Annotated in this window: 42 protein-coding genes; 28 read left to right on the plus strand and 14 right to left on the minus strand. The window is 37.4% G+C overall.

Annotated features, from left to right (window positions below; translation table 11 throughout):
- The first annotated feature begins 358 nt into the window (after nt 1–358).
- From H344_RS0112525 to H344_RS0112545, 5 genes are all read left to right on the plus strand, one after another.
- Nucleotides 359–1,819: a lipopolysaccharide biosynthesis protein gene (locus H344_RS0112525; protein WP_026810637.1), complete on the plus strand. Its 1,461-nt coding sequence runs from the start codon at nt 359–361 to the stop codon at nt 1,817–1,819.
- Entirely contained in the window at nt 1,816–2,250 is a 435-nt protein-coding gene (dut, locus tag H344_RS0112530; protein ID WP_026810638.1) for a dUTP diphosphatase, read from the plus strand. The genes H344_RS0112525 and dut overlap by 4 nt, the downstream gene beginning before the upstream one ends.
- 95 nt (nt 2,251–2,345) lie before the next feature.
- A complete protein-coding gene (locus tag H344_RS0112535) occupies nt 2,346–3,281 on the plus strand; it encodes a tetratricopeptide repeat protein (protein ID WP_026810639.1) in 936 nt (311 codons plus the stop codon).
- 4 nt (nt 3,282–3,285) lie between these two features.
- Nucleotides 3,286–4,083: a DUF4292 domain-containing protein gene (locus tag H344_RS0112540; RefSeq protein ID WP_084148803.1), complete on the plus strand. Its 798-nt coding sequence runs from the start codon at nt 3,286–3,288 to the stop codon at nt 4,081–4,083.
- On the plus strand, nt 4,073–5,317 hold the full coding sequence (locus H344_RS0112545) for a murein hydrolase activator EnvC family protein (protein ID WP_026810641.1): 1,245 nt from the start codon (nt 4,073–4,075) through the stop codon (nt 5,315–5,317). Before H344_RS0112540 ends, H344_RS0112545 begins: the two co-directional genes overlap by 11 nt.
- A 152-nt stretch (nt 5,318–5,469) precedes the next feature.
- Here H344_RS0112545 and H344_RS0112550 read toward each other — a convergent pair whose 3' ends face one another.
- Nucleotides 5,470–5,982: an acyl-CoA thioesterase gene (locus H344_RS0112550; RefSeq protein WP_026810642.1), complete on the minus strand. Its 513-nt coding sequence runs from the start codon at nt 5,980–5,982 to the stop codon at nt 5,470–5,472.
- 61 nt (nt 5,983–6,043) lie between these two features.
- Nucleotides 6,044–6,991 carry an HU domain-containing protein gene (locus tag H344_RS0112555; protein WP_026810643.1) on the minus strand — a complete coding sequence of 316 codons (948 nt, stop codon included), beginning with the start codon at nt 6,989–6,991 and terminating at the stop codon, nt 6,044–6,046.
- Nucleotides 6,992–7,095: 104 nt separating this feature from the next.
- Between H344_RS0112555 and dprA the strand changes: the two genes are divergently transcribed.
- Complete coding sequence (gene dprA, locus H344_RS0112560; protein WP_026810644.1) at nt 7,096–8,199, plus strand: DNA-processing protein DprA; 1,104 nt, start codon at nt 7,096–7,098, stop codon at nt 8,197–8,199.
- Nucleotides 8,200–8,448: 249 nt separating this feature from the next.
- Here dprA and trpS read toward each other — a convergent pair whose 3' ends face one another.
- The gene (gene trpS / locus H344_RS0112565) at nt 8,449–9,417 is read right to left on the minus strand and encodes a tryptophan--tRNA ligase (RefSeq protein WP_026810645.1); all 969 of its coding nucleotides are present in this window, start codon (nt 9,415–9,417) and stop codon (nt 8,449–8,451) included.
- A gap of 73 nt (nt 9,418–9,490) precedes the next feature.
- Between trpS and H344_RS0112570 the strand changes: the two genes are divergently transcribed.
- The gene (locus H344_RS0112570) at nt 9,491–10,240 is read left to right on the plus strand and encodes a lysophospholipid acyltransferase family protein (RefSeq protein WP_026810646.1); all 750 of its coding nucleotides are present in this window, start codon (nt 9,491–9,493) and stop codon (nt 10,238–10,240) included.
- Between the two features lie 42 nt (nt 10,241–10,282).
- On the opposite strand, the gene H344_RS0112575 is transcribed toward H344_RS0112570, so the two are convergent.
- From H344_RS0112575 to recA, 4 genes are all read right to left on the minus strand, one after another.
- Nucleotides 10,283–11,737: an outer membrane beta-barrel protein gene (locus tag H344_RS0112575; protein WP_026810647.1), complete on the minus strand. Its 1,455-nt coding sequence runs from the start codon at nt 11,735–11,737 to the stop codon at nt 10,283–10,285.
- Between the two features lie 38 nt (nt 11,738–11,775).
- Nucleotides 11,776–12,318 (minus strand): RNA polymerase sigma factor, encoded by a 543-nt coding sequence (locus H344_RS0112580; protein WP_034256590.1) that lies wholly within the window; start codon nt 12,316–12,318, stop codon nt 11,776–11,778.
- Nucleotides 12,319–12,339: 21 nt separating this feature from the next.
- A complete protein-coding gene (locus H344_RS0112585; RefSeq protein WP_026810649.1) occupies nt 12,340–12,783 on the minus strand; it encodes a hypothetical protein in 444 nt (147 codons plus the stop codon).
- A 194-nt stretch (nt 12,784–12,977) separates the two neighbouring features.
- On the minus strand, nt 12,978–13,985 hold the full coding sequence (gene recA / locus H344_RS0112590; protein ID WP_026810650.1) for a recombinase RecA: 1,008 nt from the start codon (nt 13,983–13,985) through the stop codon (nt 12,978–12,980).
- A 479-nt stretch (nt 13,986–14,464) separates the two neighbouring features.
- Here recA and trhO point away from each other — a divergent pair, with 479 nt between their 5' ends.
- The 11 genes from trhO to H344_RS20235 all read left to right on the plus strand — a co-directional run bounded on the left by trhO (nt 14,465) and on the right by H344_RS20235 (nt 27,638).
- Complete coding sequence (gene trhO / locus H344_RS0112595; protein ID WP_026810651.1) at nt 14,465–15,496, plus strand: oxygen-dependent tRNA uridine(34) hydroxylase TrhO; 1,032 nt, start codon at nt 14,465–14,467, stop codon at nt 15,494–15,496.
- A 130-nt stretch (nt 15,497–15,626) separates the two neighbouring features.
- Complete coding sequence (locus H344_RS0112600) at nt 15,627–16,796, plus strand: PSP1 domain-containing protein (RefSeq protein ID WP_026810652.1); 1,170 nt, start codon at nt 15,627–15,629, stop codon at nt 16,794–16,796.
- The gene (locus tag H344_RS0112605; RefSeq protein ID WP_026810653.1) at nt 16,789–17,274 is read left to right on the plus strand and encodes a gliding motility lipoprotein GldH; all 486 of its coding nucleotides are present in this window, start codon (nt 16,789–16,791) and stop codon (nt 17,272–17,274) included. The genes H344_RS0112600 and H344_RS0112605 overlap by 8 nt, the downstream gene beginning before the upstream one ends.
- Before the next feature lie 4 nt (nt 17,275–17,278).
- Entirely contained in the window at nt 17,279–19,621 is a 2,343-nt protein-coding gene (locus H344_RS0112610; protein ID WP_026810654.1) for a penicillin-binding protein 1A, read from the plus strand.
- Nucleotides 19,622–19,745: 124 nt separating this feature from the next.
- The gene (locus H344_RS0112615) at nt 19,746–20,447 is read left to right on the plus strand and encodes a CoA transferase subunit A (protein WP_026810655.1); all 702 of its coding nucleotides are present in this window, start codon (nt 19,746–19,748) and stop codon (nt 20,445–20,447) included.
- 61 nt (nt 20,448–20,508) lie between these two features.
- Nucleotides 20,509–20,874, plus strand: coding sequence for a four helix bundle protein (locus H344_RS0112620; protein WP_026810656.1), 366 nt, complete (start codon nt 20,509–20,511; stop codon nt 20,872–20,874).
- 29 nt (nt 20,875–20,903) lie between these two features.
- Nucleotides 20,904–21,557: a CoA transferase subunit B gene (locus tag H344_RS0112625; protein ID WP_026810657.1), complete on the plus strand. Its 654-nt coding sequence runs from the start codon at nt 20,904–20,906 to the stop codon at nt 21,555–21,557.
- 372 nt (nt 21,558–21,929) lie between these two features.
- The gene (locus H344_RS0112630; RefSeq protein ID WP_026810658.1) at nt 21,930–22,445 is read left to right on the plus strand and encodes a GNAT family N-acetyltransferase; all 516 of its coding nucleotides are present in this window, start codon (nt 21,930–21,932) and stop codon (nt 22,443–22,445) included.
- Nucleotides 22,446–22,671: 226 nt separating this feature from the next.
- Complete coding sequence (locus H344_RS0112635; RefSeq protein WP_157378272.1) at nt 22,672–25,419, plus strand: outer membrane beta-barrel protein; 2,748 nt, start codon at nt 22,672–22,674, stop codon at nt 25,417–25,419.
- Between the two features lie 448 nt (nt 25,420–25,867).
- Nucleotides 25,868–26,533: an acetyltransferase gene (locus tag H344_RS0112640; protein ID WP_026810660.1), complete on the plus strand. Its 666-nt coding sequence runs from the start codon at nt 25,868–25,870 to the stop codon at nt 26,531–26,533.
- 67 nt (nt 26,534–26,600) lie between these two features.
- Nucleotides 26,601–27,638: a sugar-transfer associated ATP-grasp domain-containing protein gene (locus H344_RS20235; RefSeq protein ID WP_051254305.1), complete on the plus strand. Its 1,038-nt coding sequence runs from the start codon at nt 26,601–26,603 to the stop codon at nt 27,636–27,638.
- An 85-nt stretch (nt 27,639–27,723) separates the two neighbouring features.
- On the opposite strand, the gene H344_RS0112650 is transcribed toward H344_RS20235, so the two are convergent.
- The 4 genes from H344_RS0112650 to H344_RS0112665 all read right to left on the minus strand — a co-directional run bounded on the left by H344_RS0112650 (nt 27,724) and on the right by H344_RS0112665 (nt 33,237).
- Nucleotides 27,724–28,470, minus strand: coding sequence for a succinate dehydrogenase/fumarate reductase iron-sulfur subunit (locus tag H344_RS0112650; protein ID WP_026810661.1), 747 nt, complete (start codon nt 28,468–28,470; stop codon nt 27,724–27,726).
- A gap of 67 nt (nt 28,471–28,537) precedes the next feature.
- Nucleotides 28,538–30,553: a fumarate reductase/succinate dehydrogenase flavoprotein subunit gene (locus H344_RS0112655; protein ID WP_026810662.1), complete on the minus strand. Its 2,016-nt coding sequence runs from the start codon at nt 30,551–30,553 to the stop codon at nt 28,538–28,540.
- A 17-nt stretch (nt 30,554–30,570) separates the two neighbouring features.
- Nucleotides 30,571–31,248: a succinate dehydrogenase cytochrome b subunit gene (locus H344_RS0112660; RefSeq protein ID WP_026810663.1), complete on the minus strand. Its 678-nt coding sequence runs from the start codon at nt 31,246–31,248 to the stop codon at nt 30,571–30,573.
- A gap of 261 nt (nt 31,249–31,509) precedes the next feature.
- On the minus strand, nt 31,510–33,237 hold the full coding sequence (locus tag H344_RS0112665) for a M28 family peptidase (RefSeq protein ID WP_026810664.1): 1,728 nt from the start codon (nt 33,235–33,237) through the stop codon (nt 31,510–31,512).
- Between the two features lie 293 nt (nt 33,238–33,530).
- Between H344_RS0112665 and H344_RS0112670 the strand changes: the two genes are divergently transcribed.
- Complete coding sequence (locus tag H344_RS0112670; protein ID WP_026810665.1) at nt 33,531–34,829, plus strand: aminopeptidase P N-terminal domain-containing protein; 1,299 nt, start codon at nt 33,531–33,533, stop codon at nt 34,827–34,829.
- Between the two features lie 79 nt (nt 34,830–34,908).
- Here the strand turns inward: H344_RS0112670 and brnQ are convergent, their stop codons facing one another.
- Nucleotides 34,909–36,195, minus strand: a complete 1,287-nt coding sequence (gene brnQ, locus H344_RS0112675; RefSeq protein WP_026810666.1) for a branched-chain amino acid transport system II carrier protein — start codon at nt 36,193–36,195, stop codon at nt 34,909–34,911.
- A 270-nt stretch (nt 36,196–36,465) separates the two neighbouring features.
- Between brnQ and H344_RS21450 the strand changes: the two genes are divergently transcribed.
- Complete coding sequence (locus H344_RS21450; protein WP_084148804.1) at nt 36,466–36,717, plus strand: hypothetical protein; 252 nt, start codon at nt 36,466–36,468, stop codon at nt 36,715–36,717.
- A 150-nt stretch (nt 36,718–36,867) separates the two neighbouring features.
- Here the strand turns inward: H344_RS21450 and thiL are convergent, their stop codons facing one another.
- Both thiL and H344_RS0112685 read right to left on the minus strand, forming a co-directional pair.
- Nucleotides 36,868–37,911, minus strand: coding sequence for a thiamine-phosphate kinase (gene thiL / locus H344_RS0112680; protein ID WP_026810667.1), 1,044 nt, complete (start codon nt 37,909–37,911; stop codon nt 36,868–36,870).
- Nucleotides 37,912–38,167: 256 nt separating this feature from the next.
- Nucleotides 38,168–39,625, minus strand: a complete 1,458-nt coding sequence (locus H344_RS0112685; protein ID WP_026810668.1) for a Gfo/Idh/MocA family protein — start codon at nt 39,623–39,625, stop codon at nt 38,168–38,170.
- 471 nt (nt 39,626–40,096) lie between these two features.
- On the opposite strand from H344_RS0112685, the gene H344_RS0112690 reads away from it, so the two are divergent.
- The 8 genes from H344_RS0112690 to H344_RS0112725 all read left to right on the plus strand — a co-directional run bounded on the left by H344_RS0112690 (nt 40,097) and on the right by H344_RS0112725 (nt 46,782).
- Entirely contained in the window at nt 40,097–40,426 is a 330-nt protein-coding gene (locus H344_RS0112690) for a HesB/IscA family protein (RefSeq protein ID WP_026810669.1), read from the plus strand.
- A gap of 117 nt (nt 40,427–40,543) precedes the next feature.
- Nucleotides 40,544–41,989, plus strand: a complete 1,446-nt coding sequence (sufB, locus tag H344_RS0112695) for a Fe-S cluster assembly protein SufB (RefSeq protein WP_026810670.1) — start codon at nt 40,544–40,546, stop codon at nt 41,987–41,989.
- 75 nt (nt 41,990–42,064) lie between these two features.
- Nucleotides 42,065–42,817: a Fe-S cluster assembly ATPase SufC gene (sufC, locus tag H344_RS0112700; protein ID WP_026810671.1), complete on the plus strand. Its 753-nt coding sequence runs from the start codon at nt 42,065–42,067 to the stop codon at nt 42,815–42,817.
- A gap of 212 nt (nt 42,818–43,029) precedes the next feature.
- Nucleotides 43,030–43,098 carry a hypothetical protein gene (locus H344_RS22140; protein WP_316929562.1) on the plus strand — a complete coding sequence of 23 codons (69 nt, stop codon included), beginning with the start codon at nt 43,030–43,032 and terminating at the stop codon, nt 43,096–43,098.
- A gap of 197 nt (nt 43,099–43,295) precedes the next feature.
- Nucleotides 43,296–44,612 (plus strand): Fe-S cluster assembly protein SufD, encoded by a 1,317-nt coding sequence (gene sufD / locus H344_RS0112710; RefSeq protein ID WP_026810672.1) that lies wholly within the window; start codon nt 43,296–43,298, stop codon nt 44,610–44,612.
- A gap of 39 nt (nt 44,613–44,651) precedes the next feature.
- Nucleotides 44,652–45,878, plus strand: coding sequence for an aminotransferase class V-fold PLP-dependent enzyme (locus tag H344_RS0112715; RefSeq protein ID WP_026810673.1), 1,227 nt, complete (start codon nt 44,652–44,654; stop codon nt 45,876–45,878).
- A gap of 92 nt (nt 45,879–45,970) precedes the next feature.
- Nucleotides 45,971–46,393 (plus strand): SufE family protein, encoded by a 423-nt coding sequence (locus H344_RS0112720; protein WP_026810674.1) that lies wholly within the window; start codon nt 45,971–45,973, stop codon nt 46,391–46,393.
- Between the two features lie 56 nt (nt 46,394–46,449).
- The gene (locus H344_RS0112725) at nt 46,450–46,782 is read left to right on the plus strand and encodes an SUF system Fe-S cluster assembly protein (protein WP_026810675.1); all 333 of its coding nucleotides are present in this window, start codon (nt 46,450–46,452) and stop codon (nt 46,780–46,782) included.
- Nucleotides 46,783–47,197: the final 415 nt, after the last annotated feature.

Genomic DNA, 47,197 nt, shown 5'->3' on the forward strand with positions numbered 1-47,197 from the left:
AACCGAAAAAGCGTTAAACAATTAGACGAAGCGTAAGCGAAGTCAAATTTATAACCGAAAAAGCGTTAAACAATTAGACGAAGCGTAAGCGAAGTTAAATTTAAAACCGAAAAAGCGTTAATCAATTAGGTTGAGCGACAAACAATTAAATACATTTTTAATAAATATAGAGCCCTACAACAATGTGGGGCTTTTTTTATGTCTATTACCCACTTAAGACCAACCACAACCACTATTTATCCAAACAGTTTAACCTATATAATAATAGCGATAAATGTTAATCCCTTCCCAAACGTATTTAACTAACTTTGCACTCAATAATTAAATCTCTATTTTTAAAGCTAATTCATAGATTTCTTTGAGTCAAATAAAAAAACTTTTCAAACAGACCTTTATCTATGGCTTGGCAACGGTGTTGCCAAGAATGCTTTCTTTTCTTTTACTCCCGCTTTATACTGGAGTGTTAGAAACTGCAGGCTATGGAGAAATAAGTATTATTTTCTCCTGGTTTGCTATTTTCAACGTTCTACTAGCATACGGCATGGAGACCGCCTTTTTTAGATTCTACAACAAGGTAGAAGACAGGAAGAAAGTGGTCACCACCTCTTTAATCTCTATTGGAGCCTCTACATTGGTATTCGTTATTATAGCACTCCTCTTCAAGGATTCCATAGCCCATCTCACCAATATAGAATCTAAATACATCCACTATGCTATCTATATTTTAGCTTTGGATGCTTTAGTCATTATCCCCTTTGCTTGGTTAAGGGCTAATGAACAACCAATGCGTTATGCCATAATTAAAATATTAAATGTTTCCGTAAACTTTGGACTCAACATATTTTTTCTAATTCTCCTACCAAAAATGGTAGCAGACAACCCCGATACCTTATTTTCTGGATTGCACAAACCCCACTTTGAGCTCTCCTATATTTTTATCTCCAATCTTATTGCCAGTGGCCTTACCCTATTATTAATGCTTAAGCTATATTTAAGAGGCCCTTTTGTTTTTGACAAGCAGTTATGGCGTAAAATGATAAAATATGCACTACCAGTGCTGATAGCAGGGATAGCATTTACCATTAATGAGGTGTTTGATAAAATATTACTATCCTACCTTTTACCTGAAAACATTGCGGAAAGCGAAATTGGAAAGTATTCCGCCTGCTACAAATTAGCCATGTTTATGACCTTATTTGCCACGGCTTTTAGAATAGGTATAGAACCTTTCTTTTTTAGTCACTCCACCTCCGAAAACCCACAGAAAGCCTACGCACAGATTACCAACTATTTTGTGATTTTAGGGAGTATTATTTTATTAGGAATAGTCGTTTTTGCCGATATATTAAAAGTCCTATTCGTGCGAAACAGTTCTTATTGGGAGGCTATGTCTGTTGTCCCTTTAATTGTACTAGCGGCTTTTTGCCTAGGAATCTATCACAACCTTTCTGTATGGTACAAAGTAACAGATAGAACTAGGTTTGGTGCATACATTTCAATTGCAGGCGCTATTCTTACCATAATTATTAATCTTACTTTTATACCTGTTTATGGATATAAAGCATCAGCTGTAGCCACCTTAGTAGCTTATGCCACCATGATGTTGTTATCTTATTATTTTGGAAAGAAATATTATCCGGTACCCTATAACCTAAGAAAGATCATTTTCTATTTAGGACTATCTATTATCTTCTCTATATTATCGTTCTATGTGTTTGATAGAAATTTATTTATAGGAATTTTATTCTTAAGCATCTTTCTAGGAATAGTTTACAAACTTGAAAACGATTCACTAAAACAAATATTTTTAAAGAAATGACAATAAACATAATTAATAGATCCGAACACCCACTACCCCATTATGAAACTATAGCTTCTGCTGGAATGGACTTACGAGCAAACCTCACGGAAGCGGTTACATTAAAACCCATGGAACGCACTATCATTAAAACCGGTCTCTTTATAGAACTCCCTATAGGGGTTGAGGCACAAGTAAGACCTAGAAGTGGATTGGCTGCAAAAAAGGGGGTTACTGTACTTAATGCACCCGGAACTATTGATGCAGACTACAGAGGGGAAATTGGCGTGATTCTTGTAAATCTTTCTAACGAAACCTTTATCGTTGAAAATGGCGAGCGAATAGCACAATTAGTTATTGCTAAGCATGAAAGGGCAGAATGGAACCAAGTAGAGGTGCTTTCTGAAACCTCGCGTGGCGAAGGTGGATTTGGAAGTACAGGCATAAAATAAGCACAGGCTTACGCTTTTTAGCGAAAAGAATCCATTAAATTTGATTTAGAGGAATTATCGCTATCTCATTCTATTTTTAAAAAGCAATAGGTAAAATGAACAAGATCGGTTACCTTTTTTATCTTGCCATAGGGTGCATATTAACACCTATAAGCACCTATGCTCAAAAAGTGATTTTTGAGGAAGAAGAAAGCGCCGAACTTTCTCTGGAAGCATACTCAGATGAATTTCAAGAATTGTTTTTTGAGGCATTAAAACAAAAAGGCATAGAAAACTACGACAGAGCTATCAACCTATTCTTAGAAGGTAAAACTTTAGGAACAAATAACGCCGTAATAGACTATGAACTTGCCAAAGCCTATTTAGCATCTAAAAATTATGTTCAGGCTCAGGAGTACGCCATTGCGGCATTAAACTCCAAACCAGAAGATTATTGGGTACTACAAACCGCCTACACCATAATGGCTAAGCAAGGTCTTATGTTAGACGATATAAAAAATAAGATACCCTTTACCAATGCCAAAATGCAAAAGAACATAGTCTTGATCTATTATGAGCATCAAAACTATGAAGCCGCAAAAGAACTATTGTTGGAGATGAAATCATCGTCATTCACAAAGGAATATTCCTTAAAAATAGATGATCACCTTCGTATTAAAAAGGAGAAACCAGCAGAACTATTTGAAGAAGTAGAAAAGCAAGTGACCAAACAGAGCCCTATTGATAACTACCTAAATACGCTTTCAGCCCTATTAGACAAAAGCGATTATAAGGAACTTCAACTTAAGAGCATGGAAGCAATGGAAAACTTCCCTGCGCAACCTTATTTTTATTATACCTATGGTTTGGCATTAAATATGCAGGGCAAACACAAGGAGGCCGTATCTATTTTAGAATCGGGAATTGATGTTATCATAGACGATAACGAAATATTAAATAAAATATATAAGGAATTAGCGGATGCCTATACCGCATTGGGAAATTCTTCCAAGGCAAATCTGTATCTTAGCAAAATAAAATCTGGCTCATAACAACATGGGAAATTTAACAATAAATATTAGAAATTGGACGGTTATCATAGTGATGGTATCCCTGTTCATTTCTTGTAAATCTACTAGCGTTGTAAAAGACGGGACTGTAGATGAAAACATAAGTGCTAAATCGGTTATTAGAAACCACTATTACAGCAAACTTAGTTTTAAGACCCTTAGCGGTAGGATGAAAATAGATTATTCAGACGGAAGCTCCTCTCAGGGTGTTAGTGTAAGCTTTAGAATGGAAAAGGATAAGGCTATATGGCTAAGCGCCCCCTTAGGCATCGTAAAAGCCTATATTACCCCAGAAAGAGTATCCTTTTACAACAAACTGGACAATGAGTATTTTGACGGTGATTTCTCCTATTTAAGTCAGCTTTTAGGAACCGATCTCGATTTTGACAAGGTGCAAAATTTACTCCTAGGTCAGGCTATTTTAGACCTTAGGGATGATAAATACACTGTGGATATCACAAACAATAACTATCAGCTTAAACCTAGAAAGTCAGGGGAGCTGTTTAAGACTCTCTTTCAAATAGAACCCTTAAACTATCGCATGGCTGCCCAACTATTGTCGCAACCTTTGAAAAATAGAATATTGGAGATCCAATACAAAAATTACCAAAAAGTTAGCAATTGGATCCTTCCCAATAAGATTGAGGTCCTAGCCAAATCTGGGAATAATTCCAACAGCATCCAATTAGAATATAGGAATATGGAGTTTAATAAGCCTTTAAACTTCCCCTATAGCATACCAAATGGTTTTAAAGAAATTGCCTTAAAGGAATATGGGAATTAAACGATTATCTGTAGTATATATCCTGATTTTTATAAGCCTTCTTGGGGGTAAAGACCTATTTGCACAAACCAGTGAGCAAAAAGCTTTAGAAACCAAGAGAGAGGAATTAGAGAAGGAAATTAAGGAGATTAACCGTTTGCTTTTTGCCGAAAAGAAGGAAAAAGGGAATGTGTTAGACCAAATGGAGGCCATGAATCACAAGATTAATGTACGTCAACAATTAATCCGTGTCACCAATCAGCAATCCAACCTTTTAAACAGGCAAATCAACACTAATATTAGAAATATTGGCAAGCTACGTGATGACCTAGCTCACCTTAAGGAAGAGTATGGCAATATGATCCTTAAATCTTATCAGAATAAATCACAACAAAGTCGACTAATGTTTCTATTGTCCTCAGAAGACTTTTATCAGGCGTTTAAGCGACTTCAATACATGAAGCAATACACCCAATACAGAAAGGAACAAGGGGAACAAATACAGCTTAAAACAGAAGAGCTCACTCAGTTAAACAAAGAGCTTTCCGCTCAACGAAAAGAAAAAGATAGATTGGTTGCGGAGAACACTGCAGTTAAAAATCAGTTATATAAAGAAATGCAGTCTCAAAAGGAATTACTGAACACCATTAAGCGCAATGAAAGTAAGTATGCAACCCAAATTAGAAATAAACAGCAAGAAGCAAAACGTATTGACGCTCAGATAGAGCGATTAATCCGAAGTGCCATTGCCGCATCTAACAAAAGCACCAGCAAATCCTCAGATAAAAAAGCAACTAGCAGTAGTACTTTTGTACTAACTCCAGAAGCCACTATAGTAGCCAATAATTTTTCTGCTAATAAGGGAAAATTAATATGGCCAGTAGAAAAAGGCATAAAAAGGCAAGGCTTCGGAATCTATAAAGATGCCGTTTACCCCGGTATTAAACATCAAAGTAATGGGGTTATTATTGCTACGGACCCAGGCTCACAAGCCCGTTCTATTTTTGAAGGGGAAGTAATTGCAATTCTATCCGTACCTGGCGGTAATAAAGGAGTACAGATAAAGCACGGGAATTATATTAGCACCTATTATAACCTTTCTACGGTAAATGTAAAAAAGGGAGACAAAGTAAGTATAAAGTCAAGTCTAGGGGAAATCTATACTAGCAAAAGCAATGGTACTACCCAATTAAAATTCTACCTGTACCGTGATTCCCAAAAGTTAAATCCTGAAGAGTGGATTTATCGATTGTAAGACTATAGAAATTAATCAGAATAAGGCTTATAGAAAAAGATGTTTTTTAGTGAATTAAAAAGAATCGATGCACTGTTGACAAATAAAAACTCCACTTTCTATAGAGGAGCATAACCTTCTTTTTAATGATTGCAAAAAAATAGCATATAATCTTATTCCATAAAGAGGGCACGTAATTCCGTTGCCTCATTAGGTTTCATTTTTCCCGCTAACACTAAACTCAATTGTTTTCTGCGCAATGCAGCTGCATAACGTTCCTTTTCTAAGGGTGTTTCAGGGGATAATTCTGGCACTTGAATGGGTTTACCACTATCATCTACCGCAACAAAGGTATATATTGCCTCATTTACCTTGGATCTCTCTCCACTAAACCGATCTTCCATCCAAACGTCTATGTAAATCTCCATAGAGGTCTTAAACGCTCTAGAAACAGCCGCTTCAACTGTTACTACACTACCAACAGGTACCGCTTGGTTAAACGCCACGTGGTTTACAGAGGCAGTAACAGTAATTCGCCTACTATGCCTTCTAGCTGCAATACTTGCAGCCCGATCCATACGAGCCAATAGCTCTCCTCCAAAAAGATTATTTAAGGGGTTTGTTTCACTAGGCAAGACCATATCGGTCATTAAGGTACGCGACTCACTAGGTGTCTTGGACTCCATAAAGAATGATTTTTTATCCAAAGGTACATTGCAATTAAGAGGGTAAAAAATAGAAGTGTAATTATTTAACTGAACGCATCCAAGCTTCGGAAGATTCAGACTTCTTTATTTTCCTCAATTCTTGTAAAGCTTCTTCTGCATTATCATAGCTACCATAAGCTACCATGTGCAGGCCATAATCATTTTCTCCAATATAAAATGCATCGTAACCTTTTTCCTTTAACTGCCCCACCTTCTTATCTGCATTATCCTTAACTCTAAATGCACCTGCAATAATCTGATGCGATTCACTCTTTTTAGGAGAGCTTATATTAAGTGATATTACAGGTAATTCTAAAGGCGCCGTATTAAAGAAAGTAGCTTCTTGTATATTCCTAGAAACCTGTTGTTGGGCTTCTTGCCTTACCAACTGTTGGGTATTAATATTGTCATTGTATAAACGGTAACCAGTAAAGCTAGTTGCTACCGCCAATAATATAACTGCTGCATATTTAAAATAAGGCCTACTACTTCTTTCCTTGCGAGCCTCTGGAGTAATAGTAAATGGAATCTTATCTTCTAGCTCTAACACCTCTTCTTTTAACACTTCTCTAGTTACTGGAGAAGCAACAAAAGAGGAAAGTCCAAAGGAAGACGTTAGGTAATTCACTTCATTTGAAGGTTGAAACTGAGTTTTCCCCTCCTGATTACGCCAAAGCTCACCAAGATTGGGAAATGAGAGTCTTTCTCCTGCTTCCAAACGCAACTTCCACTGCTGAGCAACCCATGCAATTTTTTTCTGCATATCCTCATAAGACATCTTTTCAGCGTCAGCCATATATGATACTAAAAGTCCATCATTAGAAGTAAGCTGCTCATTAAAGGAAATCGTTTTCCTCGGCGGCGTAAAGGTGTTGGTAGTTCCGTTAATAACCGCAGACTCCATCTGGGTTAAAAATGCGCCAAATTCTGGCACCATAACACAATTATATCTATAAAGTAGCTCCGCTATATAATGTTCCGTTCTCATAATGACAAAGATTGCAAATATTCTACAAGTTAAAAACCCTCACACCATCTTTTTATTAACATAAAATTTTATGTATTTTGTGAACAACTAAGCGCCACCTATAAATGTCTAAAGATGAAATAATTGCCTTATTACGATTACAAAGCGTTCCAAATATTGGTGATATCACCGCCAAGAAATTAATTGCCCATTGCGGTAGCCCTGAAGCTGTTTTTTCTAGAAAATTTAATTCCCTACTTAAAATAGATGGCATTGGCAGGCACACCATAAACGGATTATTAGACACAGAACACTTAGAAGCAGCACAAGAGGAATACCAATTTATCCAAGAAAACGACATTCAGCTATACTCTTTTACAGACCCTAATTACCCTGCCGCATTAAAACATTGTATAGACGGCCCAATTTTGCTTTTTGGTAGTGGCAAAATCGATTTAAACAACAGAAAGTTAATTAGTGTAGTGGGTACTAGAAACATTACCAGTTATGGCACTGCTTTCTGCGAAGAGTTTATAGAAGCGGTGGCGCCGCTAAACCCTATTATTGTAAGTGGTTTTGCCTACGGCGTAGATATCTGCGTACAAAAAGCAGCGGTAAAGAACGGCCTACAAACCATAGGTTGTTTAGCTCATGGATTAAACCAGATTTACCCTAAGCTTCATGAACGATTTGTAGTAGATGTAGAAAAAAATGGCGGATTCTTAACCGAATTTTGGAGCACATCACAACCCGAAAAAAAGAATTTTTTAAAGCGAAACAGAATAATTGCTGGAATGAGCGAAGCAACAATCGTAGTAGAATCAGCCGAAAAAGGAGGTAGTTTAGTTACTGCCGATATCGCAAACAGCTACAACAGGGATGTATTTGCGGTTCCAGGAAGAGTACAAGACCGATATAGCACGGGCTGCAACAATCTCATTAAACAACAAAAGGCACAAATGATAACGTCAGCTGCCGACCTCATCTATATGCTAGGATGGGAATTAGAAGACAAACAACCTGCCCCAATACAAAAACAATTATTTGTAGAATTAGATGACACAGAACAAGACATCTATAATTACCTCCAGGTAGGGGGAAAGAAAATGCTAGACAACATTGCCCTAGATTGCAATTTACCTATTTTTAGGGTATCCTCTACCTTACTAAATATGGAAATGAAGGGTGTGGTAAGACCTTTACCAGGCAAACTATTTGAAGCGATATAAGAACACCTTCCTCAACATATTCGACTTAAAACACCACGCTCTAGCTTACATTTTAACCTATAAAACCTCAGAAATTCTAATTAGATTACCAACCAATTGATATGTTACACACTTTTATAAGCAAAAACAGGGTTAATTTTTAACCGAATATCGAAAAATATCACCAAACATCGACCACTACATACTAACCTTAAAGAATAACTAACACTGCAAAAGACCAAGTGGTCTTTTACAGTGTTAACAACATTTTTAATACCCTACTTTAGTTCTAACGCGTTCTAAAACCTCATCGGCAACCACTCTCGCCTTTTCAGCTCCTATTTCTAGAGCCGAATCTAGTTCATCTAAGTGATTCATATAGTAATCGAACTTTTCACGAGCTTCTCCAAATCGGTCCAATATAACTTCGTAAAGCGCCTGTTTAGCATGTCCGTACCCGTAATTCCCTCTAAGGTAATTTTCTCGCATTTCTGCCACTTGATCCTCAGACGCTAATATTTTATAAAGAGCAAACACATTGTCGGTATCCGGATCTTTGGGATCTTCCATAGGCGTACTGTCTGTTTGGATTCCCATGATCTGCTTTCTCAATTTTTTATCCGATTGAAAAAGACTTATTAAATTCCCTTTACTTTTACTCATCTTGGCTCCGTCTGTTCCAGGAATATACATAGTCTCTTCCTGCACCTTTCCTGTTGGCAAAACAAAGGTCTCTCCAAGTTGAGCGTGGAATCTTGAAGCTACATCACGTGTCATTTCCAAATGCTGCATTTGGTCTTTCCCTACCGGCACTATTTCGGCATCATACAGTAAAATATCTGCTGCCATTAACATAGGGTAATAGAATAAACCGGCATTAACATCATCTAACCTATCAGCCTTATCTTTAAAAGAATGCGCCAAAGTAAGACGTTGATATGGGAAGAAACAACTTAGGTACCAAGCCAATTCCGTTGTTTGCGGAATAGCACTCTGGCGATAAAACACCGTTTTATCTATATCTAACCCAAAAGCAAGCCAAGTAGCAGCCACTGCATAAGTGTTGTTACGCAATTCTTCACCATTTTTAATCTGGGTAAGCGAGTGCATATCAGCAATAAAAAGAAAAGATTCGTTCTTAGGGTCGTTTGCCATATTTATGGCTGGGATAATTGCCCCAAGTATATTTCCCAAATGTGGGATTCCCGTACTTTGAATTCCTGTTAATATTCTTGCCATGACATTATTTTCAAAAGACTACAAAGGTAAAAGAAATACTAAAAAGGAACTTATAATTATTATTTTTGATTTTATGATTTCAATACTCAAGAAAATAGGCCATACACTATACCGTATATGGTTTTATATTTTAGTAGCATTACCTATTTTGCTAATGCTACCCTTACTGATCCTCTTTACCATGTCCGAAAAAACTTACGCACAGTTTTTTTGGTTGGCTAGGAACATTTGGGCGAATTGTATCCTCTACGGCATGGGGTGCTTTCCCAAAATTAAGAGGGAGCAACAGTTAGTAAAAGGGGAAAGTTATATGTTAGTAGCCAACCACACTAGCATGCTAGATATTATGCTGATGTTAAAAGTAAGCAAAAACCCCTTTGTTTTTATTGGGAAAAAAGAGCTCGTTAAGATTCCACTTTTTGGCTTCTTCTACAAAAGGGTGTGCATCATGGTAGACCGCGAAAGCTCTAAGAGTAGAACAGCAGTCTACAGAAGAGCACAAAGGAGATTGAACCAAGGTTTAAGTATTTGTATTTTTCCAGAAGGCGGCGTACCAGAAGAAGAAATTGTATTAGACCATTTTAAGGACGGTGCTTTTAAAATGGCTATCGCCCATGGAATACCCATTGTCCCAATTACTTTTTGCGACAACAAAAAACGATTCTCTTTTACTTTTTTTAGCGGAAGTCCCGGAAGAATACGCGCAAGAGTTCATCGGTTTTTTAATACAGATCCATTAAGCGCAGAAGAGAAGAACGAATTAAAAGAAAAGGTAAGATCCGTAATCTTGAAAGAATTAGAAGCCAATTGCCGGGAACAATAAAATTTCACTTCCAGACCCACCCACAACTAAGACAAGCGGTTATTAGAACTTAAAACTAAAACCACTATACACCCCAACAGAGTAAGGGTTAAAACTCCCAGAAGTATCATTAAAGGTATTCAGCTGATATTTAAACACTGGCTCTACATTTAGCCTTAGATTATCATTAAACTGATAATTAAGACCAAGTCCAATATTTGTACTAAAATTCACCGAATTAATATTATTAGCTTCTCCCAATTCTGTAGTCTGCCCGCTAGATTGCAAAACCACCACGTTATCCGTCAGAAAAAGCGAACTTAATCCACCTATAAGGTTTACTCCAAATTTACTATCCAATACAGCATAATTTACTTCTAGGGGGACTTCTAAATACCCAATCTGCTGCCCCATTGTTCCCATACGAGTAGGGCTCTTCCCGGTAAAATCTAGAGCAACCTGCACATCAGAAGGGGGAAGTCCTAATGGCCTGCTAGTCTCTCTAAGAACAATAGACTGAGCGGTATTATTATAATTAATATTCTTTAACTGGGCCTGGGCAGGGGCTTGGAAAGATGAAGAGAAAGACACATCATTAGTATTATATCCAAAATCTACCTTATGAACTCCGGTTCGTATACTAACTTTCTTAGAAACCTCATAAGCCACATTAACCCCATAGCTTAGCGTAACATTCCCAGTTTTGGTATTGGAGGCCAAAATAGAATTTATAGGAGACCCTCCACCTATACCATTAAAATAAACAGGAGCCACACTTGGCCCAGCAGACCATTTCCCTCCTTTTGAAGTCGCAACTGCAATATCCTCTTCTCGTTTTTCTATCTCGTCGAAAATTGACTTTTTCTTAGGGTCTGTTTCCTCTAATGACGCCTCTGTATTTTCGACTAATTTATTTTCTCCTTTTTTGCTAAAAGTATCCCCATTTACCAACTGATGATCATCTGGGCTCTTATTTTCTTCTAATGCAGGACCACCCTCTAAAACAGGATTTATTATATCTTTTATTTCACTTCCACCATCAGCAACGCCTATAGCTTTAACCTTTTTGCTAACCTGATACTTTAAATCAGCCTCTTCTTTATCCGAAACCGATGCAGTTGTAACAGCATTATCTTTTTGCTTGGCCCCCACATTTGCTACAGCATCAGTTTCAGGTTCTACTTTTTCATCCTGCACGGTAGTTAAAGAGGGAGCCTCCTTAATGGATTCCTCTATAATAGAATGCTTTTCATTATTAACATCCTTTTCTACTCTATTTTCTACATCCGTAATAATTGGTTCTACACTAGTTGTATCTGAAAATGGATTAACTACCAAGAATAAAAAGGTCAAGACTGCCGCTACCCCACCAAGCTTCCACCAGAGCGGTATAACCCTTCTAGACTTACCTTTCTTGTCCAAGGAAGCTTCTATGGAGCTCCAGACTTTACTGTCTGGAGTCTCCTGAAAGTCGGCCAACTTTTCTTGAAATAATTTATCTAATTTATTTTCACTCATTTTTGTACACTTGGATAGCTAAAATTACTTGTTGTAGATTACCCCTCTACCCCAACCTTAGCTTTGTTCGCTTCTAGTTTTTCTTTCAGTATTTTCCTGGCCCTAGCCAAATTAGATTTTGAGGTTCCTTCAGAGGTTCCTAGCATTTCACTGATCTCTTTATGACTATACCCGTCTAATACATACAAATTAAAAGTTAGTCGATATTTATCAGGCAGTTCTTGGATATATCTCAATAACACTTGAAGGCTCACATCATCATAGACTGTTTCTTCTTCAACCTCCTCCTCAATATTCTCGGATACCAAGGACAAATTTTGTTGCTTCCTATATTTCTGCAATACTGTATTTATGGTAATCCGCTTCATCCACCCTTCAAAAGACCCATGATGCTTAAACTGATCAATCTTACTAAAAATTGTCATAAAGCTATCATGCAGGCTATCTTCGGCCTCCGTTTTATTGCGTGAGTATTTGAGACAAATACCGAACAGTATACGGGAATAATCCTTGTATATCTGTTCTTGCGCTTGTCTACTCCCCTTTTTACAATTATTGATGAGCTCAATTAAATTACTCAAAATACAATGTGGGTTAAGCTACTATTCCTTATTCTGGTCCGAGCTCTCCGAACCTACGGGGACTGTGAATTCTAAGTACTCTGAATCTCCATTCTCATCCTCCCCTGTCCAAAATTTAAACAAATAAGGTTGATTGTACAACACTTCAAATTTAAAAGATGTGGTTACCTCCTCCAACTTTTCTATACACTGAACATTATCATCTTCTATTACCGTACCTACAGCTACCACTTTACGGGTAGTAAGATCATCCTTAACCACATCAAAACCTTCAAAATAAGTACAGTTATCTGGCCTTACATAAGTGACTTTTATCTTATAGATATTACCATATTCGAATGTTTCTGGCATTTCTACTGATTTAACTTCTAAGGCTTTAAAATAGTAGTTAACACCATCATCATCCGAGCAGGATGTCAATACTGAAGATATAACTACAACCAGCAAAAAGAGTGTTCTTTTCATGTCTTATTACATTTACTATAAAAATTAATTAATGAAAACCTACAGTTATATTTTAGGACTAAAAACGAAGCTCTTAGTTTAATTTAACTTTTGGCTTAAAAGCAATTCCTTTTTATTAGTAGATGATATTTAAAACAAAGGTTGCGTGTAGGGTAAAAAAAAATCCCGAATAAATCGGGATTTACTATTTGTATTTATGATTTCACTGTTTTGATGGCTTCTAATATCTTACCTTCAAGCTCTTCCAGTAACTCTGGATTGTCTAGCAGCAGCTTTTTAACGGCATCTCTACCTTGCCCCAATTTGGTATCACCATAACTAAACCAGGATCCACTCTTCTTAACGATTTCAAACTCAACTCCTAAATCGATTATTTCTCCAACTTTAGAAATGCCTTCGCCATACATAATATCAAACTCGGCAGTTTTAAATGGTGGTGCTACTTTATTCTTTACCACTTTAACTCTCGTCTTATTTCCTTGCACCTCACCATCGGTATCTTTAATTTGCGTAGACCTTCTAATATCTAAACGTACCGAAGCATAAAACTTAAGGGCATTTCCACCGGTAGTAGTTTCGGGGTTACCAAACATTACTCCAATTTTCTCCCTTAGCTGGTTAATAAAAATAACGGTACAATTGGTCTTACTAATAGATCCTGTTAACTTTCTTAGAGCCTGTGACATTAAACGTGCATGAAGTCCCATTTTAGAATCTCCCATCTCACCTTCTATCTCACTCTTAGGTGTCAATGCCGCAACGGAGTCGACCACCACAATATCAATAGCACCAGATCTAATTAGGTTATCGGCAATTTCTAAAGCTTGCTCTCCATGGTCTGGTTGAGAAATAATTAAATTGTCTATATCAACTCCCAGTTTCTGCGCATAAAAACGGTCAAACGCATGCTCCGCATCAATAAAGGCTGCAATTCCGCCATTCCTTTGTGCTTCTGCCATAGCATGAAGAGTAAGAGTGGTCTTACCAGAAGATTCCGGCCCGTATATTTCAATAACTCTTCCTCGCGGATATCCGCCCACACCAAGTGCAACATCTAATCCTAAAGAACCGGAAGATATAACTTCAACATCTTGTGCTACGCTATCCCCCATCTTCATTACGGCACCTTTACCGTACGTTTTATCTAATTTATCTAGGGTAAGTTTTAATGCTTTTAATTTTGCTTCTTTTTCAGAACTCATTTTCATATCGTATTAAGGATGCTAAAATACCATTTCTTTTTGCATAAAACCATCTAAAACGAGGATTTTCTATGTCGCGTTTTTTAGCAAAATAGTCAGCACAGACTTTTCTCCACTAAGCGCTACGCATTTCGCAAAAGGTTGTAATATAGACCATTCCCTTAAAAACTTTTATTTTTTTTAAAATCTACGCAACCTTTTTTAAAGTATACCATCTAAACAATAACTAACTCAAATTAGATTACTTATTGTTTTTGGTAGAACAATAAGGGTTGTGGGTCAATACTGAATTTTAAGTCTATGAAAAAGAGTATTGGTATTGACCAAAATTAAGGGGTCTTGAAGTTTCGAGCCCCTTTTTTTTGTACCCTTAATACTGCTTCTACTCCTTAAAAACTCCCTAATAATTTTCAAACCCGCATTGGATATAGTAAATTTGCACCTTTAATAACTACTTTAACTTAAAATATTAGTATAGCATGCAACTGTACAATACCTTAAGTGCAAAGGAAAGAGCGGCTCTTATAGAAGAGGCTGGTCAAGAACGCTTGACAATTTCTTTCTACAAATATGCACACATTGGCAACCCGTCAATTTTTCGAAATCATTTATTTATCCATTGGAACGAATTAGATGTTCTAGGCCGTATTTACGTTGCCCATGAAGGAATTAATGCCCAACTATCTATTCCGGCAGAAAATTTTGCGGCTTTCAAATCCCATCTAGACAGTATTGTATTCCTAGAGAACGTACGTCTAAATATCGCCATTGAACAAGACAACCTATCGTTTTTAAAACTGAAAGTAAAGGTTAGAAAGAAAATATTGGCAGATGGTTTAAACGATGCCACTTTTGACGTTACCAATAAGGGCGTTCATGTAAACGCAGAAACCTTCAATAAACTTATTGAGGACCCAGATACCATTCTGGTAGATATGCGTAACCATTACGAAAGTGAAATTGGACATTTTAAAAATGCTTTAACTCCAGATGTAGATACTTTCAGAGATTCATTAGATATAATTGAGAAAGATTTAGTCGACCATAAGGAAGATAAAAAGCTAGTAATGTATTGCACCGGAGGGATTCGATGTGAAAAAGCAAGCGCCTATTACAAACACAAAGGTTTTAAACAGGTCTATCAGCTAGAAGGAGGCATAATAGAATACACCCGACAAGTAAACGATAACAACTTGGAAAACAAGTTTTTAGGGAAGAATTTTGTTTTCGACCACAGACGTGGGGAACGTATTACAGACCATGTTATCGCTAATTGTCATCAATGTGGAAACCCATGTGATGTACATGTGAATTGTGCCAATGAAGCCTGTCACCTCCTATTTATCCAGTGCGATTCTTGCGCAGAAAAAATGGATCAATGCTGTTCCAATGAGTGTAAAGAGATAAACGCCCTACCTTACGAAGAGCAAAAAAAACTAAGACGAGGAAAGGTTGTCAGCAATAAAATCTTCAAAAAAGGAAGATCAGAGGTACTCGCCTATAAGAAGTAGGTACTATTTGCATCATGACACGCTGTTTCTTTTCATCGCTTAAAAAAAACACTATCTTTACGGTTGATAAAAATTATGAACCTTTTTCGGCGAAAACAACACATGTTTTCGCCGAACCAACATATTAATTATGGGTTGTAGCAGTTGTTCAACCGGTAAGGACGGACAGCCAAAAGGATGCAAGAACAATGGGACTTGTGGCACTGATGGCTGTAATAAATTGACGGTATTTGATTGGCTTTCCAACATGTCGCTTCCAAATGGGCAAAAACCATTTGATTGCGTGGAAGTCCGCTTTAAAAATAGTAGAAAAGAATTCTTTAGAAATTCCAAAAACCTTTCACTTTCCATCGGAGACGTGGTAGCCACACAGGCCACTTCTGGTCATGATGTAGGCATGGTTACCCTTACCGGAGAATTGGTACGGGTACAGATGAAAAAGAAGAAAGAGGATTACAATAACCCTCAACTTCCCGTTATTTACCGAAAGGCCTCACAGAAGGATATTGATAAATGGCAGAAATGCAGGGACCGGGAAGAGGAAATAAAAAAGAGAGCTCGGGAAATTGCCATTATACTAAAACTCCAAATGAAAATTTCCGATGTGGAATTTCAAGGAGATGGCTCTAAAGCTACCTTTTATTATACCGCGGAAGACAGAGTAGATTTTAGGCAGTTGATAAAGGATATGGCCAAGGCTTTTGGGATCCGTATAGAGATGAGACAGATTGGATACAGGCAAGAGGCGCAACGTTTAGGAGGAATTGGGTCTTGCGGCAGGGAGCTATGCTGCTCTACCTGGTTAACAGATTTCAGATCTGTTAGCACCTCTGCAGCACGTTACCAGCAACTTTCCCTAAATCCGCAAAAACTAGCCGGCCAATGCGGAAAATTAAAGTGCTGCCTTAATTACGAATTAGACGTATACCTAGACGCCTTAAAAGATTTTCCTAGTCAGGACACCAAGCTTTTTACCACAAAAGGAATGGCCTTTTGTCAAAAAATAGATATTTTTAAAGGATCCCTATGGTTTTCTTATAAAGATCAACCTGCTAATTGGCATGAACTTACCAAAGAACAGGTAATAAATATCCAAGAAAAGAATAAGAAAAAGGAAAAGGTAGCTAGCTTAGAGGAATATGCTGTAGAAAATGTAGAAGAGCTAGAAAAGGTGTTCGAAAATGCAGTAGGACAAGATAGTCTTACCCGCTTTGACACTCCAAAAAGGACAAGGAACAAAAAAAGGAGCAAGAAAAGAAGAAAACCAGCTCCCAAAAAAAGACCTTCCAAGAATGCTTAGGGGGTTAGCGTCACTTTTACTAGTAGTCTTAATCGCATCCTGTGATGGACAAACGATTAGCTCTGGTTATACCTCTACCAATAATGGGGTGTGGCACAAGGACAGTATTATGCAGTTTCAATTCAGCGGTGTAGATACGATACAACCCTATAATATTTTCATCAATATTAGAAACGACCAAACCTATCCCTACAGCAATCTGTTTCTAATTGCCGAATTAAATACCCCTAACGGAGATTTAGTAAGAGACACTTTGGAGTATGAGATGGCTCTCCCAAATGGCGAATGGTTAGGGAGTGGCAATGGCAGTTTAAAAGAAAATAAATTGTGGTATAAGGAAAAAATCATTTTTCCATCTTCTGGAGTATATACCTTAAAGGTATCACACGCAATGCGAAAAAATGGCCAAGTAGAAGGCATCGCAGATTTGGAAGGCATTACCAATGTTGGATATCAAATAGAAAAAATTAATCCATAGGCCCATGGCGACCGCAAAAAAAACAACAAAAAAGAAAAAAAATAGCTTTACAAAATTCATCATATGGTTTTGGATTTTGTTTATAACCGGAATCCTTTCCGTAGTTCTAATATTCCTATTGACGGCTTGGGGTGTTTTTGGACCTATGCCGGAATATGAAAGATTAGAAAACCCACAAACCAACTTAGCCAGCGAAATAATTTCTTCCGATGGCGAAACTTTAGGGAAGTTTTACCTAGATGACAACAGAACGGATGTTAGTTTTGAAGATTTACCTGAAAACTTAGTCAAAGCCTTAATAGCAACCGAAGATGCACGCTACTATGAGCACTCCGGTATAGATGCACGAGGTACTGTAAGAGCTTTTGCATTTTTAGGGAAAAGAGGTGGGGCAAGTACCATATCACAACAATTGGCTAGACAGCTATTTGTTGGAGTACGTTCTAAAAACCTAATAGAAACTATTACTCAAAAATTAAAAGAATGGGTACTGGCAACTAGATTAGAACGTAGCTATACCAAAGAAGAGATCATTACCATGTATTTAAACATTTATGATTTCACTAATAATGCGGACGGAATTAGATCAGCGGCCAGAATTTATTTTGGTAAAGAGCCCAAGAATCTTAAAACGGAGGAATCAGCAGTATTAGTTGGGATGCTGAAGAACTCCTCACTATACAATCCCTTAAGAAGGGAAGAATTGGTCTTAAACCGAAGGAATACCGTATTAGGACAAATGGCCAAATACGATTTTATCACGGAAAAGGAGAAAGATTCACTGCAGGCCCTAAAAATGAATATTAATTTTAACCCAGAATCTCACAGGGAGGGAATAGCGACCTATTTTAGAATGTACCTCCAAGGGTTTATGCGTAAGTGGATAGAAAAAAATCCAAAACCTGCCATAAAAGGAGAACGCGATAAGTGGAATATCTATTTAGACGGATTAAAAATATATACCACCATAGATTCCCGCATGCAGAAAAATGCAGAAGATGCAGTTTCTGCGCACATGAAACGCTTGCAAGCCGAGTTTTTTCATCAAAACACACCAGATAGGAATAAGACAGCTCCCTTTATTGAAGAATTTCCAGGCGAAATTGATCGTATTATGGAGCGTGGCATGAAAAATTCCGATCGTTGGCGAAATATGAAAGCCAACGGTAAATCTGAAAAAGAAATAAGAGCGTCTTTTAATAAGCCAACTGAAATGACTGTCTTTGATTGGAATAGTGAGACTCAAGACAAAGACACTATAATGACCCCAATGGATTCCATCCGTTATTACAAGTCTTTCCTAAGGGCTGCAATGATGTCTATGGAGCCACAGACAGGTCACGTAAAAGCATGGGTAGGCGGACTCAATTACAAACATTTTCAGTATGATAATGTTTACCAAGGCGCTAGACAGGTTGGTTCTACATTTAAGCCTTTTGTATATGCCGCTGCAATAGACCAATTAAGGTTATCGCCTTGTGACGGACTATATGACAACCAATACTGTATTGAAGCCAATAAACACGGTAACCCAGAACCTTGGTGCCCTAAAAATGCAAATGGCAAGTATTCAGGGAATTTAATTACGCTAAAAAATGCCTTGGCTAATTCTGTAAATACTATCACTGCTCAGTTGATAGACAGAGTAGGACCTGAAGCCGTAATTGAAATTACTAAAAACTTGGGCATTACAGGGAATATACCTGCTGTCCCTTCCATTGCCTTAGGAAGTGCAGATCTAAACGTATATGAGATGGTAGGCGCATACGGCACCTTTGCCAACCAAGGAGTTTATGTTAAACCAGTGATGGTAACAAGGATTGAAGACAAAAATGGTACCGTTTTGTTTGAATATGTACCAGAAACCAAAGATGTACTTAGTAAGGATGTAGCTTACGCTATGGTAGACTTAATGTCTGGTGTTACCCAAGGAGGATCTGGGACAAGACTTAGAACTACGGGTGCTGAAAAATGGAATAAGGTATATCAAGAAATTATCACAGGTTATCCATATCAATTTACCAATCCTATTGCTGGTAAAACAGGAACTACACAGAACCAAAGTGATGGATGGTTTATGGGAATGGTTCCTAATCTAGTGACTGGAGTTTGGGTAGGAGGAGAAGATAGAGCAACCCACTTTAGGTCCCTTACATACGGGCAGGGGGCATCTATGGCACTTCCTATTTGGGGAATGTATATGAAGAAGAATTACCAAAACAAGGAATTGGGTGTTTCAGACGGAGAATTTGAAAAGCCAGAGGAACTATCCATCAATGTAGATTGTAGCAAGCTTATCGAAGAAAAGGAGAATGATATAGATATAGAAGACGATTTGGATTTCTAAGGTTATCCTATTTTAATAAAAAATGCCCTTGCTTTTTACTAAAAGTTAAGGGCATTTTTCGTTTAAATCCGTATTTTAGAGGAGATCAAGGACTCTTAAGAAGCTAATAATAAAATTATAACGAATGATACTGAAAACAGTTGCTAATGTAGAGGAAGCATTAAAGGGCGTCCATAACGGGATGACACTGATGCTGGGCGGATTTGGGTTATGTGGTATCCCAGAAAACACCATAACGGAATTAGTGAAAATGGGAGTAAAAGACCTCACTTGTATATCCAACAATGCGGGAGTAGACGATTTTGGTTTGGGACTACTCTTACATAAAAAGCAAATTAAAAAAATGATTTCCTCCTATGTAGGAGAGAACGATGAGTTTGAACGACAAATGCTTAATGGGGAATTAGAGGTAGAATTAACCCCACAAGGAACCCTAGCAGAAAAATGTAGGGCTGCACAAGCAGGTTTCCCCGCCTTTTATACTCCTGCGGGCTATGGCACCGAAGTGGCCGATGGAAAAGAAACCAGGGAGTTTAATGGAAAGATGTACGTGCTAGAGGAAGCCTTTAAAGCCGATTTTGCTTTTGTAAAAGCTTGGAAAGGCGATGAAGCAGGGAACCTTATTTTTAAGGGAACGGCACGTAATTTCAACCCCGTTATGTGTGGAGCAGCAAAAATTACGGTAGCAGAAGTAGAAGAACTAGTCCCCGCAGGGGAATTAGACCCGAATCAGGTTCATGTGCCAGGAATCTTTGTACAACGTATTTTTAAAGGTTCTAACTATGAGAAGAGAATAGAACAGCTGACGGTGCGGAAGCGAGATTAATCAATTTGGAAATTAGCTAATATGTTAATTTGAAAATGAATTGATATTAAATCACTAAACTATGAGAAAGGATAAGGAAAATGTAATCGTTAAGAAAACCTTTGATTTCTCTCTCGAAATTATAGCGTATTCCGAACAGTTAAGAACCTTAAAGAAATACGAAATGGCATCCCAATTATTCCGAAGCGGAACATCAATTGGTGCCAATACTTGGGAGGCTCAAAATGGTGAAAGTAAAGCAGACTTTATCCATAAATTTAAGCTTGCGGCTAAGGAAGCGGACGAGACTTCCTATTGGATTGAGCTTTGCAAAGCTTCTAAACATTATCCAAATCCTAAACTCATTCTTTTTTCAGAATTAAACTCAATTATTCTCATCATTTCAAAAATAATAGGCACAACCAAACGAAGTACATTGCCAAATTAAAAAATTACCAAATTTTCAAATCAAGAATTATGTTGGACAAAAACGGAATTGCAAAGCGAATAGCACAAGAGATAAAAGACGGATATTATGTTAACCTAGGAATTGGTATCCCCACCTTGGTGGCCAATTTTGTTCGAGATGATATTAGCGTAGAGTTCCAAAGCGAAAATGGCGTATTAGGAATGGGGCCTTTTCCATTTGAAGGGGAAGAGGATCCCGATATCATTAATGCGGGTAAACAGACCATTACCACCCTTCCAGGAGCCTCATTCTTTGATTCGGCTACTAGTTTTGGAATGATTAGAGGGAAACATGTAGACCTAACTATTTTAGGTGCTATGGAAGTGGCTGAAAACGGAGATATCGCCAATTGGAAAATTCCTGGTAAAATGGTTAAAGGAATGGGCGGAGCAATGGACCTAGTAGCCTCTGCAGAGAACATTATTGTAGCTATGATGCATACCAACCGTCAAGGGGAATCAAAATTACTTAAAAAATGCAGTCTCCCACTTACAGGTGTTAGATGCGTTAAAAAAATAGTAACCAACTTAGCGGTATTAGAGGTAGTCTCCGAAGGGTTTAAACTATTAGAAAGAGCTCCAGGAGTAAGCGTGGAAGAAATTAAGAAAGCAACCGAAGGGAATTTGATTGTTGAAGGAACTATTCCAGAGATGAAAATTTAACATTTACTAGTTATCCTTTGTTCTTCAATCACTTAATAGTAATATTCACAACAACTATTGAACAATTCACAACAAATTATTATACAATTCGCAATGATGTATTATATTAGGTCCACAATAAAAATTAAACCCCAATTTTCACTGATATAAATACTTTTTACTATGGATTCCCAAATAAATCATGCCCCTACTCAAGAAAAAATTCAAGTCTATTATAACGACTTCTACCATGGATTCATAAGATTGACTAAGAAATTATTTATGTTGTAAACCATAGATTTACAATACAAAAGAGCGCAGTGTAAACCACATTGCGCTCTTTTTATTTTAAACCTTATCCCAAAACACTATTTTTAAAATAAAAGTAGGCAAATGGAGATACATGTAAAACCTTGCTCAATAGACGACCTAGATGCGTTAATCAGCATCGGGAAGCAAACTTTCACCGAAGCGTTTAAAGATCAAAATAATCCTGACGATTTTAACCATTACTTAGCAACCGCATTTAGCAGTGAAATAATTTTAAAAGAGTTAGAAGATCCTAACTCTTCTTATTATTTTGTATTTAAGAATACCATAAAAGTGGGATATTTTAAGGTGAACCAAGCAACATCTCAAACAGATATTAAGGATGATTCTTCCCTAGAATTAGAACGAATCTATGTGTTAAAAGAATTTCAGGGTAAAGGTATAGGAGGTTGGATTTTGAATTGGGCACTTAAAAAAGCTCGATCTCTAAATAAAAAGTACCTCTGGCTCGGGGTTTGGGAATACAATGAAAAAGCCATTAATTTCTACAAACAATACGGTTTTGTAAAATTTGGCACCCACCCCTACTATATCGGCAAGGATAAGCAAACGGATTGGTTAATGAGATACAATCTATAACATCATTAAACTTTAGCTAGGGCTAACACCGCAACTCTCCACATTTACGTTTTATCCACTCCTAGGATTCACAAATATTCCATAAGGTATAATTTGCAATTAACCCCCTTATATTCAGCGTTTTACACCTTTTTATTTAACAGAGTTAAAAAGAAGTTAAACCTTTAGACAACTACTGAGTCCAACTAGCAATAAAGAATCGGTTATAAATTAAATAAAGTAAATCTTGAGGACTTTAGTATCAATTTTATTTCTATTGGCAGTAAACTCTATTGCGGGCCAAAAATTCAATTTAGAAGGTGTTGTTCAAAATAAGGAGGAAGGAGCCTTAGAAGGAGCCACTGTATTTGTTCAAAATCCGAACGACTCTATAACAATGGCCTATGCTATTACCAATAAAGATGGAGCATTTTCTATAAGGGTTAATGCCGAAAAGGAGAACAAATTGCTTTTTAAAGTAGCTCATTTGGGGTATACCCCTTTTAGCAAGCAAATCATTGTCCCAGAGGACGATAAGCTGGTTTTAGATGATATTATTGTAGAGGAACAAGTGGAGGAATTAACCGAGGTGTTCTTACTTGGGGAAGCACCGCCAGTATTGATGAAAAAAGATACTATAGAATATAATGCCGATAGTTTTAAAACCCTACCCAATGATAAGGTAGAAGACTTATTGAAAAAACTTCCGGGAATAGAAATAGATATGGATGGCGGCATTACTCATAATGGAATAGAGGTAGAGGCAGTGAATGTAGATGGTATGCGTTTCTTCGGGGAAAAGAAAGGGAATATTGCCATAAAAAATCTACCGAGTTTAGTAGTAGATAAGGTTCAGGTAACGGATTATAAGACCGACTTACAGAAATTTACGGGAGAAGAGTCAGATTCTGGAACCAAAGAGCTTAACCTAAAGATTAAAAAAGGGAAAAATAAGGGTTATTTCGGGGATGTTGCCGGAGGATATGGGACAGATAAAAAATATCAGGCCAATGCCAACCTATTTCAACTTATTGACGGGAAACAACTAGGGGTTATTGCTGGAAGCAATAATATTAATATGTCCAATGGCTTTAATAGCTTACCGGATACGGATACTAGTAATGGATATTTAGAATCTAATTTTGTAGGAGCTAATTTCACTAAGGGAAAATGGAACGAAACACAGGTAAATAGCAATTATAGGTATAGTAATCAAAGTAGAGAAACAGAACAAAAAACCATACGGGATAATTTTTTACCAGATTTAAATTACACCACTTATTCAGAAAGAAATGGCAGTAACGATTCCGATAGTCATAATGCTAATCTGGATTTAAAATTTTTATTGGATTCTAAAAATAAATCCTCTCGCAACAGGGTACAAATTGCCAATAAGACAGATTTTACCATGACCAATTCAGATTCCTTTAATCAAGAGACCACACAATCCAAAGAAAGTAATGGCGATTTGGTAAGTGATTACACTTCAGCGAATCAAAATATTTCTGATCAATACAGCATTAGCAATAAATTTAGCGTAACTCCTAGGATAGGGAATAATCGTGATTTCTTTCATATTGGTGTAAATACCAGCATCAGCAAAAACCAATCTAGCGGGAAAAAATATTCCGAAAATATCTTACATCAGAAAAATACCACCAATATACAGGACCAAATAAGTGAAACAGATAACTTAAGCACCAATATTGGATTGAACGCAAACTGGAATAAAGAACTATTTACAGGCTTTAGAATAATTCCTAGATATTCTGTCCAAATAGGAAACAATAGCAATGAAAGGTTTGTGTATGATTTTAATGCCGATGAAGATACTTATGAGGAGTTTAATCAACAGTTGAGTACGCAAAATAACTATTTAACTACCACTATAAGACCTGCCTTAAGCCTTAGATATAATTATAAAGGATTTCGTTTTGATGCATCGGGTAACTACACCAATACCTACAGAAAATATGTAGATAAGATTATTGAGGCGCGTAATTTTAAAACTGATTTTAATTTTATGACGTACTCTGCTAGAATTAGGTATAGGGACGACAACGGCTACAAAAACATCAACCTTAACTATGATCAAAATGTAGATTTACCATCTATAAGTCAGCTACAACCTGTCCCAGATGTAAATAATCAATTACATATTCGCACCGGAAACCCCTTTTTAAAACCTGCGATAAACCATAATTTCCGTTTTCAGTATCAAAATAATCTAGCCTTTAACAACATTAATATTACTGGAGATGCAGGGGCTAGTTTTGTAAAGGATAAAATAATCAATAGTACAATTACTAATGAAGACCTCATAAAACACACCACCTATACCAATATCCAAGGGGATTACTCTTTTAGCGGTAATACGGCGATCACCAAAACCTATTTTAGTCAGAATAGCAATATAAATATTAACCTTAGGTTGCACGGAAGTTTTAGGAACAACCTCTCATTGCAAAACAATGTAAAGTTTACCGCTCAATCGTCTGTACTTAGACCTTCCCTATCTTTCCGATACGCCTATGACAAGATATTGGATTTTAACGCCTCCTACAGCTATGGATTAAACAAAACTATTTACGATACCGATATTTATGATAACAACGCCTATTTTGTACAAAACCTTCGGTTAAACACATCTGTTTATTTCTTTAAGGATGCATTTTTCACTAATAAGGTTTCCTACCGCTATAATAGCAGAGTAGGTGATGCCTTTGACGGGGATGCGGTTTTTTGGAATGCTGGAATAGGAATGCAGCTCTTAGACGGAAACGGCACTCTAACTTTAGTAGGCTATGATATCTTAGGAAAAAACAACGGATACGTAAGAACCGTATCAGAGGCCTTTATTCAAGATTCTGAAAGCAAAATTTTAGAACAATATTTTATGCTAACCTTTAGCTATAAATTTGGGCGAATTGCTGGACAAAGAATGGATATGAGCCGTAGTCCAAGAGGATCACAAATGAGACGAATAAGATCATAATCCTTATGTACCGAACTATATCCTGATTAGGCTAGTACCGCTACCCTACTGTTATACTGGTGTATAAGATGAAAATCAGGAATGTGGTAGTGCATTTTAGCATTTATGACCTAGTTAGAATTTTCACACGCTTTCCAACACCTATTCCATTATTGCATAGGTTATTGTAAAGCAAAGTTGAAAAGATTATTATTTCTTTCAATGGTTGTAAGACTAGACCTAGGATTAGTAGTCATTCTATGTTCACTTAGCGGTCTTTCGGTATATATCTCATCTGCGACTGTACTACTAGACTGTGGTAACGTAATTCCCTGTTTCGTTCCCAAATAGCCCGTTGATATAGTAATACGTCGAATAGTTCACATAAAATACCGACCACATCTTGCTAACTGTAGGCTTTTAACTAACTTGGTTAACGTGTTAGTACCCATATCATCATATTCTTAGAATGAAGAACATAGCAATAGTAGGAGCCGCCAAACATGGAGAAGTTATTTTAGGCTCTTTAGAGAAGTGTGAAGAATATAAGATTTTAGGCTTTATAGATGCAACTAAGGAAAAGGATACAACACACTATGGCTATAAAGTATTAGGAAGCGAATTAGACCTTCCTAAACTAATAAAGGAACACCACCTAGACGGCGGCATTTTAGCCATTGAGAACAATTGGTTGCGAATGAAAATGGCTGAAAAATTAAACTCTATCGTTCCTAATTTCAAATTTATTACAATAATACATAGCAGTGCTATAATAGGAAGAAACGTAAAAATTGGAAAGGGCAGCATAATAATGCCCGGCGTAATCATAAACGCAAACTCCACCATTGGAAAATTTTGTCACGTTAATGCTAATTCCTCAATTGGGCACGACAGTACCATGAAGGACTTTTCTAGTATTGCTTCTGGAGTATGCACAGGAGGAAATCTTGAACTAGGGACATATTCGAGCATTTTACTCGGTGCAAAGCTCATTGAAAACATCACCATTGGAGAACATAGTATTGTTGGTGCTGGTTCATTAGTGGTTAAAAATATAAGTAGCCTATCGGTTGCTTATGGCTCACCCGCAATAGTTGTAGAAGACAGGAAATTAGGGAAGTTATCTAAGAAATGAATAAAGGGCAGCCTAAAAATAGTTAGCTACCTAAAATAGGCTTCGGATACGATAAATTACTATCTATATGCATTTTGATAATCCAGAGCGGATCAAAGTATTTTTAAAGGATCCTAATAAGAAAAACTATCTCAAAATCTTTAAAGAAGTACTCGTTCTTTGGGTAACAAAAAAGGAGGTGCCTATGTATTATTTTAAGCATCTTTATAAAAAGGAAATTAGAAATTATAGGGATTACTTAGGCACAAAAGAAGCTGCGAAAATTAGAGAGGGTAAAAAATTACATCAAGTAGAATTTACCTCCATTTTAAGCAATAAACTTAATTTCTCGCTTTACTGCGAAAGAACCAATATATGTAGCCCTAAACTTATAGGCCATAACCTTGGAAATCACTTCTTTTGGGATGGCAATATGAGCCAGATAAATAACATTTCAGATCTTATCACCTTCTATGAGGCTATTTTTGAAGCCACCCAATTAGACACCCTTTTCATTAGACCTCTTTCCCAATATGGAGGAAAAGGCATCTTTTTATTGAAGCGAAATAATATTAAAAATAAGCTACAGTCTCAATATCAAAACCTGATTAATGGGAATTATCTGTATAATGAAGTTATAACACAGCATCCGCAGTTAACTGCCATTCATAGCAACTCTATAAACTCCCTTAGAATTTTAACCTATATCCATAATGGGGAAGTAAATATAATTTCATCTATTTTTCGGGTAGGTACGGGAGGGGCGGTGGTAGACAATACTTCTTCTGGCGGTTTATTTATAGGGATAGACCACAAAACAGGAACGTTACAAAATAAAGGATTTAGAAATCTAGAGTTTGGAGGAGCAGTCCTTACCAAGCATCCGGATACCAATATTGAATTCCTAGGATTTAAGATTCCCTACTACGAAGAAGCTTGTGAACTTGTTAAAAAAGCCACTACTGCCATTCCAAACCGACTTATTGGGTGGGATGTAGCCATTACTCCAACAGGACCAACAATTATTGAAGGAAACGAGCATCCAGACTTGTATGCAGCTGATCTTGCCTATGGGGGACTATTAAATAATGAGCAAATAAGAAGAATAAAAGCTTATTTAAAATAGGCCAAATAATGAGGTAGGAATAAAAAATCCTAAGCTCCAATAAATGGTGCTTAGGATTTAGAATTATCTTAATGATAAAGTGGTCTTACCCCTTTACATTAGCTTTAAAAAACTCACTATTTAAACGCGCTATATTTTCTAAGGAGATTCCTTTAGGACATTCTACTTCACAAGCACCTGTATTGGTACAGTTTCCAAACCCTTCCAAGTCCATTTGGGCCACCATATTCTTAACACGATCTACAGCTTCCACCTGTCCTTGTGGCAATAACGCATATTGCGAAACCTTAGCCCCTACAAACAACATAGCTGAAGCATTTTTACAACTAGCAACACAGGCACCACAACCAATACAGGTAGCAGAATCCATAGCCATATCTGCAGCGTGTTTATCAATTGGAATGGAGTTCGCATCCTGCGTATTTCCAGAAGTATTCACTGATATATAACCTCCCGCCTGTTGAATTCTTTCAAACGAACTACGATCTACCATCAAATCCTTAATAACTGGAAATGCCTTAGCCCTAAACGGCTCAATGGTAATAGTGTCGCCATCCTTAAAAGAACGCATGTGCAATTGGCAGGTAGTAATTCCTTTATCAGGACCATGGGGTTCTCCATTAATATGCATAGAGCACATCCCACAGATACCTTCTCTACAGTCGTGATCAAAGGCAACCGGCTCTCCTCCTTCATTGATGATCTGCTCATTTAAAACATCCATCATCTCCAAGAAAGACATGTTTTCCGATATATCCGACACCTGGTAATCTACCATTTTACCCTTGTCTTGAGATCCGTTTTGTCTCCAAATTTTTAATGTAAGATTCATATTTTAAGTATTGAGTATTGAGTATTGAATTTTGAGATTTTAATCCCGTCTAATAGATCAATACTACTTATTTATAACTCCTTTGCTTCAATTCTATATCGTTAAACTCCAATTGTTCTTTATGTAGAACGGCATCTGAAGGCTCTCCTTTGTACTCCCAAGCAGCAACAAATGCAAATTCGGCATCGTTACGCTTAGCTTCTCCTTTTTGCTCTCCATCTAGCTCTACAGATTCTTCTCTAAAATGCCCTCCACAAGACTCCTCTCGCATTAGAGCATCCTTGGCAAATAACTCTCCTAATTCTAGGAAATCGGCCACACGACCCGCTTTCTCTAACTCTGGGTTCATTTCATCTGCCTTTCCAGGAACTTTTACATCTCTGTAGAATGCTTCACGAATAGCTTTAATTTCTTTTATAGCCTCTTTTAAATCCGCAGCGTTTCTAGACATTCCACATTTATCCCACATTACCTTACCTAATTTCTTGTGGAAATAATCTACAGAATGGCTTCCTTTATTATTGATGAATGCGTTAATTTGGTCAGTAACCGCTTTTTCTGCTTCGTCAAATTCTGGGGTATTCGTAGGTATTTTTCCGGTCCTAATTTCATTGGACAGGTAATCGCCAATAGTATAAGGCAAAATAAAATATCCATCTGCCAAGCCCTGCATAAGTGCAGAAGCTCCTAATCGGTTAGCCCCGTGATCAGAGAAGTTAGCCTCCCCAATACAGTACAGTCCTTCCACTGTAGTCATTAGGTTATAATCTACCCAAACTCCGCCCATGGTATAGTGCGTAGCTGGATAAATCATCATTGGTGTTTTATATGGATTTTCATCCACAATTTTCTCATACATCTGGAAAAGGTTACCGTATTTGGCTTTTATAATTTCCTCTCCTAATTCTATGATTTTTTCTTTACTAGCATTGGTTAACCCATGAAGCTTTGCCTGCTCTGTCCCATAACGCTGAATAGCCGATTTAAAATCCAAATAAACCGCTTCTCCTGTTGCGTTAACACCATAACCAGCATCACATCTTTCTTTGGCAGCCCTAGAAGCCACATCACGAGGCACCAAGTTACCAAAGGCAGGATATCTCCTCTCTAGGTAATAATCTCTTTCCTCCTCGCTTAGGTCGGTAGGTTTTTTCTTTCCTTCCCTAATTGCCAACACATCTTCCATTTTCTTTGGCACCCAGATTCTACCATCATTACGAAGGGATTCTGACATCAAAGTTAATTTAGATTGGTAATCTCCCGAGCGCGGAATACAGGTAGGGTGAATTTGAGTATAACAAGGGTTAGCAAAAAATGCTCCTTTTTTATGTACTTTCCAAGCTGCAGTTGCATTAGAGCCCATAGCATTGGTAGAAAGGAAATAAACATTTCCGTATCCTCCTGTTGCAATTACTACGGCATGTGCAGAGTGGCGTTCTATTTCTCCAGTAACTAAGTTACGGGCAATAATTCCTCTTGCCTTACCATCTATCTTTACCACATCCAACATTTCATGTCGGTTGTGCATTTCTATCTTTCCACGTGCAATCTGCCTGTTCATAGCAGAATAAGCACCTAGTAATAACTGTTGCCCTGTTTGTCCTTTAGCGTAAAAGGTACGAGATACTAGTACTCCACCAAAAGAACGGTTATCTAACAGCCCACCATAATCACGTGCAAAAGGTACCCCCTGAGCCACACATTGATCTATGATATTACCCGAGACCTCTGCTAAGCGGTATACGTTAGCTTCACGTGATCTATAATCTCCTCCTTTAATAGTATCGTAAAATAAGCGGTAGGTAGAATCCCCATCACCTTGGTAATTTTTTGCCGCATTGATACCTCCTTGAGCCGCAATAGAGTGCGCTCTACGTGGAGAATCTTGGTAGCAAAATGCCTTTACATTATAACCCAGCTCCGCTAAAGTAGCCGCAGCAGAACCTCCAGCAAGTCCGGTTCCTACCACAATAATATCTATAGAGCGTTTGTTAGCAGGATTAACTAAGTTAATCTTATCCTTATAGGTCGTCCATTTATCTTTTAATGGCCCTTTTGGTACTTTAGAATCCAATATAGACATAGCTATGTAGTATTATATTAATGGTTGAAATGGTGAAAAAGAGCAATAAAAATAAATCCTAATGGGATGATTATCGCATAAGCTTTTCCAAACCCTTTTAATCCTCTTGTGTATTTATTATTAGCACCTACAGATTGAAATGCAGAACTAAACCCATGCAATAAGTGAAGGGAAAGAAAAATAAACCCTACACAGTAAAGTGCCACTCTCCAAAGGGGAGCAAATTTATGGGTAAGTTCTTCATAATACCGATATCCTTCTCCATCTGCGAGTAATCCCGACATATCTCCTTGTATAAACTTAGTATTGATTTCTGGAAACCAGAAATCAATAAAGTGTATTACTAGAAATATTAAAATAAATCCACCGCTCCAGATCATGTTTCTGCTCATCCAGGTAGAATTAGCAGCTCCATTATACTGGGCATACTTCACCGCTCTCGCATTCCTATTCCTAATTTCTAGGATAAAGCCCATAACAAAGTGAAAAACAACCCCAAAAAGTAAAATAGGCTGCAATCCAAATTGCACCAAAGGGTTGGTACCCATAAAATGGGAAATTTCATTAAATGCATCCGGACTAAACACGGATAGAATGTTAATGGCAAAATGCTGAACGATAAAAATCATCAAGAAAAAGGCTGAAAGTGCCATGGCATACTTTCTGCCAATTGAAGAGTTAAAAAATCCACTCATTATGTTAATTGTTTTGAATACAAATCTACTCTAGAATGCAGTTATTAACAAACTTTGTTTAGTTTATGTCGCATATTTAGAACCAATTTAAAGAACTTCCCCGTATAAAGTCTACCTAGTTATAAAAATCTCCCTCATTAAAATAGGGCAATTTCCTTAAAATAAAGTAGGAACCTCAGCAACCAAAACCCGATAAACTCAACAAATTCAACATCTTAATGCAACTCCACCTACCAGAATAGCATTCTATGATTTATTTTTCTACTTCCTTTTTAATTCAGATACAAAGCTATCCCTCTGCAGTTCAATAATAGAACGTGCACTTAAAATAGCTTTTTCTACAATTGCAGTATTCCCTGGATTAGCCATATCCTTAGCTGATTCAATAGCTTTGATATACCAATCTGCCCATGCCATTATAATCTGCTGTTCATCCTCTGAAGAAGCTCCTTCTCTTACAGCGCTTTCACTTAATAAATATTCTGCTGCCAAACGATTGGTAGCAGCCTTATTTATCAAATCAATTATTGCCGTGGCTGTATAGCTATCCCCGTTCACCAAGGTAAGGGCACTAGCTAATGCTGCAGTACTCACATTTTTTAAGGTTTCTTGAGACACCTTGTCCATGGTATCATTATCGGTATGGTAAAATTGGTCAGTGAAGTGCCAAAGCAATAAACCTGGTATATCGGCTCTTAAAAAGGGCATATGATCACTACCCCCTTCATACGGATTGGTTTTCACCACCCAATTAGCAAACTTCCCTTGCTTTTTAAAGTTATGAATTATAAAATCGTTTAAGTAATGAGGTTTCATATCCTTTAAACTTAACACTCTCCCGCCCCATTCAGAATGTTTATCTTCACCTCGTGTCCAAATGGCACTGGGATCGGGCATTTTTTCAATAAGGAAGGTACCTCCTGTTTTATCGGTATTCTCCCCTACCATATCTAGACTAATACCCCATTTAATATTTTTAGCCCTTGCTTCATCTTCCGCAACATAACGGTTGGTAGATATTATTTCATCACCCCAAAGAAAAGTAATACTTCTATAAGCCTCAATAGATTCGGAAGCTATGAGTTTCGCTGTTGTGATAGCCATTTCTAATTGCGCTCCCACCCCCGATGCATTGTCATTGGCACCTGGCTCCTGCACATGGGCGCTAAAAACGAGTCGCTCTTCTGGCGTTTCGGAACCCCTAACATCTGCGACCAAGGTTAGCTCTTCTGAAGGATACAACTTAGTAGCTACATTCACCTTTGCCCTAACGCTTCCCTTATCCATTGCTGCTTTTAATTCTTCTTTAGCCTCATAAGATAACGCTATAGCCCATTTATTATTTGGATGATATGCTAGACTACGAAACTGAATGGAAGTGGTATTTATCTCTGGCTTTAAATAACCAGGGTTGTTATAGCTAAACATCCCTAAGGCACCTTTATTTAGCACCCCTTCCTTATAAATTTCTGAAGCACGATTGGCATCGGTATATATAATCTTACCATTTACCGAGACCTTATTTAACGCCTCTAAGTCCTTTATATATACTACCTCTCCTACAACACCATTACTTGATGTTGAAGCAGAATTTAAATAAACCATATTGCGATTGGTGGCCTGACTCAGTAATGGTGAAGAACTCCCAACTAGACTAACTTCTGCATTCAAAGGCTCCCAAGTAGGGTGCGGCAAGGACCTCTTTTCTATCCTATAAGTAAATCGGTCTAAAACAGTAGCTTGCTCTTCTTTTACATAGCCAGCCGCTTCCAACTCCGAAGCAACCTTAAAGATACTCTTATTAAACCCCTCGTTGCCTACAACTCTCCAGTATTGAGATACAAAAGCTGTAGTTTCATACGCCTTTTCCCCTGTGATATGCTCTCTAAAAATTTTGAAATAATCATCAGTTGTGACAGCTGATTTTTTTTCTTGAGACCAGCCTATAATCACCATCGAGAAAAAGAAAAACATCAAATTTTTAGTCATGTCCATATTTATATTTACGAGGAAGAAATCTACTTTTAAGTGCTATTAATTGCACATTATAATTAATCTGCGAAGATAGGCTATTTTGATATTTTACAGAATGGAAGACTTTGCTTTTAAAATGATTTACGGCTTAATGGCATTAAGCATATCCTATTTCTTAAATTTGCATACAATATTAAAAACTGGTGCATACCGGAAGCCACTGTTCTATAGGTGAAAAATGTTAATCACACCGTTTCACCACTAAACACACCACTGGCAAGAGGCCATGCCCAAAAAAAACATAACTGATGAAGTACGAGCAAATACCACAGCAATTATTTGTAAAAAATCGCAAGAAATTTATGGCTCAAATGAAGCCAAAAAGTATTGCGGTATTCAATTCTAATGATATTTACCCCATAGGTGCAGACAGCACGCTACCCTTTGAGCAAGATAGAGATCTTTTTTACCTAAGTGGTGCCGATCAGGAAGAAACCATACTGTTACTTTTTCCTGATTCCCATGACAAAAAACACAGAGAAGTATTGTTTGTAAGAGAAACCAATGCTCATATTGCAGTTTGGGAAGGCGAAAAGCTCACTAAAGAAAAAGCAACAGAAGTTTCAGGGATTGAAACCATTTACTGGCTTACAGATTTTGATAAGATATTTTTTGATCTTATGACCGAAGCAGAAACGGTTTACTTTAATACCAACGAGCACTACAGACAAGCAGTAGAAACCCAAACTAGGGAAGACCGCTTTATAGCAAAATGCAAGCAAGATTACCCAGCTCACAACTGGGCAAAGAGCAGCCCAATTCTTCAGGAAATACGCGGAATTAAAGAGCCTGAAGAAATAGATATTTTGCAAACAGCCTGTAATATCACCGAAAAAGGCTTTAGACGTTTATTACCGTTTGTTAAGCCTGGAGTTTGGGAATATGAAATTGAGGCGGAACTCTTACATGAGTTCATTAGAAACCGATCTAAAGGGTTTGCTTATACGCCTATTATTGCTTCTGGAAATAATGCTAATGTATTGCACTATGTAGAAAATAATAGGCAATGCCATGATGGCGATATGCTTTTAATGGATACCGCTGCGGAATATGCCAACTACTCTAGCGACCTTACCCGAACCATCCCAGTAAATGGCAAGTTCACAAAAAGACAGAAGGAAGTATATGAAGCGGTACTTAGGGTAAAAAACGAAGCTACAGCCATGTTAGTCCCAGGAACCATGTGGGCAGAATTCCATAAAGAAGTAGGTCAGCTGATGACCTCCGAACTTCTAGGCTTAGGATTGTTAGATAAGGCCGATGTACAAAACGAAGATAAGGATTGGCCAGCCTATAAAAAGTACTTTATGCACGGCACTAGCCATCATATAGGACTTAACACCCACGATTACGGCGCATTAAAAACTCCTATGAAAGCAAATATGGTATTTACCGTTGAGCCAGGAATTTATATCCCAGAAGAAAAAATGGGAATTAGATTAGAAGATGATGTTGTTATCCAGGAAACTGGAGCACCATTTAACTTAATGGCCAATATCCCTATTGAGGTAGATGAAATAGAGGAATTGATGAATGCCAAAGCATAAGCATCATCCTTATTTTAATAATTAATAAAGAGCTGGCATTATCCAGCTCTTTTTATTTGCAATAATTTTTCGGTAAAACTTAAGAGTCTTTGTTAAGCATAGACGAATTTTCCGTAATGTTAGCAATCACAAATGTCACTACTGATGGCAGTACCCATCCTAATTGATAACTACTAAGAGGTATCCACTCAAAAATCTCTTTATTAAAAGACCAAAACTCCAAACTCCCTAAGAAATCAGGAATACTAAACAAAGCAGTTGTCAACACAACTACTTTAAAAACTTTAGGGGAAGCCAAGCGATCTGGCACCACATTTAAGAGTATCAGCACAATAGTCAACGGATAGATAAACATAAGAGCAGGCAAGGCCACCACTATAATATAAGCCACATTAAATTGACCAATTAAAACCCCAAGCACACTACCCACTATTGCTGTGTACAGATAGGCGTTCTTAAATTTAGCATAGCGTTCTTTAATAAAATCCGCAGTACCCGTAACAATTCCCACCGCAGTAGTAAAGCACGCTAAACTCACCAAGATACTTAGAAAAACGTTAGCGGTATCTCCTAGTGTTAATCTACTTATTCCTGTTAAAAGCTCTGTTCTGCTAATCGTAGAATCAAAGTTAGATTGATTTAAAGCTCCTGTAATTATTAAACCTGCATAAATTAGAAAGAGGGCGAGTCCTGCCAACCAGCCCGATTTGCGGATTAGCCCCTTTTTGGCTTCATAAGGTGCTTTAGTCTTAAGATTAACAGAAACTATAATTACACCACCAACTACTACAGCTCCAATAGCATCAAAGGTTTGATACCCCTCTAATACACCTACACTAAACGGATTCTCTATAGTTGCATCTCCAAAATTTAAGTTTAGATCAAAGATGGTAATTCCGATAATAGCCAATAGAATGATAATTATGGTGGGGGTAAGAATTTTACCTAAAATATCTAACAGACTAGATCTATTTATTACAAAAATAAATACTAGGGCGAAGTATATAATACTGGTGGTGAGAGACGAGATATTAAAAAATGGCTGAACGGCAATTTCATGGGTTACAGAAGCCGTACGCGGCGAAGGAAGACTAATTGCTATCGCATATATAGATAGGGAATATATTAGGCTAAAGGCAGGAGAAACCTTTTTCCCAAAATCGAAAATAGTTCCTTGCAATTTCGCGTGAGCCAAGATTCCAAAGACAGGCACTAAAACGGCCGAGGTAGCAAAACCCAAAGTGACTAACCACCACATTTCCCCTGTTTTAAAACCTAATAACGGCGGTAAAATTAGGTTACCGGCTCCAAAAAAAAGGGAGAACATCGCAAATGTTGTAATCAAAGTTTCTTTAGTCTTAAGCATGCCTACAAATTTCGGCGAAAGATAGGATAAAAACCACTTAGTATAAAACCCCAATTAAGCCCTTAAAACACGTCAATCATCGAAAAACGGAATGTTTGACCAAAAAAATCCAATAAAAAACTTATGCAACTCAATAATTCGCAAATGTTTGCGTTAATTAAATGTTATGTATTTTAGTAACAATAAAAACCAACAACCAAAACATTAATATTTTTCGCATGTAAGGTTCCCCAATTAGGACTACTACAATGCGCTCTAAAATCCTAAATTATGAAAGAAACAATCAACAAATACGGCAACAGACTTAGCGCAATTTTCTGCAGTATATTTGGACATCATTTTGGAGTTACCAAAGAAATAACATCACATATTAAAGAGTACAAGTGTGTTCACTGCAACAAAGAGGTAACAACGGACGCCAGCGGAAACCTCTCAGAACTAACGCCAGAATTACAGGACATCAACAATACACTAGAGCACATCTACCAAAAAAGACATAACTCTAACCAACAAGTTGCTTAAATCCGCTAGCTAAAGTTGAAACGACAACCGTTTTCTGCGTGGGTAAATAACATTGTTCCTGAAAATTGAATAAGTAACGATTATTTATATCTGTTGTTAACCCCACGACAGTAAAATGGAGTTGCCTTCAATTTTCGGGAATTTTTATTTTTAAGAAAACGAATTCCACCCTTGAGCGGTTATCGGAATTTTTGTATCACCACGAGAAATTAGATTAGCCCCCTCATTTTCTTCCGTCATGTGTCCGATAATAGAAAAATGTGGGTTGCCTTTAATTTTAGGATAGTCTTTTTGATCTATTGTGAATAATAGCTCATAGTCCTCTCCCCCACTTAAAGCCACCATAGTGCTATCTATATTAAACTCCTCACAGGCTGAAATTACTGTTGGATCTAACGGAATTTTATCTTCAAACAAATTACAACCAACTCCACTTGCCTTACACAGATGTAGAATCTCCGAAGAAAGTCCGTCACTAATATCAATCATTGATGTAGGCTTTATTTCTAGTCCTTCCAATAGACCTTTGACATCTTTTCTTGACTCTGGTTTTAGCTGTCGCTCTATTATATAAGTATATGGTGATAGGTCTGGCTGATTATTAGGATTCACCTTAAAAACCTCTTTCTCCCTTTCTAACACTTGTAAACCGCAATATGCACCTCCCACATCTCCAGATACAACTAGAAGATCATTTGGTTTAGCGCCACTTCTATAAACTATATCAGCCTCATTTGCCTCCCCAATAGCAGTTACACTAATTATCATTCCCTTAGTAGAAGATGTAGTATCACCACCAATTAGGTCTACGTTATATATTTTTGCTGCCAAGGCCACTCCTGCATAAAACTCTTCCAATGCCTCTAATGGAAATCTATTAGATACCGCTATGGAGACGGTTATTTGCGTAGCTACGGCATTCATAGCATAGATATCCGATAAATTAACCATCACGGATTTATACCCTAGGTGTTTTAATGGCATATAACTTAAATCGAAATGCACCCCCTCTACTAACATATCGGTAGATACCACTGCTTTCTTCTCGTTAAAGTTTAGCACAGCAGCATCATCCCCAATTCCTTTTAGGGTAGATTTATGGTTAATTTTAAAACTTTTAGTGAGGTGCTGGATTAGTCCAAACTCACCCAACTCTTCTAGGCTTGTCCTTTCTTGGTTCTTATCTTCTAACATACTGCAAAAGTAAGGAGTAAATTTATTTATTAGACCTTTTGCACTAAATATTGAGCAGAAGGGTAATTATTTTCTATTTTGAATATGATTAAGATTAATCAGCAATGAAGAAATTAGATATTATAAAGTAATAATTAATTGAGTCTATCAACCTCCAGAATGCAAATACCTATCATCGGGACATTCAAATACAATATAAAAACGCCAGCCCTTTAATAAAGACTGGCGTTTTTGTATTTGAATCAAGATGTTATTCCTAACCTAAGGAATACCCATCTCTATAGGTTCTCTTCACATATTTGTTAGCGGCCTCAAAGTTACTCACCTTCATATTTTCCGCATCCCATAAGAGTCGCTTTCTACCATAGTACTGAGAACCACCACTCCAGAATCCTTTACTTTCTGCTTTAGGATCTACCTCAAAATAGGCTTTAAGCGCCAAGTTCCCAATAAGGATACTTTCTGTAAACGGACCCGCATAGTCAAAAGATGAACTAGTTTCCGCATTTCCGTAACCCGCCATACAAGCATTTACCCACTGCAAGTAGTGCCCCTCAGGGACTCTTGCTATAGTTTCTTCAACTTCAAACTGCTCGTTTAAGCTTAATGGAAGTAGCCTTGGATTAGCTCCATAACAATCTGCCATTAATTTTCCTTTGGTACCTATAAATAGTACACCACCATCCCAGTTACCCATTGGCTCATCATCTCCCATTTCTTCTGGGCGCTCTGGAAGCAATCCGCCATCCATCCAAGTAACTTTTACATTGCCTTTCCCATCGGTTCTTGGATAGCTAAGGTGTATTTTACTGGAGTTAGGGAAACTTTTTGGATAATCTGCAGTTTCAAACTTCCCTTTAAAGGAGTCAGACACGCTACACTCAACCTGATTTGGATATAGAATAGGAAGGATCCTATAAACGGGATCCATAATATGGCAAGCCATATCTCCTAGAGCTCCTGTTCCAAAATCTGACCAACCTCTCCAATCAAATGGAAGATAAGCATCGTTATAATCGCGCATTTCTGCAGTTCCTAACCATAGATCCCAATTAAGTCCTTTTGGTATTCTATCCTTTTTTGTTGGTGTCTGTAATGCCTGAGGCCAAATAGCCCTATTAGTCCAACACTCAACGGTGTGTACTTCACCAATAATTCCGGTGTCATAAATCTCCTTCATCTTACGCACTCCATCTCCAGAACCACCTTGGTTACCCATCTGGGTGACCACCTTATATTTTTTAGCTGCTTCGGTAAGCATTCTCGCCTCCCAAATATCATGCGTCAAAGGTTTTTGAACGTACACATGCTTCCCCATTTGCATTGCCATATAAGCTTGTACCGCGTGATTATGATCTGGGGTAGATACTGAAACAGCATCTATATTGTTCTTTTCCTTCTCTAGCATCTCCCTAAAATCTGCATAGTACTTCGCTTTCGGGAAATTTTTCCTTGAATCTACAGCCTGCCTATCATCTACATCACATAAAGCCACAATATTCACATTGGGACTTTCGGCAAAAGAGGTAAGATCGCTCTTTCCTTTCCCGCCAACACCAATACCTGCAATGTTTAATTTATCACTAGGAGCAACAAAACCCGGGCCGCCTAATACGTGTCTCGGGACAATCATAAATCCTGCCGTTGCCAACCCGGCACCTTTGATAAAATCTCTTCGAGATTTATTATTAAATGTGGTCTTTTTCTTGGACATAATTTTAGAAGAATTATTTTGGTTTTTAAAAATGCAGTTGAATTTAATGTAAATTTCTGTAATGACAAGGAGAAAGCAGGAATAAATTTTACTATGCTGAGCTCTCTCAACCTTTTTATGATACCCTTAAAAAAAAATGTTTTTTACATTAACTACCTATATCGTTAAAGTAGTAAATTACTACTTTTCAATTACATACTAAGACTTTCTGTTTTCTTAACATAATAAGATTTCACTAAGCTCTCTTCATACTACTAATTCGTAAAACCAATTGGATTTCCCTCCATTTCTTTCACTAAAAAATGAATCAAGACGCCACGTTAGCACGCACTTCCAAACCATGTCTCCCAACATAAAATTCCCCATAGAAAGAACTGATAGTCCTATAGGCTAGATTAATGTTGGAAAATATGGTAAAACACTTCTTATGTAGTATCTTTGTACCCTAATTTAGATTAAATCCAATTAACGATGATTAAAGTATCTGAATCGGCAAGAGAAAGGGTAATGGCCCTTATGAGTGAGGGAGGCTTTGATGCAAACACCGACTTCGTAAGAGTAGGTGTTAAAAGTGGTGGATGCAGCGGCTTATCTTATGAGCTTAATTTTGATAAAACAATAGGTGAAACCGATAAGATGTTTGAGGACAACTCTGTACGGATATTAGTAGACAAAAAGAGTTTCTTATATCTAGTAGGCACCGTATTGGAATACTCTGGCGGACTTAACGGCAAAGGTTTTGTCTTTAATAACCCCAACGCTCAAAGAACTTGTGGCTGTGGAGAAAGCTTCTCACTATAACGCAACAGGAGAAAAAGTGATATTGTAACAATGAGCATTTGTTAAATTACTAAATGCGTTAAAAAGAGAAAGAGTAGCGTTTTAACTCTTCCTTTTTAACTCTTTAACTTATATGAAATGGCATACACAGAAGAAGAATTAAAGAAAGAATTGGAAACCAAAGAGTACGAGTATGGTTTCTATACGGATATTGAATCGGATACGTTTCCAGCCGGATTAAACGAAGAGATAGTGATTGCTATTTCTAAAAGGAAGGAAGAACCGGAATGGATGACGCTATGGAGATTAGAATCGTTTAAGATCTGGAAGGAAATGGTTGAGCCAGAATGGCCGAACGTAAAATATGAAAAACCTGATTTTCAGGCTATCTCTTACTATTCCGCACCTAACTCCAAACCAAAATACGACAGCTTAGATGAAGTAGATCCAGAATTACTGGACACTTTTAATAGGTTGGGAATTTCTTTAGATGAGCAAAAGAAATTGGCTGGAGTAGCCGTAGACATTGTGATGGACTCTGTTTCAGTAGCCACCACTTTTAAAAAGACTTTAGCGGAAAAAGGAATTATATTCTGCTCTATTTCGGAAGCGATTAGGGAGCATCCAGAATTAGTAAAAAAATATATAGGTAGTGTTGTTCCCCAAAAAGACAACTTTTATGCAGCCTTAAATTCGGCCGTATTCTCAGACGGATCCTTCTGCTACATCCCTAAAGGAGTACGTTGTCCTATGGAACTGTCTACTTATTTTAGAATTAACCAAGCAGGAACAGGTCAGTTCGAAAGAACATTGGTAATTGCAGATGAAGATAGTTACGTTAGTTATTTGGAAGGTTGTACCGCTCCTTCCCGAGATGAAAATCAATTACACGCAGCAGTAGTAGAACTAATAGCCTTAGACGGGGCAGAAATTAAATATTCTACCGTTCAAAACTGGTTCCCAGGAAACAAAGAAGGAAAAGGAGGCGTATATAATTTTGTGACCAAAAGAGGTATTTGCGAAAAGAACGCTAAAATTTCTTGGACACAAGTAGAAACTGGATCAGCCGTTACCTGGAAATATCCTTCTTGTATATTAAAAGGAGATAATTCTATTGGTGAATTTTATTCTGTTGCAGTGACTAATAATCACCAACAAGCAGATACTGGTACTAAAATGATCCACTTAGGGAAAAACACAAAAAGTACCATTATCTCTAAAGGTATCTCTGCAGGAAAATCGCAAAATAGTTACCGAGGTTTAGTACAAGTGAGCAGCAGGGCCGAGAATGCTAGAAACTTCTCCCAATGTGATTCACTATTAATGGGGAACGATTGTGGCGCACATGCATTTCCATATATAGAAGTCAAGAACAAGTCAGCCATGATAGAACATGAGGCAACCACAAGTAAAATTGGGGAAGACCAGATTTTCTATTGCAACCAAAGGGGAATAGACACGGAAAAAGCCATTGCACTTATTGTTAACGGGTTTAGCAAAGAGGTATTAAATAAATTGCCAATGGAATTTGCGGTGGAAGCTCAAAAATTATTAGAAATAAGCTTGGAGGGATCAGTAGGATAAACCTCCGAAATCCCTGATGGGGAAATAGTAATCTGGATTATTAAAATACACTACAACTAGAAAAATAGTTTTAAAATGCTAAAAATAAAAAACTTACACGCCAATATAGATGGCAAGGAAATATTAAACGGAATCGATCTAACCGTAAATGCAGGAGAAGTACATGCTATAATGGGACCAAACGGTTCTGGTAAAAGTACCTTGGCATCTGTAATTGCAGGAAAGGAAGATTTTGAAGTTACAGAAGGGGAAATAACAATGGATAATGAGAGCATAATAGAAGACTCCCCTGAAGAAAGAGCTCATAAAGGTATATTTCTCTCGTTTCAATATCCTGTAGAAATTCCTGGTGTATCGGTAACCAACTTTATTAAAACCTCCATAAACGAATCTAGAAAAGCACAAGGCTTGGAAGAAATGGGAGCAAAAGATATGTTGAAGTTACTTCGTGAAAAGTCTGAACTACTAGGTATAGATAGAAAATTCTTATCTCGTTCTCTTAATGAAGGTTTTTCTGGAGGAGAGAAGAAAAGAAACGAAATATTCCAAATGGCCATGTTAGAGCCTAAATTGGCTATTTTGGATGAAACGGATTCCGGTTTGGATATTGATGCTCTTAGAGTGGTTGCCAATGGAGTAAACACCCTAAAGACAAAAGATAACGCTGTAATTTTGATTACTCACTACCAGCGTTTATTAGAGTATATAGTACCTGATTATGTACACGTACTTCACAATGGAAAAATTGTAAAGTCGGGTACCAAAGAATTAGCACTAGAACTAGAAGAGAAAGGATACGATTGGCTAAAGCCAGAGTCGGTAGTATAGTTTAGCCCTGTCTAACGTCACAAGTCCAAATGTAAAAGCCGATATATCGTAGTGCATCACTAAGTTGGGAATGTCAAACAAAATCATTTGAAGAAACAAACGCTTGAAGAAAGCAAATCGATTTCAACAAAAAGATTTAGAAAATTAACCAACAAGGGTAAAACTGAAAAGGACATCGATTTAAAAGGCAAATCAGAAGAGCTTCCATTTCTATAAGCTCCAATATTGCAGAAGGATTTGAAAGAAAGACGGATGAAGAATTTATTTACTTCCTATACTAACTAGGAGATCTACTACAGAGGTAGGGTCACCGATATAGCAAGGATTGGATTTAGAATAGGTAGATAATAAGGAGTTTTTCATATTAAAGGAACAATTAGAAAATATATCTAAAATATTAAATGGTTTTATAGTTCATATTAGTGCATAAACAAGAAACTGTATAACATTTGACATTTAGACATTACAACTTAGAAAAATGGATTTAAAAGAAAAATTAGTCTCCTCTTTTTTAGCGTTTGAAAACAATGTGGACGTGGAGCATTCTGTACACGATATACGCACCGAAGCAATAAAAAAGTTTGAAGAAAAAGGATTTCCATCCCGTAAAGAGGAGGAATGGAAATACACCTCATTGAATACGTTACAAAAAGTAGATTTCAGCATATTTCCCAAAACCGAAAGCGACCTAGACTATAAGGATGTTAAGCGGTATTTTATGCATGAAATTGACACCTATAAAATTGTATTTATCGATGGCATTTATAGCTCCTATTTATCGGAAACTACGCATGATGGAGTAGATGTTTGCCTAATGAGCTCTGCACTAACCAAGCCCATGTACAAGGCAGTCATTGATGTCTACTTCAATAAAATTGCTTCTAAGGACGACTCGTTAACCAACCTAAACACTGCGTTTAGCAAGGAAGGGGCTTATATCTATATCCCTAAAAACAAGACGCCTAAAAAACCTATAGAGATACTTCATTTTACTACTGGTACAGAAGCGGCATTGATGTCACAACCACGTAACTTGATTATTGCGGAAGAGAATACGGAATTACAAATTATAGAGCGTCATCAAAGCCTTACCTCTAACGACGTCTTTACCAATGCAGTTACGGAAATTTTTGCTGGTAAAAATGCCATTATAGACTATTATAAAGTTCAGAATGACGCCCTTACAGCATCTTTGGTAGACAACACCTACATAGATCAAAAAGATGGTAGTACTGTAGATGTACATACCTTTTCCTTTGGTGGTAAATTAACTAGAAACAACCTTAATTACTATCAAAACGGAGAGCGTGTAAACTCCACCCTAAGAGGCGTTACCATTATAGAAGGTAAGCAGCATGTGGATCATCATACCCTAGTACATCATATAAAACCCAATAACGAAAGTTATCAAGATTATAAGGGAATTTATGATGAGAATGCTACCGCTGTCTTTAACGGAAAGATTATAGTAGATCAAATTGCACAAAAGACTAACGCGTTTCAGCAGAACAACAATATCTTATTAAGTGATAAGGCCACTATTAACACTAAACCTCAGCTAGAGATATTTGCTGATGATGTGAAGTGCTCCCACGGATGTACTATTGGTCAGCTAGATGAGGAGGCATTATTTTACTTACAGTCTAGAGGTATTCCTAAAAAGGAAGCCAAAGCATTGTTAATGTATGCTTTCGCCAACAACGTTTTGTCCACGGTTCGTATTCCAGAACTTAAGACTAGAATCAATAAAATCATCGCCAAAAAATTGGGGGTTAATATTGGCTTTGACCTATAAAAAGGAAAATAGCATCCCCAAAGTCAGTTATTTACCGTTATGATAAACACCATTTTGGATATACATACCATTCGTAAAGATTTCCCAATTTTAAATAGGAAGGTCAATGGCGAAGCTTTAGTGTATTTGGACAATGCCGCCACCTCACAAACGCCTAAGATGGTTATAGATACCATTGTGGACTATTACACTCGGTACAACTCCAACATACACAGAGGGGTACATCAGCTCTCCCAGGAAGCAACCGAAATGTATGAGGAGGCAAGACTTAAGATTCAAAAACATTTTAATGCAAGCCAAAGCCACGAAATTATTTTTACTCCAGGTACTACCTACGGTATTAATTTGGTGGCAAATGGTTTTACTACCTTATTAAATAAAGGTGACGAAATAATAGTATCTGCACTAGAACACCATTCCAATATTGTTCCATGGCAAATGTTATGTGAACGTACAGGGGCAGTGTTAAAAGTAATCCCTATGGATTTAGAGGGACAGTTGGTGATGGACGAATATCACAAACTACTAAATCCAAAAACTAAATTGGTGTTCTGTAACCATGTTTCTAATGCCTTAGGCACTATAAACCCAATTGAAGAAATTATTACGGCAGCGCATAAAGTAGGTGCTGCAGTGTTGATAGATGGCGCACAGGCGGCCCCACATATTAAGGCAGATGTTCAGCAATTAGATGTTGACTTTTATGTGGTATCTGGCCATAAGATGTGCGGCCCAACAGGGGTTGGTGTCCTTTACGGTAAGGAAGAGTGGTTAAGAAAATTACCTCCCTACCAAGGAGGTGGAGAAATGATTGCGGAAGTTACCTTTGAAAAAACAACTTATGCTGATCTTCCTCATAAATTTGAAGCCGGGACACCTAATATTTCTGGTGGGATAGCCTTTGGCGCCGCTTTGGATTATATGAACACTATTGGCTTTAATGCCATTGCACAATATGAAGACGAGCTATTAAAGTATGCAACGGAACAACTCTTAACTATTGAAGACTTAAAGATTTACGGTACATCTACCGATAAGACTGCAGTTGTTTCTTTCAATATAGAAGGCATACACCCTTATGACATAGGAAGTATACTAGATAAACTTGGAGTAGCAGTTAGAACCGGACACCATTGCGCACAACCTATTATGGATTTCTATAAAATTCCAGGAACGGTCAGGGCCAGTTTTAGCTTTTACAATACAAAGGAGGAAATAGATATTTTGGTCGCTGGAGTAAAACGCGCCAAGGCGATGCTGATATAGTACGCAATCCTATATTTACATCCGTTTGAATGTAAATGGTACTTGTTGTACTTTTGTAATGAATTTCCATATTATTTGGACAAACACACAATATGAGTATAAAAGAGATACAGGAGGAGATAATTGACGAGTTTTCCATGTTTGACGACTGGATGCAACGTTATGAATATATGATAGAGCTGGGCAAATCCCTTCCTTTGATAGACGAGCAGTACAAAACAGAGGAAAACATCATTAAAGGTTGCCAGAGCAAAGTCTGGGTTCATGCCGAACTTAATGATGATAAGTTAGTCTTTACTGCTGATAGCGACGCCATAATCACCAAGGGTATCATTGCCATATTGATAAGAACTTTCAGCAATCAAAAACCAAGCGATATCATTGCTGCAGATACCGATTATATAGATCAAATCGGTCTAAAAGAGCATTTATCCCCAACACGGGCTAATGGCCTAGTAAGTATGATTAAGCAACTGAAAATGTACGCTATCGCTTACCAGACCCAATTAAATTAAAAGGCATCGCATTAAAAAGCGGCCTTAGTGGTTATTCACCATAAAATTTTAATACAATGAGTACAGAAACACCCGCAATAGACACCCAAGAACTAGGCGAAAAAATAGTTCGAGTTATAAAGACCATATATGACCCAGAAATTCCTGTGGATATTTATGAGTTGGGACTAATCTATGATGTTCTTGTAAATGAGGAATACGAGGTTAAAATTCTAATGACCCTAACTTCTCCTAACTGTCCCGTAGCAGAGTCTATGCCAATGGAAGTAGAAGAAAAGGTAAAATCTATTGACGAGATAAAAGATGTAGAGGTAGAACTTACTTTTGATCCACCTTGGACTCAAGAACTAATGAGCGAGGAAGCGAAGTTAGAATTAGGAATGCTATAAAGTAGTATTGAGTAGTGAGTATTAAGTAGTGAGACTCGCTCGGGCGATCCCGAGAACACGAAATTTAGCTAACTTAAGTTTTGGGTAGTTTTATGGTAAAGCTACTTCATTGGCGAAGCGAAACTCCTTATCCGCAGAGGACCGCGATGTAAATGCAACGATTTGCATATAAAGTGAGGGGCCAGATGGCGCGCCGGCCTTCGCTACGGCTGGCTCCTCTAAACCAAGGTACACCTTACCTTAGTTTATCAGCCCTGTTCGTTTCTTTTGGGCGAGCAAAAGAAACCGACGTAGGAGGTTCATGAATACCTTTAAAAAGGAAATAGAAGTCTATGAACTAAATGAAAGCAAGTAGGTTAGAGAAATTGATTAAAAGCACTTATGATTCAATTACAAAACTAACAACATAATGCAT

The organism is Arenibacter latericius DSM 15913 (genome assembly GCF_000424985.1).
In the GTDB taxonomy this organism is placed as follows: domain Bacteria; phylum Bacteroidota; class Bacteroidia; order Flavobacteriales; family Flavobacteriaceae; genus Arenibacter; species Arenibacter latericius.

Bases quoted from the DNA above. Each gene is read 5' to 3' on its own strand.
- H344_RS0112550 (WP_026810642.1), bottom strand. From the start codon at position 5,982: ATGGAGTCCAAGACACCTAGTGAGTCGCGTACCTTAATGACCGATATG.
- H344_RS0112570 (WP_026810646.1), top strand. From the start codon at position 9,491: ATGATTTCAATACTCAAGAAAATAGGCCATACACTATACCGTATATGG.
- H344_RS0112660 (WP_026810663.1), bottom strand. From the start codon at position 31,248: ATGAGTGGATTTTTTAACTCTTCAATTGGCAGAAAGTATGCCATGGCA.
- H344_RS0112630 (WP_026810658.1), top strand. From the start codon at position 21,930: ATGGAGATACATGTAAAACCTTGCTCAATAGACGACCTAGATGCGTTA.
- H344_RS0112725 (WP_026810675.1), top strand. From the start codon at position 46,450: ATGAGTACAGAAACACCCGCAATAGACACCCAAGAACTAGGCGAAAAA.
- dprA (WP_026810644.1), top strand. From the start codon at position 7,096: ATGTCTAAAGATGAAATAATTGCCTTATTACGATTACAAAGCGTTCCA.
- H344_RS20235 (WP_051254305.1), top strand. From the start codon at position 26,601: ATGCATTTTGATAATCCAGAGCGGATCAAAGTATTTTTAAAGGATCCT.
- H344_RS21450 (WP_084148804.1), top strand. From the start codon at position 36,466: ATGAAAGAAACAATCAACAAATACGGCAACAGACTTAGCGCAATTTTC.
- sufD (WP_026810672.1), top strand. From the start codon at position 43,296: ATGGATTTAAAAGAAAAATTAGTCTCCTCTTTTTTAGCGTTTGAAAAC.
- H344_RS0112600 (WP_026810652.1), top strand. From the start codon at position 15,627: ATGGGTTGTAGCAGTTGTTCAACCGGTAAGGACGGACAGCCAAAAGGA.
- H344_RS0112585 (WP_026810649.1), bottom strand. From the start codon at position 12,783: ATGAAAAGAACACTCTTTTTGCTGGTTGTAGTTATATCTTCAGTATTG.
- sufB (WP_026810670.1), top strand. From the start codon at position 40,544: ATGGCATACACAGAAGAAGAATTAAAGAAAGAATTGGAAACCAAAGAG.
- H344_RS0112555 (WP_026810643.1), bottom strand. From the start codon at position 6,991: ATGAGAACGGAACATTATATAGCGGAGCTACTTTATAGATATAATTGT.
- H344_RS0112540 (WP_084148803.1), top strand. From the start codon at position 3,286: ATGGGAAATTTAACAATAAATATTAGAAATTGGACGGTTATCATAGTG.
- H344_RS0112640 (WP_026810660.1), top strand. From the start codon at position 25,868: ATGAAGAACATAGCAATAGTAGGAGCCGCCAAACATGGAGAAGTTATT.
- H344_RS0112715 (WP_026810673.1), top strand. From the start codon at position 44,652: ATGATAAACACCATTTTGGATATACATACCATTCGTAAAGATTTCCCA.
- H344_RS0112665 (WP_026810664.1), bottom strand. From the start codon at position 33,237: ATGACTAAAAATTTGATGTTTTTCTTTTTCTCGATGGTGATTATAGGC.
- H344_RS0112690 (WP_026810669.1), top strand. From the start codon at position 40,097: ATGATTAAAGTATCTGAATCGGCAAGAGAAAGGGTAATGGCCCTTATG.
- H344_RS0112685 (WP_026810668.1), bottom strand. From the start codon at position 39,625: ATGTCCAAGAAAAAGACCACATTTAATAATAAATCTCGAAGAGATTTT.
- H344_RS0112655 (WP_026810662.1), bottom strand. From the start codon at position 30,553: ATGTCTATATTGGATTCTAAAGTACCAAAAGGGCCATTAAAAGATAAA.
- H344_RS0112720 (WP_026810674.1), top strand. From the start codon at position 45,971: ATGAGTATAAAAGAGATACAGGAGGAGATAATTGACGAGTTTTCCATG.
- H344_RS0112545 (WP_026810641.1), top strand. From the start codon at position 4,073: ATGGGAATTAAACGATTATCTGTAGTATATATCCTGATTTTTATAAGC.
- recA (WP_026810650.1), bottom strand. From the start codon at position 13,985: ATGAGTTCTGAAAAAGAAGCAAAATTAAAAGCATTAAAACTTACCCTA.
- thiL (WP_026810667.1), bottom strand. From the start codon at position 37,911: ATGTTAGAAGATAAGAACCAAGAAAGGACAAGCCTAGAAGAGTTGGGT.
- dut (WP_026810638.1), top strand. From the start codon at position 1,816: ATGACAATAAACATAATTAATAGATCCGAACACCCACTACCCCATTAT.
- H344_RS0112625 (WP_026810657.1), top strand. From the start codon at position 20,904: ATGTTGGACAAAAACGGAATTGCAAAGCGAATAGCACAAGAGATAAAA.
- H344_RS0112575 (WP_026810647.1), bottom strand. From the start codon at position 11,737: ATGAGTGAAAATAAATTAGATAAATTATTTCAAGAAAAGTTGGCCGAC.
- sufC (WP_026810671.1), top strand. From the start codon at position 42,065: ATGCTAAAAATAAAAAACTTACACGCCAATATAGATGGCAAGGAAATA.
- H344_RS0112535 (WP_026810639.1), top strand. From the start codon at position 2,346: ATGAACAAGATCGGTTACCTTTTTTATCTTGCCATAGGGTGCATATTA.
- brnQ (WP_026810666.1), bottom strand. From the start codon at position 36,195: ATGCTTAAGACTAAAGAAACTTTGATTACAACATTTGCGATGTTCTCC.
- trpS (WP_026810645.1), bottom strand. From the start codon at position 9,417: ATGGCAAGAATATTAACAGGAATTCAAAGTACGGGAATCCCACATTTG.
- H344_RS0112615 (WP_026810655.1), top strand. From the start codon at position 19,746: ATGATACTGAAAACAGTTGCTAATGTAGAGGAAGCATTAAAGGGCGTC.
- H344_RS0112610 (WP_026810654.1), top strand. From the start codon at position 17,279: ATGGCGACCGCAAAAAAAACAACAAAAAAGAAAAAAAATAGCTTTACA.
- H344_RS0112620 (WP_026810656.1), top strand. From the start codon at position 20,509: ATGAGAAAGGATAAGGAAAATGTAATCGTTAAGAAAACCTTTGATTTC.
- H344_RS0112670 (WP_026810665.1), top strand. From the start codon at position 33,531: ATGAAGTACGAGCAAATACCACAGCAATTATTTGTAAAAAATCGCAAG.
- H344_RS0112605 (WP_026810653.1), top strand. From the start codon at position 16,789: ATGCTTAGGGGGTTAGCGTCACTTTTACTAGTAGTCTTAATCGCATCC.
- trhO (WP_026810651.1), top strand. From the start codon at position 14,465: ATGCAACTGTACAATACCTTAAGTGCAAAGGAAAGAGCGGCTCTTATA.
- H344_RS0112650 (WP_026810661.1), bottom strand. From the start codon at position 28,470: ATGAATCTTACATTAAAAATTTGGAGACAAAACGGATCTCAAGACAAG.